Origin of the sequence: Phycicoccus avicenniae, from assembly GCF_050496545.1 — a bacterium.
Taxonomy (GTDB): Bacteria; Actinomycetota; Actinomycetes; order Actinomycetales; family Dermatophilaceae; genus Phycicoccus; species Phycicoccus avicenniae_A.
Window position 1 is genome coordinate 1 of record NZ_JBNVZV010000025.1, and the last position, 56,535, is coordinate 56,535.

Below are 56,535 nucleotides of genomic sequence, written 5' to 3' on the forward strand. Positions count from 1 at the left end.
CCCCCCCCCCCCCCCCCCCCCCCCCCCCCCCCCCCCCCCCCCCCCCCACGACCGTGTCGGCGAGCAACCGGCCGCGCAGCGTGAGCACCGCGCGCCGGTCCCGGACCGCGGGCACCCCCTCGAGCAGCCCGTCGGCGACCAGCCCAGCCACCGCCGTGCGCCCGGCGTCGTCGAGCCGGGCGAGGTCGAGCCCCTCGCGCAGCCGCACCCCGAGCAGCACCTCCTCGTCGTGGCGCTGCTCGACGGTGAGGGTCTCGCGGCCGGCGGCGGGCGACTCCCCCGCCGCGAGCCGCGCCGCGTACGCGCGGGGGTGCTTGACGTTCCACCAGCGCACCCCGCCGACGTGGCCGTGCGCCCCGGGTCCGACGCCCCACCACGCGTCCCCGCGCCAGTAGCCCTCGTTGTGGCGGCACCGGCCCTCGGGCGTGCGCGACCAGTTGCTCACCTCGTACCAGTCGTAGCCGGCTTGCGCGAGAACGGAGTCCGCGAGCTCGTACTTGTCGGCCTCATCGTCGCCGTCGGGCGCCGGGAGCTCGCCGCGGCGGACCTGGGTGGCCATCCGGGTGCCCTCCTCGACGACCAGCGCGTAGGCCGAGACGTGGTCGGGCTCGTGGGCCAGCGCGGCCTCGAGACTGGTGCGCCAGTCCTCCAGCGACTCCCCCGGCGTGCCGTAGATGAGGTCGAGGCTCGTCGCGAGCCCCGCCGCCCGCGCCGCCGCCACCGCCGTCCCGACCCGCGCGGGGTCGTGCGTGCGGTCGAGCGTCGCGAGGACGTGCGGAACGGCGCTCTGCATCCCGAGGCTGACGCGCGTGAACCCGCCGCGCGCGAGCACCTCGAGGCCCTCGGGTGTCACCGAGTCGGGGTTGGCCTCGGTGCTCACCTCGGCGTCGTCGGCCAGGCCGAACCGCTCGCGCACCCCGTCGAGCAGCCGGACGAGGTCGGCCGGCGGCAGCAGCGTCGGGGTGCCCCCGCCGACGAAGACGGTGTTGACGACCGGGGCGGCGTCCCCGAGGACCCGTGCGGCGAGGTCGAGCTCGGCCAGCGCCGTCCCCGCGTAGTCGGTGGTCGAGGCGCCGGGGCCGAGCTCGGGCAGCGTGTAGGTGTTGAAGTCGCAGTAGCCGCAGCGGACCGCGCAGAAGGGGACGTGGAGGTAGACGCCGAAGCGGCCCTCCCCCAGCCGGGCGAGGGCGTCGGCGGGGAGCTCGCCGGAGGGCGGCGCGGGCTCGCCGTCGGGCAGTCGGGGCACCCCACCAGTCTCGCAAGGTCCACCCGCCGGGCGCGCCCCCGCCCCCGGGCGTCCACCACCGCTGCCTAGGATGAGGCGGTGACAGACCGCTGGATCCACCTCGACGGACTCGTCAACATGCGCGACGTCGGCGGGCTGCCGACCGCCGACGGCGGCCGCACCGTGCCGGGGCGCCTGATCCGCTCCGACAACCTCCAGGACCTCACCGAGGCCGACGTCGACCGGCTCGTCCGCGAGCTCGGGGTCACCGACGTCGTCGACCTGCGCACCGAGACCGAGCTGCACCTCGAGGGCCCCGGGCCGCTGCGCCGCGTCGAGTCGCTGACCCACCACCACCACTCCCTGATGCGCGAGCGGGCTGCGGAGTCCAAGGAGGAGGTGGCCCGCAGGGCGCTGGTCCTGGCGCAGGACGACCAGCCGGTCCGCGACGGCGCCTTCTGGGGCGAGCACTACCTGTCCTACCTCGCCGGCCGCCCCGACTCGGTGGCGGCCGCCCTCCGCGTCGTCGCCGACGCCGGCGGAGCCACCGTCGTGCACTGTGCCGCGGGCAAGGACCGCACCGGCACGGTCGTCGCGATGGCCCTCGACGTCGCGGGCGTCCCGCGCGACGAGATCGTCGCCGACTACGTGCTCACCGGCGAGCGCATCGAGGCGATCATCGAGCGGCTGGCCAGCCGCGACTCGTACGGGCCGGCCCTCCAGCGGCAGGTCGTCGCCGACCAGGTGCCGCGCCCCGAGTCCATCGCCACCATCCTCGACGCCGTCGCGGACGGGTGGGGCGACGCCGCCGGCTGGCTGCGCGACCAGGGCTGGAGCGAGGACGACGTCCAGCGCCTGAGGGCCCGGCTCACTCAGCCGTGACGCGCCCGGTCGCGTTCAGCGAGAGGGACGTTCGCTGACGTAGATGGTGATCACGCCCTCGACCACGATGGTGCCGTCGGTCCGCAGCGCCCGCACCCGGACGGGCACGTCGCCGGCCGTGCCGACCTCCCAGTCGGCCGGTTCGGTCTCCGCCACGCAGAGCAGGTCGGTCGTCGACTTCGCGAGGTAGGAGACCTGCATGCCCTTGGGGATCCATCGGTGCGTCGGCGGCGTCGTCGCCTCGGCCAGCAGGCCCATCGCCGCCTCGAGCCCGTTGCACACCGCGATCGCGTGCACGGTGCCGATGTGGTTCTGCACGCCCCAGCGCTTGGCCACGACGAGCTCGGCGCGGTGCGGGCCCACGTCGCGAACCCGCGGCCGCACGGTGCGGAAGTACGGGGCCTTGAGCGCGAAGAGGGCCGAGAACGCGCGGCGGCCCCCGGGCCGGGCGGCGAGGCGGCGGTACAGGTCCATGGTGTCGGTCACGGCGCCGAGGTTACCGGCCGGTAACGGCATCCGTCGCCTAGCGTGACGCGGGTGACCTCCCCGCTCCCGGGACAGCCCGGCTTCGTCCTGCCCGACCCGGCGGACCGCCCCCACCTCACCCGGCGTGCGGTGCGCGTGCTCGTCCTCGACCCCGACGACCGCCTGCTGCTCTTCCTCGACTCCGACCTGGGGCTCGACCCGGTCGCGCACTGGTGGGACACCCCGGGCGGCGGGGTCGACCCCGGCGAGTCCGACCGCGACGCCGTCGTCCGCGAGCTCGCCGAGGAGACCGGCCAGCAGGTGGACCCCGGCGCCGTCCTGGGCCCGGTCCTCGAGCGGCTCGTCGTCCACGGCTACAGCGACAAGGTGGTGCACCAGACCGAGGTGTGGTTCGCCGTCCGCGGGCCGGCCTTCGACGTCGACACGTCGGGCTACACCGAGGAGGAGCGGCTCTGCATCGCCGAGACCCGGTGGTGGAGCTCAGCCGCGCTGGCCGCCACCACCGACGAGGTCTGGCCTGCGGACCTGCCCGACCTGCTCGCCCTCGTCGACCGGCCGCAGGACTGGCGCGACGGCGCGGTCCGGGGCGACCCGGTCGAGGAGTCCTCGCTGCCGGCGTGAGCGCACCCGCGCCACCACGGACCGCGCGACCTGCGTGACCGGACGCGTCCACAGCCACCAGTAGGCCACCCCGAGCGCGAGGGAGCCCACGAACGCCGCGACCGGATGCGGGCGCAGCAGCTCGAGCGCCTGCCAGTGCACGACGTACACGTACAGGGAGGCCGCGGCGAGCACCCGGACGACGGGCACCAGCACCCGCGGCACGCGGGAGACGGGCACCCACAGGACGAGCAGGACGACGACGATCGTCAGCCCGTCGCGGACGTGGTTGCCGGAGAAGGTCCCGACGACGCCGAGGACCACGCCGGTGACCAGCAGGCGCTGCCTCGTCGAGGCGGCCCGGGCGACGGCCCAGCCGAGCAGGAAGAGGTGGAGGACGACGAGCGCCGAGCCCTGCATCCTCGGCACCGGCAGCGGCAGCCACGGCACGCGGAACAGCACGAAGGCGACGAGGGTGAGCGCGAGGGGCAGGCCGAGGGGGAAGCGACGGTCCAGGCGGCCCACCACCGCGCTGCGCGTCAGGGCCGCGACGACGACCAGCGCGAGCACGACCGCCTCGACGAACCAGAAGCGCCACGGGGCCCCGAGGCGGGGCTCTCCGAGAAGCCAGTTGGCGAGGAAGAGGTTGCGCACCTCGTACCGGCCGAGGAGGAGGTGAGCACCCCAGATGACGACGAGCGACGGCATCACGACGTGCACCGCCGCCGCGACGACGCGACGCGCACGCACCCGCGGCTCGTCCGCGGACAGCTGGAACCGCGCGAGCTGGTAGCCCGCGAGCACGAGCAGCGCGTTGGCGGTGCCCTGCAGGGTGAAGACGTGTGCGTGCGTCCCGACGATCAGGACGATGCTCAGCGCCCGGAGCCAGATGCTCGTCTCGATGCTCGGGAGGGAGCGCCACCGCCGGCGGTCCGCCGGCGGTGGCGCGTGGACGGTGGGACGCATCGACTCCAGGTCCGCCACCGTGGCGGTGTGCCAACCCGCGGGGAGCCGCCCGAGCAGCTCCTCGAGGCGGATGGAGGCCTCCACGTAGGACAGCGAGTCTCCCCCGAGCCCGACGAACGTCGCGTCGTCCGGCACCGGGCCGCCCAGGAGCTCCTCGTACAGGGCCCCCACGCCGCCGACCCCGGCGGCGACGCCCTCGCCGGCCCGGGCGAGGAGAGCGGCATCGTCGGGTTTCCCGTTGGGCAACAAAGGAACCGCGTCCACCGGGACGACGCGGACGGCGTCGCGCGGTGCGCCGCACCCGACGCGGGCCGCCCGCGCCACCGCCTCCGTGGACGCGCCGGGCGCGGCGCCGGGAGCGCCCACGACGACGAGCCCGTCCCGTCCGGCGCACCGGACGTCGTGGCCGGCCGCGCGCATCCGGCACTCCAGGGCGTCGAGGTCGATGCGGTGGCCGAGGACCTTGACGAAGCGCGAGCAGCGACCGGTGATGCGGAGCAGCCCCTCGGGCGTCAGCTCGCCGAGGTCGCCGGTGCGCAGCTCGGTCACCTCGCGGCCGAGGCCGAGGTCGTCCGGGCCGTGCGCGTAGCCGAGCATGACGTTGGGGCCGCGGAAGACGATCTCCCCGGACTCGATGGCGATGCTCGCACCCGGGACCGGCGCGCCGACGCAGTCGGGGTGCTCGCCCGCGAGGTCGGCCGGCAGGACCGTCATCCGGGCGGTCGCCTCGCTCTGGCCGTACATGACGACGAGGTCGAAGCCACGGCGTCGACCGAGCTCGGCGAGACGCCGGACGCGCTCGGGGTCCATCCGTCCGCCGGCCTGGGTCAGGCACCGCAGCCGGGGGAGGTCCCGCTCCGCGAAGCCGCTGCGCTCGAGCAGCTCGAAGGTGTGCGGGACACCGGGGATGGTCGTCACGCCGGCCGTGGCGGCATCGCGCCAGAAGCCGTCGTCGACCACCGAGCGGTCACTGAGCATGACGGCCGCCCCGGAGGTCAGGTGCGTGGTGAGGACCGAGAGGCCGTAGCAGTAGGTGATGGGCAACGTCAGTGCGGCACAGTCGTCCTCGCGCACCCCGAGGGCTTCGACGATCTGTTCCGCGTTGGCCCGGAGGTTCGCGGCGGACAGCCTGACCAGCTTGGGTGCACCGGTGGACCCGCTCGTGCTCAGCAGCAGGGCCAGGTCGGGATGCAGGGCGTGGGCCGGCGCGGCGCGGCGTTCGTCCACCCGACCGTCGGCGCCGACGACGACGTCGGGGTCGTAGACCGCCCGCAGGTCGCGGGCCGCCGCGCCCGGCGCGCCGAGGAGCACCACGTGGCCCGCCGCCTGCGCCGCGAGGAGCGACACGATGCCGGTGACCGACGTGGTGGCCTCCACCTGGACCAGTCGGCGGGGACCGGCCAGCCGGTCCGCCAGCGTCGCGACCCGCTCCGCGAGGTCCGCGTGGGTGAGGGTGCCGTCGGGCGTGTGCAGCGCCGGCCGGTCGGCGAAGCGCGAGGGCCCCGTGACCCAGGGCAGGGTCACGCTCCCGGGTGGGGCGTCCGCGGTCGTCGTCACGGGCGGCAGTAAATAAGGTTAGGCATGCCTAATGCAAGTGCAGGGGGCGGGTGGAGGACGCCGGCCCGCGTCCGTTAGCCTCTCCCGTGGGTTAGGCAAGCCTTCCCTTTGAGCACCGCCCCCGACGACCCGGAGACCCCCGTGACCCGACGCACCACCCTCGTCGCCACCGCGGCCGCCGCCGCGCTGGCCCTCGCCGGCTGCGGGGAGAGCAGCCTGGAGGCCGGCAGCGACCTGGACTCCTCGAAGCTGACCATCTACAGCGCGCAGCACGAGAACCTCACCGAGGCCTGGGGCAAGGCCTTCCAGGACGAGACGGGCATCGAGGTCCAGGTCCGCTACGGCAACGACTCCTCGATGGGTGCGCAGATCGTCGAGGAGGGTGCGGGCTCCCCCGCCGACGTCTTCCTCACCGAGAACTCCCCCGCGATGACCACCGTCGAGCAGGCCGGCCTGCTCGCGCCCGTCGACGCGGCGACCATCGGGCAGGTCGGCGAGCAGTACGTGCCGTCCTCGAAGGACTGGGTGGGCATCGCGGCGCGCTCGACCGTGCTCGTCTACAACCCGAGCAAGATCTCCGAGGCCGACCTGCCGAAGAGCCTCATGGACCTCGCCGACCCGAAGTACGCCGGCCAGTGGGGTGCGGCGGCCGGGGGCGCCGACTTCCAGGCCATCGTCTCGGCGGTGCTGGCCGAGGAGGGCGAGCAGAAGACCGAGGCCTGGCTGACGGCGCTCAAGAAGGACGCGAAGGTCTACCAGAACAACATCGCGACGATGAAGGCCGTCAACGCCGGGCAGTCGTCGATGGGCGTCATCTACCACTACTACTGGTACCGCGACCAGGCGCTGCAGAAGTCGAGCAGCGGCAACACGAAGCTGCACTACTTCAAGAACCAGGACCCGGGCGCGTTCGTCAGCCTCTCCGGCGGCGGCGTCCTGAAGTCGAGCAAGCACGCGGCCGACGCGCAGAAGTTCCTCGCGTTCGTCACCGGCGCCAAGGGCCAGGAGCTCCTGCGCACCACCGACGTGAAGGAGTACGCCGTCGGCACCGGCGCGCAGTCCGACCCGGCGCTGCCCCCGCTCGACTCGCTCCAGGCCCCGGACATCGACCCGTTCACGCTCAACGGACCCAAGGTCATCGACCTGATGACGAAGGCCGGCCTGCTCTAGGTGGCCGCCACGCCCGCCCCGACGGCGCCGACCCCCACGGGGCCGGCGCCGTCGTCGGCGTCCCGCAGCGCTCCCTCGCGCACGAGCGGTCCGGGCGGCACCGGCGGCCCCCCGGCGCTGCGCGCGGCCGCGCTGGTGGTCGCGCTCGTCTGCCTGCTCCCTCTGGCCGTCGTCCTCACGAAGGCCTTCGAGTCCGGTGCGGCCGAGGCGTTCTCGCTCGTGTGGCGGCCGCGGGTCGGTGAGCTCTTCCGCAACACGATGGCCCTCGTCGTGCTCACCGGCACGCTGTGCACCGTCCTCGGCGTCGGCGCGGCGTGGCTCGTCGAGCGCACCGCGCTCCCGGGGGCGGCGTTCTGGCGGGTGGCCTTCGTCGCCCCGCTCGCCGTCCCCGCCTTCGTCAACAGCTTCGCGTGGTCGGCCCTCGTGCCCGGCTTCGAGGGACTCGAGGGTGCGGTGGTCGTCACCACCCTCTCGTACTTCCCGTTCGTCTTCCTGCCCGTGGCCGCCCTCCTGCGTTCGGTGGACCCCGGGCTCGAGGAGGCCTCTCGCGCACTGGGGTACGGACCCTGGAGAACGGCCGTCCGCGTGGGCCTGGCGCAGGTCCGGCCGGCCCTCCTCGGCGGGGTGCTGCTCGTGTCGCTCCACCTCCTCGCGGAGTACGGTGCGCTCGAGATGCTCCGCTACCCCACCTTCACGACCGCCATCCTCGACCAGTTCGAGGTGGCGTTCGACAGCCGCGCCGGCAGCGTGCTCGCCAGCGTCCTCATGGCCCTGGCGGCGACGTTCCTGACCCTGGAGCTGCTGGCCCGCGGGCGCGCCCGGCACGTGCGGGTGGGCTCCGGCGCGGCCCGACGGGCCCCCCGGGCGCGGCTCGGTCGCTCGATGCCGCTGGCGCTGCTCGCCGTCGGCGCCCTCGCCGCCCTGGCCCTCGGGGTGCCGGCGTGGAGCATCGGCACCTGGCTGTCGCGCGGCAGCGAGGCGATGACGTCCACCGACCTCGGCCGGCCGCTGTGGTCCACCGTCGGCCTCGGGCTCGTCGCCGCCCTCGTGACCACGGCGGCCACGCTGCCCGCGGCGTGGCTCGTCGCGCGCAGCCACTCGCGCGTGGCCGTCGCCCTCGAGCGGGTCACCTACCTCGCCAGCTCCCTGCCGGGCGTGGTGGTGGCGCTGGCGCTCATCACCCTCACCATCGGGGTGGCGCGGCCGCTGTACCAGACGACGTTCGCGCTCGTCCTCGCCTACGTCGTGCTCTTCATCCCGCGGGCGATGGTGGCCACCCGGTCCGCGGTCTCGGCCGTCCCCCCCGAGCTCACGGACGCCGCCCGCGCCCTCGGCGACCCGCCGATGCGCGCCTTCCTGCGCGTCCAGGTGCCGCTCATGCTGCGCGGCACGCTCGCCGGCACCGCGCTGGTCTTCGTCGCGGTCTCCACCGAGCTCACCGCCACGCTGCTGCTGGCCCCGACGGGAACCGAGACCCTGGCGACCGCGTTCTGGGACGCGAGCGCCTCGCTCGACTACGCCGCGGCCGCTCCCTACGCCGCAGCGCTCGTCGCCCTGTCCGCCCCGCTCACCTACCTGCTGCTCCGCGGCACCACCGAGGAGGCCCGCCCGTGAGGACCCTCGAGCTCCGTGACGTCAGCGCGTCGCACCCCCGCACCCCGGTGCTCCACGGGATCGACCTCACCGTGGCCTCGGGCTCGACCACCGCGGTGCTCGGGCCCTCGGGCTGCGGCAAGACGACGCTGCTGCGGGTCGTCGCCGGCTTCATGCGCCCGGAGACGGGCACGGTGCGCGTCGGCGACGAGGTCGTCGCCGGGCCGGGCACGTGGGTGCCGCCGGAGCGCCGCGGGTTCGGGTACGTCGCGCAGGAGGGCAACCTCTTCCCGCACCTCGACATCGCGGCGAACGTCGCCTACGGCCTGCCGCGACGCGACCGGCGGGACCGCGGGCGCGTCGCCGAGCTCCTCGAGCTCGTGGGCCTGCCCGCCGACCTCGCCGGCCGCCGCCCGGACCAGCTCTCCGGCGGCCAGCAGCAGCGGGTCGCGCTGGCCCGGGCGCTGGCCCGGCGCCCGCGCATCGTGCTCCTCGACGAGCCCTTCTCCGCCCTCGACCCCGAGCTGCGGGTCGCCACCCGTGAGGCGGTCGCGGTGGCGCTGCGGCACGAGCAGGCCACCGTCGTCCTCGTCACCCACGACCAGGCCGAGGCCCTCTCCTTCGCCGACCAGGTCGCGATCATGCACGCCGGCCGGTTCGTCCAGGTCGGCTCGCCCGCCGACGTGTACCGCTCCCCCACCGACCGCCGCTCGGCGACCTCGCTCGGCGAGGCCTGCTTCCTGCCCGGCGAGCTCGCGGACGGGGTCGTCACCTGTGCCCTCGGCGCGCTGCCCGTGCCCGGGGCCGTAGGGGCCGGTCGCTGCGAGGTGCTGCTGCGGCCCGAGCAGCTGCGGCTCGTGGCCGGGACGGGTGGCGGCCCGCGCGCCGAGGTGATGCGCACCGAGTTCTTCGGCCACGACGCCCTCGTCGAGCTGCGCCTGCTCGACCGCTCCTCGCCCCTCCTGCGCGCGCGGACGACGGGCACGGTCCCGCCCTCCGTGGGGACGACCGTGGAGGTCTCCGTCGACGGGTCGGCGCACGTCATGGACCTCGTCCCCTCCTAGCCCGTCCCAAGGTCAGGGTGCGTGGATGGCCCACGACGACCCGACCGTCCGGGTCACCGCCGTCCTCCGCCGAGGTCCTCCGGGGTTCGGTACCCCCCACAAATGAGGGGTGCCGGACCCCGCCACGTGTGGCTACCGGCGGATCACCGACGACTCCACACTCGGTCCAGGCCACCGTCGCAGGGGACGGTGGCCGGAGCCACAGCAGGGGTAGTTGAGCCATGGACAGGATCAGGATCTTCGGCGCCACCACGGTCGTCGTCGACGGGCACGAGGTACACGGACCGGCGCTGGGAGGTGCCAAGCCGCGGCAGGTCCTCGAGGTGCTGGCCCTCGCGGACGGAGCACCCGTCACGAAGGACCGCCTCGTCGAGATGCTCTGGGAGGGTGCCGCCCCCGGCTCGGCGGTGGCCACCCTCGAGAGCTACGTGTGCGTGCTGCGGCGCGCCATCGGAGGCGGCCGGCCGGGCCGCGACTCCGTCGTGCAGACCACGTCGGCCGGCTACCGGCTCGACACCACCCGCATCTCCACCGACCTCGCCGCCTGCCGCGCGCTCCTGGCCACGGCGGCCTCCGCGGCCCCGGCCGACGCGATCGCTCTGGTGCGGGCGGCCCTCGAGCTGTCGGACCAGCCGCTCCTCCCGGCCGAGGCCCGTGCGGCCTGGGCCGACCGTGAGCGTGACGTCCTGGCGCACCAGCTGGTCGCCGCGTGCACGTCCGCCGCGCGCCACGCGGTGGCCGTCGGCGACGTCGCCGCCGCCGTCGAGCTGTCGGCGCGGGCCACCGGCCTGGACCCCCTCGACGAGGCCGCCGTCCGGGTCCGGATGACCGCCCTGGACGCCGCCGGCCGGCGCGCCGAGGCGCTGCGGTGCTACCTCGCGCTGCGGGCCCGCCTCGTCGACGAGCTCGGGGTCGAGCCCAGCGCGGCCACGCGCGACACCTACGTCGGGCTGCTCGTCGCGACCGACGAGCGCCGACGCTCCGAGCGTCCCTCGCGCACCGAGGTGACCGGGCTGCTGGACCTCCTCCGCGACACCCTGAGCCGGGTGCCGGGGCTGGACACCGCGCCGGTCGACCACGCGCTCGCGGGCGTCGCGACCCAGGCGTTGAGCCTGCTCTGACACCTTCAGGTCACCACCTGTCCTTCAATTCTCATGACAGGGAGGCCTCCCGGCCCCACACTGACCCTGTGAGCGACAGGGCGCCCACGGCCGCACCAGAGCCCCGCGGCGACACCGATGGTGTTCGCCGCGTCCTCGTGGTGGACGACCACCGGACCTTCACCGACCTGCTCGGCCGCGCGATCGCCGCCGAGCCCGACCTGGCATGGGTCGGTGCGGCCCACACCGTCGAGGACGCCCTCCACCAGACCCGCGCCCTCGCGCCGCACGCCGTCGTGATGGACGTGCAGGTCGGCCCGGGCGACGGGCTGGAGGCCACCCGCTCCCTCGTCACCGAGCACCCGGACCTGCGGGTCGTCGTCCTCACCGCCTTCGCGACGCAGTCCTTGATGCACCGGGCCGTCGACGTCGGGGCCCACGCCCTCCTCCCCAAGGACGGCGGGCTCGACGACCTCCTCGCGGCGCTGCGCGAGGACGGCCGCGACGGCTTCCAGGTGCACCCGACGCTGCTGCGCCGCCTCCTCGACCGGCCGGCGGCCGCCGCTTCGTCCGAGCCGCCCGTGCACCTCACCGGCCGGGAGAGCGAGGTGCTGCACCTCCTCGCGGCGGGGCTGGACCCCTCCTCCATCGCCAAGCGGCTCGGCATCTCGCGGCACACCTCCCGCGGGTACGTCGCGGCGCTGCTCGGCAAGCTCGACGCCCACACGCAGCTCGAGGCCGTGGCCGTGGCCCGGCGCAAGGGGCTGCTGCATGAGCACCAGTGACGCACTGACCCCGACCCCGCCGAGCCGGGTCATCGTCCGGACCGCCCTGCGGCACTTCGTGATCCTCAGCGTCATCACCCTCGTCGTGCTCGGCGCGGGTGCCTACCTCGTCTGCCGACGGGTGGCGCAGGACGCGGCGCTCATGGGGGCGATGGTCCGGGCCGAGACCCTCGCCGACTCCGTCGCCGCCCCCCTCGTGGACAGCGAGATCCGCGACGCCGAGCCCGCGTCGCTGGCCCGGCTCGACGCGGTCATGCGGCACAACATGGAGACCGGCTCGATCGCGCACGTCAAGCTGTGGTCCGACCAGGGCCGACTCCTGTGGTCCGACGAGGCGGCGCTCATCGGGAGGACCTTCGAGCTCGACCCCGAGGACGTCGAGCTGTTCACCACGCAGCGCACGACGGCCGAGCTCTCCCCGCTCGACAAGCCGGAGAACGTCGCCGAGCAGGCCGACGAGGAGCTCCTCGAGGTCTACTCCGGGACCGAGGACGCCGACGGCGTGCCGCTGCTCTTCGAGGCGTACTACTCGACCGCCGCCATGCGCGAGCAGGAGCGCCGCATCATGCTCGCCATCCTGCCCGTCGCGCTCGGCGGGCTGCTGCTCTTCCAGGCCGCCATCCTCCCCCTGGCGCTCTCGCTGGCCCGCCGCGTCGAACGCGGCGAGCAGCAGCGCAGCCGGTTGCTGCGCCAGACCGTCCTCACGACCCACCGCGAGCGCCTGCGCATCGCGCGCGACCTGCACGACGGCGTCGTCCAGGACCTCGCGGGTCTGCGGTACGCCCTGCCACTCGTCGCGACGCACCTGCCGGACGGACCCGAGGCGGCCTCGGCCCGGGACACGCTCGAGCAGTCCCGCGAGATCCTCGGCCGGGACGTGGAGGCCCTGCGCTCGCTGCTCGTCGACATCCACCCGCCCGGCCTCGCCGGCGCCGCCTTCCGCGACGCCGTCGAGGACCTCGCCGAGCGCACCCGCCGCGCGGGTCCGGAGGTCGACGTCAGCATGCCGGGGCAGCCCGAGTGGTCCATCGAGGTGGCGCGGGTCTGCTACCGGGTCATCCAGGAGGCGCTGCGCAACGTCGCCACGCACTCCGGCGCCGCGCACGCCTGGGTCGAGGTCGTCCGCGACGGCCCGGTGGTGCGGGCGATCGTCAGCGACGACGGCCGGGGGCTGCCCGAGGCCTCGGCGGAGGAGGGCGTCGACGCGCTCCCGGCGCGCCCTCCGGCCGAGGGCCACGTCGGGCTCCGCCTGCTGCGCGACCACCTCGAGGATCTGGGCGGTTCCCTAGAGGTCGGTCCACGGCCCGGCGGCGGTACGCTGCTGGAAGCCAGGGTCCCTGTCGACCTCCTCGGGAGCGGATAACCCCGAAGGTTTCCCCAAGTCCCCGGCCGCAGAATCGGTTCCAGCACGTCCCCCTGTCCCTGTCCTGGAGGACCGATGATCCGCATGGTCCTGGCCGACGACCACGACGCGATCCACCTCGGTGTGGGTGCGCTCGTGGAGACCGAGCCCGACCTCGAGCTGGTGGCCACCGCGACCACCGGCGAGGCCGCCGTGCAGCTCGTCGCGAGCCACCACCCCGACGTCGTGCTCCTGGACCTCTCCATGCCGGGCCGGGGCGGCCTGTGGGCCCTCGGGGAGATCCGGCGCAGCCGCCCCCGCACCGGTCTCGTCGTCCTGACCAGCGACGGCCGGGTGGCCACCCAGCGCGCCGCCCTCGAGGCGGGGGCCGACGCCTTCGTCCGCAAGGACGGTCCCGTCGAGGACGTCATCCGGGCCGTGCGCCAGGTGTTCTCGGCCCCAAGGCAACCCCAAGGCCGGCGTCGCATCCTGAACCCGTGAGGCCGTCCGGCCTCGCCTCAGGAATCGTGGCAAGGCAGGGGACGATCCATGGGACTCACGCGTCGTGATGCGCTGAAGCTCGGTGTTGCAGGAGGAGCGCTCGCTGCGCTCCCGCTCGAACGGTCGGTGTTCGGCGCCACGGTGGTGAACCGGATGCCGGCGAGCAAGATGGCCAAGCCGTTCACCCTCCCGTTCAGGGTCCCGCCGGTGCTCGCATCGACGGGGACCGAGGACGTGACGACGGGTGACGGGGTGATCCGCACCTACACCCGCTACGACGTCGCACAGACCTTCTCGATCGCGTCGATCATGCCGGGCTACAAGACCCCGATCTTCGGGTACAACGGCATCACCCCCGGGCCGACCATCGTCGCCCGGCGCGGCGAGCCGATCGTCGTCAACCAGACCAACCGGCTGCACCAGCCGCCGGCCGGCGCGCCGAACGCGAAGGTGCCCGCCAAGTACTCGGACGACCCGATGGACCGGTGGACCTCCACCCACCTGCACGGCTCGGCCTCGCTCCCCCAGTACGACGGCTACGCCTCCGACGTCACCCTCCCCGGGCTGCGGAAGCGGTACATCTACCCGAACTCGCAGGACGCCCGCACCCTCTGGTACCACGACCACGGCGTGCACCACACGTCCCAGAACGCGTACAACGGGCTCGCCGGCATGTACATCCTCCACGACGACGTGGAGACCGGCCTCGGCATCCCCCAGGGCGCCTACGACGTGCCGGTCATCGTCAAGGACGCGATGCTCGACACGAGCGGCGGCCTCATCTACGACGACAACGGCGAGTCGGGCGTGTACGGCGACATCGTCCTCGTCAACGGGGTGCCGTGGCCGGCGATGCAGGTCGAGCCGCGCAAGTACCGGTTCCGCATCCTCAACGCCTCCGTCTCACGCTCGTACGAGTGGCAGCTGCACGACGGCACCAGCGCCGTCCCGATGACGGTCATCGGCACCGACGCCGGCCTCATGCCGCAGCCCCAGGTCGTCTCCAAGCTCCGGCACGGCATGGCCGAACGCTACGAGGTGATCATCGACTTCGCGCCCTACGCGCAGAAGCCCGGTCAGGCAGCGGCCAAGCTGACGCTCAACAACATCCCGCCGAAGAACAACGTCGCCTACGCGAGCGTGAAGTACGCGATGCAGTTCGTCGTCGGTCCCGAGAGCTCGATCCAGAGCACCGAGAACAACTCCATCCCGACGCTGTGGAACTCGGCGATCGAGATGCCGGAGTGCATGACCTGGACCGAGCAGGGCCTGCTCGCCCAGGGCGTGACGCAGCGCCGGTTCGCCTTCGTCCGCACGAACGGCCACTGGACGATCAACGGCGAGACGTGGCAGAACGTGGTCGACAGCAACTACACGCACTGCATGGCCGAGATGGACCTCGGTGCGGTGGAGATCTGGGAGCTCGCGAACACCTCGGGTGGCTGGTTCCACCCGGTGCACATCCACCTCGTCGACTTCCAGGTGCTCTCCCGCAACGGCAAGGCCTCGCTGGTGCGCCCCTTCGAGAAGGGCGCCAAGGACGTCGTCTACGTCGGCGAGAACGAGACCGTGCGCGTGGCGATGCGCTTCGCCGGCCCCTCCGCCGGCGAGGGCTGGGCGGCCCCCCGCGGCCGCTACATGATGCACTGCCACAACCTGGTCCACGAGGACCACGACATGATGATGCAGTTCAGCGTGGGCGACCCCGACCACGACCCCGAGTGCGACCCCATCACGGGCGACCCGGCCTGGTGACGGCGGTGACCCTCACCGCCCCACCGGTCCGTGCCGCCGCCCCTCGCGTGCGGCGGCGCGGCCGGGTGGTGGACATCGTGCTCGTCGCGGCGCTCCTCCTCGTCGGTGTCCGGCTGTTCGTGCTCGAACCCGTCGAGGTGCCGAGCGGCAGCATGGCGCCGACGCTCGCCGCCGGCTCGCACGTGCTCGTCGACCACGTCGGCCCGCGCCTCACCGGCTACCACCGCGGAGACGTCGTCGTCCTCACCTCGCCCACCGACGGCACGCTGCTCGTCAAGCGGGTCGCGGGGGTCGCGGGTGACGACGTGTCGATCCTCGACGGCGTGCTGACCGTCGACGGCGTCGCGGTGCACGAGCCGTGGGTGGACCCCGGGGATGTCGACTCGGTCTACACCGAGATGGGTGTGGTGCCCGAGGGTCACGTCCTCGTCCTCGCCGACCACCGACAGGAGGCCCTGGACTCCCGCACCTTCGGGCCGGTGCGGCTGGCCGACCTCCAGGGCCGGGTGCTCGCCACGGTCTGGCCGCTCGACCGGGTCGGAGGGACGTCGTGACCGCCGGCCGGCGCCTGCTCGGCGTCCTCCTGCTCACGCTCGCGGGCCTGCTCGGCGGCGCCGGGGTGGCCTCCGCGCACACCGGGCTCGAGGGCAGCACCCCGGGAGAGGGCGGCACGGTGAGCAGCCTGTCCGCCCCCGTCCGGCTGCACTTCGCCGACCCGGTGCTGAAGGGCACCGCCGCGGCCGTGCTCACCGGCCCCGAGGGCCGCGTCGAGCTGGCCCGTCCCTCGGTCCGAGGGGCCTCGGTGACCTTCCGCCTCCCGAAGGGCACCGCCGCCGGACGTCACCGCCTGGCCTGGCGCGTCGTCGCCGACGACGGGCACCCCGTCGAGGGCGTGCTCACCTTCACGGTGGCCGCCCGCGCCGTCGCCGCACCGTCGCCCGCCCCCTCCGCCTCCTCCTCGTCGGGCGCGGCGGTCGCACCGCGCTCCGCCGTCCCCACCACGGCCGCCACCCCGACCGACGACGTCGCCGCCACGGCGCTGGCGGCCACGGAGTCGGCCGGCACGGACGCCGCCTCCGAGGGCGGACCGTTCACGGGGTGGGCCGCCTTCGCCCTGCTCCTCGTGCTCGCCCTCGCCCTCCCCCGCTGGGTGGCGCGCCGCCGGCCGGCCCCCGACCCCGGGGGTGCCCGATGAGCGCTCCCTCGCTGCGGATCGACCGCACCGACGTCGGCCGGCTCGCCGTCGGTGCCGCCGTGCTCGGCGCCGCCGTCGCGCTCGTCGCGGTGACCGTGGCCACCGCCCGCGACCTTCCGGTCGTCACGGGGCTCCCTGAGGCCGGAGCCGGGACGGCGCTGGCCGCCTCCGGTGCGCGCCTCGCCTCGCGGGTGGCCGCGGTGGTGGTGGTCGGCGGGCTGCTCGTGCCCGCCTGGCTGGTCGGGGCCGGCGCGGTGCCGGCCCGGGTCCTGCGTGCCGTCCGCGTCGCCGCCTGGGTCTGGGTGGGCGCCACACTGCTCGCGATGGTCGCCGCCGGCGCCGAGGCCCTCGCCGTCCCGCTCGGGAGCGCCCTCACCTCGGGGCGGGTCTGGGCCTTCGTCCCCAGCCTCGGAGGAGGGCGCGCGCTGATGTCCACCGCGGTGCTCGCCGCCCTCGTGGCCTCCGGGACCCGCGTCGCGCGCGGCCCCGGGGAGCACCTGCTCCTGCTCGGGACGGCCCTCGTCGCGACGCTGCCGACCTCCCTCACCGGCCACGTCGCGACCGCCGAGCTGCACGTCGCCGTGAGCGTCGGCACCACCGTCCACGTGCTCGGTGCCGTGCTCTGGGTCGGCGGCCTGGTCGGGCTCGGGATGCTCGGTCGCTCCCCCGCACTGCCCGGGGCCGTCGCGCGCTTCTCCTCGCTCGCGCTCGCGGCGGTGGTCGTCGTCACGGTCACCGGCCTGCTGGCCGCGTGGTGGCGGCTCGGGGCCGACGCACCCGCCTGGCGCTCCGCCTACGGTGCGCTCGTCGTGGCCAAGGTCGCCCTCCTCGTGGTCCTCGTCGGGCTCGGGGGCATCCATCGTCGCTGGAGCATCCCCGCGCTCCAGCGGGGCTCGGCCGGGACCTGGTGGCGGCTGGCCGTCGTCGAGACGACCGTGATGGGCGCCACGCTCGGGGTGGCGACGGCGCTGGGTCGCACCGCGACCCCCACCCGGCCGGGCGTGGTCGCCCTCCCCCACGGCGGCGTGACGACGGTCGACCGCTACCTCCCGGCGCCCACCCCGACCTCCCTGGTGCTCGAGCCCCGCGGGTCGGCCACCGGTGCCGTGGCCGTGACGCTCGTGCTGCTCCTCCTCGTCCTCGCGGTGAGCCGCGCGGGCACCGCGCCACGGGCCGCACTGCGCGGCCTCGGGTTCGGCCTGGCCGGCACCGCGGTCCTCGGCTGGCTCCTCCTCGGGGGCCCCGGGTCGTACGGCAGCGCGATCCTCGGGGTCCACGGGACGCAGGTCGTCGGGGCCGCGCTCCTCGCGGCGCCGCTCCTCGTGGCGAGCGCCCGCGCGCTGGCGCCCGGGCGCCTGCCGCTGCCCCGGCGCGGGCTCGTCGATGCCGTCCTGCCGTTCATCGTCCTCGCGCTCGTCGTCTACGGCACGCCGCTGCTCACCGCATCGCTCGGCAGCGAGGTGGTGCACACGCTGGTCGTCCTCGTGGCCGTCGGCGCGGGTATCCCCGTGGCCCTGCGGGTCGGCACCGACCGGCGGGTCGGCGTGGCGCTGCTCGCCGTGCTCGGGGCCGTGCTGCTCGTTGTCCTCATGAGCCGCCCGGACGCCTTCGCCCCGGACTGGTTCGCGAACCTCCCCCTCGACTGGGCCGACCCCGTCCGCGGCACCGACGTCGGGACCCGGGCCGCCTAGCCCGGGAGGGCGGTGCGCGCCGTGCGCGTGGTCCGGGTGGTCCGCGTGGTCCGCCACCACGCCCCGACGAGCACGGCGAGGCCGAGGAGGACCAGGACACCGCACCCGAGGAAGACGCCGCCGTACCCCAGGCTGCTCGTCCCACCGACCGCGATGACCGGGCCGGCGACGATGGCGCCCACGCGCGTGGTGTTCATGAACAGGCTCGACGCCAGGCCGGGGCGGCCGATGACGTCCTGGAACAGCGTCAGCCCGACGCCGGACATCGTCGCGATGAAGACCGCGTTCGGCAGCTGGGCCGCGACGAGGACCACGGGCGAGGGCACGAGCACCATCAGCGCGTAGTAGCCGAGCCCGGCGACGCAGCCCGCGGCCACGACCCGCCGCGGCCCGAAGCGGGCCGTGATGCGCCCGAGCAGCACGAGGATGGGGATCTCCAGGGCCGCACAGGTGCCGAGCGCGATGCCGCTCCACTCGAGGTCGAGCCCCAGCTCGTCGGTGACGAGCAGCGGCAGCGACGAGACGGCGGCGTTGAGCGCCGCACCGAGGGTCACGAACGTCGCGAGGAGGACGAGCACCTCGGGCCGGCGCAACGTGGCCCCCATCGGGTCTCCGGTCGGGGGCGGACGCCGGGCGTGCGGCGAGGTGGCGTGCGCGTGCATCATCACGCGGGTCAGGGCCAGCCCCAGGACGCCGAGCGCGGCGACCACCCAGAGCACCGAGCGCTGCCCGAGCACCCCCATGAGGAAGGCCGCGAAGGGCGGGCCGCCGACCCACGCGAAGGAGAAGACCGCCCGGGTGCGCATGATCTGCTGCACGCTCGCGCCCGTGTGCCGCTGGTAGGCGAACAGCAGGCCGATGGCGATGCCGGCCGGGCCGCCGAGGGCGACGAGGGCGAGCACGGCCAGCGGCAGCGTCGTCGCGAGGGCCAGGGCGGTGGTGAGCGCGATCGTGAAGCCGCCGCACCAGAGCAGCGGCTTCAGGTAGTCGCCGCGCCGGTCGGCCCGGGTCGGCACCACGAGCGTCGAGACGAACCCGCTGACGTTGTAGGCGGCCAGCGCCACACCCACCTCGGCCGCGGACGCGCCGTACAGCGAGACGAGGATGATCCCGATCGCCGGGTTGAGGAAGGCGAACTGGGTGCCCCAGAGCAGGGCGGCGGAGGGGACGAGCAGGGCCCGCCGGTGGCCGGCCAGGAAGCCGGAGCCCGCGGGCGCCGTCACTTCTTGGTGGCCTGTGCGCCCGCCCCGTCGGAGGTCAGCGCGGCGATGAAGGCCTCCGGCGGCACCTCGACCGACCCGATGTTCTTCATCCGCTTCTTGCCGGCCTTCTGCTTCTCGAGGAGCTTGCGCTTGCGGCTGATGTCGCCGCCGTAGCACTTGGCGAGGACGTCCTTGCGGATGGCGCGGATGTTCTCGCGGGCGATGACCCGGGCGCCGACGGCGGCCTGGATCGGCACCTCGAACTGCTGGCGCGGGATGAGCTCCTTGAGCTTGCCGGCCATCATCAGGCCGTAGCCGTAGGCCTTGTCCTTGTGGACGATCGCCGAGAACGCATCGACCGTCTCGCCCTGGAGCAGGATGTCGACCTTGACGAGGTCGGCGACCTGGTCGCCGTCGGGCTCGTAGTCGAGGCTGGCGTAGCCGCGGGTGCGCGACTTCAGCTGGTCGAAGAAGTCGAAGACGACCTCGGCGAGCGGCAGCGTGTAGCGCATCTCGACGCGCTCCTCGGAGAGGTAGTCCATCCCGAGGAGCGTGCCGCGCTTGCCCTGGCAGAGCTCCATGATGGCGCCGATGAACTCGCTCGGCGCGAGGACGGTGGTGCGCACCTTGGGCTCGCGGACCTCGGCAATCTTGCCGCCGGGGAACTCGCTGGGGTTGGTGACGACCACCTCGGTGCCGTCGTCCATCGTCACGTCGTAGACCACGTTGGGCTGGGTGGAGATGAGCTCGAGGTCGAACTCGCGCTCGAGGCGCTCGCGGACGATCTCGAGGTGCAGCAGGCCGAGGAAGCCGCAGCGGAAGCCGAAGCCGAGCGCGACGGAGGTCTCGGGCTCGTAGACGAGGGCGGCGTCGTTGAGCTTGAGCTTGTCGAGCGCCTCCCGCAGGTCCGGGTAGTCCGAGCCGTCGAGCGGGAACAGGCCGGAGAAGACCATCGGCTTGGGGTCGCGGTAGCCACCGAGCGCGTCGGTGGCCGGCTTGGCCGCGTTGGTCACGGTGTCGCCGACCTTGGACTGGCGCACGTCCTTGACGCCGGTGATGAGGTAGCCGACCTCACCGACGCCGAGACCCTTGCCGGGCACCGGTTCCGGGCTGATGACGCCGATCTCGAGCAGTTCGTGGTGCGCCTTGGTCGACATCATGACGATGCGCTCGCGCGGGTTGAGGTTGCCGTCGACCACCCGGACGTAGGTGACCACGCCGCGGTAGGTGTCGTAGACCGAGTCGAAGATCATCGCGCGGGCGGGGGCATCCGCGTTCCCGGTCGGCGAGGGGATCTGGGCGACGATCGCGTCGAGGAGCGGCTCGACGCCCACACCGGTCTTGCCGGATACCTGGAAGCAGTCCTCGGGCTCGCAGCCGATGAGGCCGGCGAGCTCCTCGGCGTACTTCTCGGGCTGCGCGGCCGGGAGGTCGATCTTGTTGAGCACCGGGATGATCGTGAGGTCGTTCTCCATCGCGAGGTAGAGGTTCGCGAGGGTCTGGGCCTCGATGCCCTGCGCGGCGTCGACGAGGAGTACGGCGCCCTCGCACGCGGCGAGGCTGCGGGAGACCTCGTAGGTGAAGTCGACGTGGCCCGGGGTGTCGATCATGTTGAGGACGTGGCTCGCGCCCGCGACCTCCCACGGCATGCGGACGGCCTGGGACTTGATGGTGATGCCGCGCTCGCGCTCGATGTCCATCCGGTCGAGGTACTGCGCGCGCATCGCCCGGTCGTCGACGACACCGGTGATCTGGAGCATCCGGTCGGCGAGCGTGGACTTGCCGTGGTCGATGTGGGCGATGATGCAGAAGTTGCGGATCGCCTCCGGCGGCGTCGCGTGCGGCTGCAGCACGGTGCTGGCGCGGGGTGACACGAGTGGGCGGTTCCTTGCTGTGGGGGCGGTGCCGCCGGGTGAACGGCGGTCAGGGCACTGTGCCCCAGTCTCCCACGTCCGGCCGACCGGGCCGAACGCGATCGGCGGGTGCGACGGACCGATGGCCCGCGAGCTTCCGCGCCATCACGGTGATGACCGGGAAATCGTCCCGCGACGCGGATGCATCCCCGTCACCGGCCAGGATCCGCGCCCTGCCTGGGACGACGCGGGTGGCTAGGGTCGGGCCCATGCAGTGGCAGCGCATCCTCCGGCCGGTCCTCGACACCGCCGTGCGCGAGCTGTCCCGCGTCACGTCACGGAGCCGGCGGCCCGCCCGCGTCCCCGGCGGCGCGGCAGAGCGACCGCATCCGCAACCGCGGGACACATCGTCCGGGACCTACCCCGGCGACTACGACGGCCCGCTCGAGCCGGAGTACTCCCCGAACCCGGACGGCCACCCCGACCCGGGCGAGATCGTCTGGACGTGGGTGCCCTACGAGGAGGACCACCGCCAGGGCAAGGACCGCCCCGTCCTCCTCGTCGGCCGCGACGGCCCGTGGCTGCTCGCCCTCCAGCTGACGAGCCAGGACCACGACCGCGACGCCGGCCAGGAGCGCGCGGCCGGGAGGCTCTGGGTCGACATCGGGTCCGGCGCCTGGGACTCCCGCGGCCGCCCGAGCGAGGTGCGGGTCAACCGGATCATCCGGGTCGCGCCGGACCGGGTCCGCCGCGAGGGGGCCGTCCTCCCCCGAGAGCGGTTCGACCGGGTCGCCGCCGCCGTGCGCGCCGCCTCCTGAGGCTGCAACTTTTTCACAATCGTTGCCCATTCAGAGGGAACTTCTTACCGTCCCCTGATCCTCTCCTCACCGTGCCGGTCCTAGCGTCGGAGCGCCCCGGCACTCGCCCGACCCAGGAGAACCCATGTCGACCCTGCGCACCGCACGGCGCACCGCCCTGTCCGTCCTGGCCTCCGGCGCCGTCGCCGCCGCCTCGCTCGTCAGCACCGCCCCGGCACAGGCCCGTCCGGCACCCGAGCCCGTCCCGACCGCCCGGGCCGCGGGCATCCAGCAGGTCGGCGACGCCTTCATGGGCTGGTCGGCCGGGCGCGAACGCACCCGCGCGAACGACAGCACGGCCGCCGGGAGCCGTGTCGCCGTGACCCAGACGCCGGGCATCGACGTCTCGAAGTGGCAGGGCAACGTCGACTGGGCCTCGTACTGGTCGCAGGGCAAGAAGTTCGCCTACGTCAAGGCCACCGAGGGCACGACCTACCAGAACGCCTACTTCGCCCAGCAGTACAACGGCTCCTACGGCGTCGGGATGATCCGCGGGGCCTACCACTTCGCCCTCCCGGACAGCTCCTCCGGCACCGCCCAGGCGGACTGGTTCGTCGGCCACGGCGGCGGGTGGAGCGCGGACGGGAAGACCCTGCCCGGCGTCCTCGACATCGAGTACAACCCGTACGGCGCCACCTGCTACGGGCTGAGCCAGGCCGGGATGGTCTCGTGGATCCGCGACTTCACCAGCCGCTACAAGGCCCGCACCGGCCGGGACGCGGTGATCTACACGACGACCAGCTGGTGGACCCAGTGCACCGGCAACAGCAGCGCGTTCGGGGCGACCAACCCCCTGTGGGTGGCCCGCTACAACACGACGGTGGGCACCCTCCCCGCCGGGTGGGGCTACTACACGTTCTGGCAGTACACCGACACCCCGCTCGACCAGGACTGGTTCAACGGGGACCTCGCCGGCCTCACGCGGCTCGCGCTCGGCTGACCCCGGCGGCTCCGGCGCCCGGACCGGACGCACGAGGGCCCGTCACCCCGGTGGGGATGACGGGCCCTCGGTGCGAGGCTGCTCGGCTCAGAGCTGAGCGGCCTTCTTGGCCATCGCGGACTTCTTGTTCGCGGCCTGGTTCTTGTGGATGACACCCTTGCTCACGGCCTTGTCGAGCTTGGTCGACGCGGCCTTCAGCGCCTTCGCGGTCGCGTCGGCGTCACCGGCGGCCGCGGCCTCGCGGAACCGGCGGATGGCCGTCTTGAACTCGGACCGGACCGCCTTGTTGCGCTCGGTGGCGCTGCGGTTGGTCTTGATGCGCTTGAGCTGGGACTTGATGTTCGCCACTGGATGAACTGCCTTCGGTCGGGATCGGTTTGCCGTTAGAGGGCGGCAGACGCGGGTCGGGACCGGGCGTGGGGCACCCGTGGTTGACTCGCGCTGGGTGGTGCTCGTGCGCGCGCGACCACACGCGCACGCAGTCGACAAAGGTACCAGCGGGGGCATCACCGGCCAAAACGCGGGGCGCGTCCGCCGCGATGGACCCCGGCCTCAGTCCTCCCGGTGGCGTTCGTGCTGGCGGGTCATCGTGAGGACGACCCGCTCGACGGCGAAGACGGGGTCCCGTCCGCCGCCCTTGACCTCGGCGTCGGCGGCGGCGAGCGCCTGGAGGCAGGTGGCCAGGCCCTCGGCGCTCCAGCCCGAGAGCGTGCGCCGGGCGCGGTCGACCTGCCACGGCGCCATCCCGACGTCGCGGGCGATGTCGGCGGAGCGGCCCCGCCCGGCGGACCCGACCTTGACGAGCTGGCGCACCTGCTGGGCCAGCACCGCGACGATCGGGACGGGGTCGACCCCGACCGCGATGGCGTGCCGCAGCAGCCGCAACGCCTCCCCCGCGTCCCCGGCCAGCGCGGCGTCGGCGACGCGGAAGCCCGTGGCCTCGACCTTGCCCCCGTGGTAGGTGAGCACGACCTGCTCGTCGATGAGGCCCGTCGTGTCGTCGACGAGCTGCCGGCAGGCGGCCGCGAGCTCGCGGACGTCCTTGCCGACGGCCTCGACGAGCGCGTGCACGGCCTCGGCGGTGGCCTTGCGGCGGGCCCGACGGAACTCGTGGGCGGCGAAGTCGCTCTTGTCGCGGTCGGTCTTGATCGCCGGGGCGTCGAGCACGCGGGCCCCGGAACCCCGCAGCGCGTCGAGGACCTTCTTGCCGCGCTGGCCGCTCTTGTGGAGGACGACGAGGGTGAGGTCGGGCTCCGCCGGGCCGGCGAGCACCGCCAGCAGGTCGGTCTGCAGGTCCTCCCCCGCCTCGTCGAGGTCGTGGACGACGACGCACTTGGCGCCGCCGAAGAGCGACGGGCTGGTGTGCAGGACGATCTCGCCCGGCTCGTAGGCACCCGCGTACACCCGGATGACCTCGAGGTCGGGGCTGGTGACCCGCAGCTCGTCGAGGGTCGCGGCGAGCGCACGCTCGGCGAGCACCCCCTCGGGCCCGGACACGAGGACGTACGGGGGCACGCGATGGGCCACGGCGACGACGTCCTCGGTCATGGCCTCACTCTGCCACCCACCACCGACCCGGACGGAGCAGGCTCGTGCGTCAGTCGAAGGTCAGCGTCGGGCCTCGACCGGCCTCGAGCCCGAGCCCGGTGAGCCGGGCCTCGACGGCCTCGCGCGGCAGCTCCATCGACTCGACGAGCTCCTCGAGCGAGAGGCCCAGCTCGACGCCGTCGCGCAGCTCCTCGTCGAGCTCGGCGGTCCACGCGTGGCCGTGGGTGACGGCCGTGCGCGGTGACGCGGGCGGCGGCGGGTCCTCGGCGACCGGCCGCTCGACGGCCGAGGGCGTGGTGGACGTCGCGGGGGTGGCGACGGCCATCGACGTCCCGGCGACGGCACCGGTGAGCCCGCGCAGCGCGGGCTCGGCGACGGGCAGCACGGGCGGGGCGATCTCGTCGAGCCGGGCGAGCGCGGCGAGCACCATGGCCCGGTCGGCGGTGGGCCAGAACGGCGGCAGCGAGCGCTGGAGGAAGCCGGCGTAGCGGGCGGTCATCATCCGGGAGTCGAGGAAGGCGACGACACCGCGGTCGTCGCCGCGCCGGATGAGGCGGCCGGCGCCCTGGGCCAGCCGCAGGGCCGCGTGGGTGGCGGAGACGGCCATGAACCCGTTGCCGCCCATCCGCGCGATGGCCTGGGACCGGGCGGACGCGAGCGGGTCGTCGGGCCGCGGGAACGGGATCCGGTCGACGATGACCAGCTGGCACGACGAGCCCGGGACGTCGACCCCCTGCCACAGCGACAGCGTCCCGAAGAGGCAGGTGCGCGGGTCCTTGGCGAACTCGCGCACGAGCGTCGAGATCTGGTCCTCGCCCTGGCAGAGGATGACGATGTCGGTGTCCTCCAACCGTTCCCGCATGACCTCGGTGGCCTCCTTGGCGGCCCGCATCGACGAGAACAGCCCGAGGGTGCGACCGCCGGCGGCCCGCACGAGGGCCTCGATCTCGTCGAGGGTCTGCGGCGCGGCGCCGTCCCCTCCCGGCGGTGGCAGGTGCTTCGCGACGTAGGCGATGCCCTGCTTCGGGTAGTCGAACGGGCTCCCGACGTCGAGGCCGCGCCACGCCGGCGACCCCTCGCCCCGCAGCCCGATGGTGCCGGCCACCGCGTCGAACGAGCCGCCGAGCTCGAGGGTCGCGGAGGTGATGACGACGGTGCGCTCGTCGAACACCTTGTCGCGCACCAGCATCGCGACGCTCATCGGCGCCACGCGCAGCACCGGCCCGCGGCGGGGGTCCTTGGAGAGCCACACGACGTCGAGCTCGCGCTCCTCGAGCATCCGCGCCGCGGTCTCGAAGAGGTCCTCGACGGCCGCCCGGGCGACCTGCTTGGCCCCGTCCGGCTCCTCGCCCTGCTGCGGCTTGAGCTCGGTCTGCGCGGCGCGCGCGACGTCACGGATGCGCCCGAGAGCCACGGCGAGCGCGTCGGGGATGCCGGTCAGCCGCGCCTCGGGCATCGGCTCGAGAACCGACTCGAGGAGGGTGGCGGCGTCGTCGAGCGCCTCGGCGGCGTCGGACTGCCGGCCGGCACGCTTCGATGCCGCCCGCACCGTGCCCGGCGTGAGCTCGTCGGTGATCGTCGAGGTGACGCGGTCGACGAGCTCGTGGCCCTCGTCGACCACGAGCACGTCGTGCTCGGGGAGCATCTGGCGCCCCTCGAAGGCGTCGATGGCCATGAACGAGTGGTTGGTGACGACGACGTCGACATCCTTCGCGGCCTCGCGCGAGCGCTCGACGAAGCACTCGGCCACCATCGGGCAGCGCGAGCCGAGGCACTCCTCGGCGCTGACCGACACCTGCCGCCACGCCCGCTCGGAGACGCCGGGCACGAGCTCGTCGCGGTCCCCGGACTCGGTGCGCTCGGCCCACTCGCGCAACCGGACCACCTCGGCGCCGAGGCGCGAGGCGGCGCGGTCGACGTCACCGACCGACATCAGGGTGTCGGCGTCGTCGTCGGGGAAGCCACCCTCGAGCTTGTGCAGGCAGACGTAGTTGCGCCGCCCCTTGACGAGGGCGTACGTCGGGCGCCGGCCGAGCACCGGCTCCAGTGCCTCCGCGAGCCGGGGCATGTCGCGGTCGACGATCTGGGCCTGGAGGGCGAGGGTGGCGGTCGCGACGATCGCGGTCTTCCCGGTGTCCATCGCGTGCTGCACCGCGGGAACGAGGTAGGCCAGCGACTTGCCGGTGCCCGTCCCGGCCTGGACGAGGAGGTGCTCGCCGGAGTCGACGGCGTGCGCGACGGCCCGCGCCATCTCGACCTGACCGGGGCGCTCGGTGCCCCCGACCCCGGTGACGGCGGCGTGGAGCAGGTCGTCGAGGGAGGGCACCGGTGCAGCCTAGGCGCTCCGGTCCGACCCGCCGGGGTGCCGTCCCCAGGCCGCCCACACCATCGGCCGCATGTTGCGCATGGTGCGTCACGTTGCGTTTTGCGCGCCGTGTTCTCTTGTCCGCAGCACGCCGCGGGTGTCACGATGGCGGGCGTGACCACGAGCGCGCAGACCCGCACCGTCCCCGCAGACATCGAGATCGCCGAGGCCGCCGAGCTGACGCCGATCGCCGAGCTGGCCCACGAGAAGCTCGGCATCGACCCCGCCGCGCTCGTGCCCTACGGCCACACGAAGGCGAAGGTCTCGCTCGAGTACGTCCGCTCTCTCGCCGAGCGCCCGGAGGGCCGCCTGGTCCTGGTCACCGCCATCTCCCCCACGCCGGCCGGCGAGGGCAAGACCACGACCTCGGTGGGCCTCGCCGACGCCCTCGCCTCGCTCGGCGAGAAGGCGATGGTGGCCCTGCGCGAGCCGTCGATGGGCCCGGTCTTCGGCATCAAGGGCGGCGCGGCCGGCGGCGGCTACGCCCAGGTCGTCCCGATGACCGACATCAACCTCAACTTCACCGGCGACTTCGCGGCCATCGCGGCGGCCAACAACCTCCTGTCGGCGATCCTCGACAACCACATCCACCACGGCAACGCCCTCGGCATCGACCCGCGCACCATCACCTGGAAGCGCGTCGTCGACCTCAACGACCGCGCGCTGCGCGATGTCGTCGTCGGCCTCGGGGGTGTCGCCAACGGCATCCCGCGCGAGGACGGCTTCGACATCGTCGTCGCGTCCGAGGTGATGGCCATCCTGTGCCTCGCCACCTCGATCAAGGACCTCAAGGAGCGGCTCGGCAACGTCGTCGTCGGCTACACGCGCGACAAGCAGCCGGTCACCGCACGCGACCTCAAGGCGCACGGCGCGATGACCGTCATCCTGCGGGATGCGTTGGCCCCCAACCTCGTCCAGACCCTCGAGCACACGCCCGCGATGATCCACGGCGGCCCGTTCGCCAACATCGCCCACGGCTGCAACTCGGTGATGGCCACCCGCACCGCGCTCAAGCTCGCCGACTACGTCGTCACCGAGGCCGGCTTCGGGGCCGACCTCGGCGCCGAGAAGTTCATCGACATCAAGTGCCGCACCTCGGGGCTGCGCCCGTCCGCGGTGGTGGTCGTGGCCACCGTCCGGGCGCTGAAGTACCACGGCGGGATGGCCGTCGCCGACCTCAAGCAGGAGTCGGTCGAGGCCCTCACCGCCGGGATGAGCAACCTGCGCCGGCACCTGCGCAACGTCCGCGACGTGTACGGCCTCCCGGGGGTCGTGGCCCTCAACCGCTTCCCCACCGACACCGACGCCGAGGTCGCGGCCCTGCTGCGGCTCGTCGAGGAGGAGGGCTTCCGCGCCTTCGAGGCGACCCACTACTCCGACGGCGGGGCCGGCGCCCAGGACCTCGCCCGCGGCGTGCTCGACGCCATCGAGAACAGCCCCGGCGAGATGGAGCTCGTCTACCCCGACGAGCTCTCCCTCGCCGAGAAGGCCGAGGCCGTCGCCACCCGCGTCTACGGCGCGGCTGGTGTCACCTTCGACGCCAAGGCGGCCAAGCGGCTCGCGGCCATCGAGGCGGAGGGCTTCGGGCACCTGCCGGTCTGCATGGCCAAGACCCAGAGCTCCTTCTCCACCGACCCCACCCTGCGGGGCGCGCCCATCGACCACACCGTGCACGTGCGCGAGGTGCGGCTGGCGGCCGGCGCCGGGTTCGTCGTCATGGTGACCGGCGACATCATGACGATGCCGGGCCTGCCCAAGGTGCCGGCGAGCGAGCACATCGACGTCGACGAGGACGGGCGCATCGTCGGCCTCAGCTGAGCACCGGCCGCCCGTCGAGCCGGCGGGCCATCCAGATGTCGTCGCGACGGTCGTCGTCGGCCACCCGGATGCCGTCGGGCAGGCGTCCGACGACGACGTACCCGAGGCCCGTGTAGAAGTCCTCCGTGCCCGTGCCTCCACGGACGGTCAGCTCGGCCACGTCGACACCGTCCTCACGCGCGACCCGGTGCATCGCGGCCATGAGGAGACGCCCGAGGTTGTCACCACGCCGCTCCGGGTCGGTCATCACGCGGTACGCCGTGCGTCGGTGCCCGAGAAGGGGGTTCGACGACGACGCCCACCAGGCCGCAGCGACCACGGCACCGTGCGGGTCCCTCAGGAGGACCGCGACGGCGCTCCCGGCGGCCATCTGCTCCTCGTGCGCGGAGAGCGCGGCCCCGACCCTCTCGCGGGCGGCGCCGGGCAGGAACCCGACCGCTCCCCCGGCGTCGTTGGTCGCGCACCACAGGTCGAGCACGGCCTCCCGGGTAGCCCGGTCGAACGGCTCGCGGTGCACCTCGACGCGCGGCGCCACGAGCACGACCGGTCCGGGCACGTCGTCGGGGTCGCCCGCCCGGGCCCGCTCGACCACGGCCGTCGGCACGCCCGGCAGCTCGACGCCGGCCTCCGCGGCCCCCGCGAGGGTGAACCCCGAGCGCTCGGCGGTGCGGATCGAGGCGCGGTGGTCCGGGCGCGCGCTGGCCGTCAGGGGCAGCCGCGGGCCGTGCTCGAGGGCGTCGGCGGTGACCGCACGCGCCAGCTCGGGGCCCAGCCCGCGGCCCTGGTGCGGCACGTCGAACCGGTAGTAGAGGTTGAGGTTCTCGTGGTCGCGACCGTGGATGACCCCGCCCACCCCGAGCACCTCGCCCGAGGTGCGGTCCTCGACGACGCCGTACCCGAACCCGTGCTCGTCCCAGTGCGTCAGTGCCGCCGCGAGCAGCCGTTCCGCCCGGGTGGTGTCGCTGACCGCCCACGGGGCGAACGGGTACTGCGCCGGGTCGGTGTGCAGCCGGACCCACAGGTCGTGGTCTGCGGCCGTCAGCGGGCGCAGGACGAGGCGCTGGGTCGTGAGAGTCCGGGGCGCGGTCACCCCTCCACCCTATTGCGACCAGTTCGCAACAGGGGCCGGGAGCTCAGCGGTACTCGGGGTTCGGGTGGTCGGCCTGGGACAGGTCCCAGTTCGTCGTGACGTTCCCGTGGGCCGGGACGCCGCCCGCGTCCTTGAGCCGGCGCGCCGTGTGGAGCATGTTCCAGGCCGCGAACACGGTGTTGCGGGTCGTCCAGTGGTTCTGGGCCCCTCGGTCGTCGTCGAGGTAGGAGGGCCCGGGGCCGGCCTCGCCGTTCCAGTAGGCGTCGACCTGGGGCGGGATCGTGAAGCCGATGTGGGACAGGGCGTAGAGCATCTGCGCGGCGCAGTGCTTGCCGCCGTCCTCGTTACCCGTGATGACGACGCCACCGACCTTGCCGTAGTACGACCACTGGCCCGCGGCGTTGAGGTCCCCCGACCACCCGTACAGCCGCTCGATCGCGAGGCGGGTCAGCGAGGACTGGTCTCCCAGCCAGATCGGCGTGGCGAGGATCAGGATGTCCGCCGGCTCGACGAGCTCGCGGTAGAGGTCGGGGAAGTCGTCACGCTCCCAGCCGTGCTCGCGCATGTCCGGCTGGACCCCCGGCGGGATCACGTGGTCGACGAGCCGGACGACGTCGACGCGGGCGCCGACGCCCTCGAGCACCCGCCGCGTCACGGCGAGCAGGCCGTCGGTGTGGCTGGGCTCGGGGCTGCGCTTCAGCGTCCCGTTGAGGACGACCGCTCGCAGGTCCGAGAAGTCGGTCTCGGAGGCGGCGACCTCCGCGTCGATGAACCGGGCGACGGAGTCGGGCAGCATCTCGCGAGCATAGCCACGCGAGGCGCCCCCGCGTCAGGCCCCGAAGGGCGCGAGGTGCTCGGCCAGCTCGGCGTCGACCCGGGCGGTCAGGCGCGTGCCCTCGGCGACGTGCTCGCTGCTGAGGACCTCGCCGGTCTCGTGGACCCGGCTCACGAGGTCGCCGCGGTCGTAGGGCACGAGCACGTCGACGTCGACATCGGGCTGGGGGAGCTCGTCGGCGATCAGCGCCTGCAGCTCGTCGAGGCCGGCGCCGGTGCGGGCGGACACCACGATCGAGTGCTTCTCGTGGCGCCGGAGCCGGTCCAGGACCTCGGGGTCGGCGAGGTCGGCCTTGTTGACGACGATGACCTCGCGCACGTCGGTGGCGTCGACGTCGGCGAGGACCGCGCGCACCGCGGAGATCTGCCCCTCGGGGTCGGGGTGCGAGCCGTCGACGACGTGCAGCAGCAGGTCGGCGTCGGCGACCTCCTCGAGCGTGGAGCGGAAGGCCTCGACGAGCTGGTGCGGCAGCTGACGGACGAACCCGACCGTGTCGGCGAGCGTGTAGAGGCGCCCGTCCGGGGTCTCGGCCCGGCGCACGGTGGGGTCGAGGGTCGCGAACAGCTGGTTCTCGACGAGGACGCCGGCGCCGGTGAGCCGGTTGAGCAGGCTGGACTTGCCGGCGTTCGTGTACCCCGCGATCGCCACGCTGGGCACGCGGTTGGCCCTGCGCCCACCGCGCTTGGTGTCGCGGGTGGTCTTCATGTCCTTGATCTCGCGGCGCAGCTTGGCCATCCGGCTGTTGATGCGGCGCCGGTCCAGCTCGATCTTGGTCTCACCCGGTCCGCGCGAGCCCATGCCCTGGCCGCCCGCGGCCTGGCCACCGGCCTGGCGGGACATCGAGTCACCCCAGCCGCGCAGCCGCGGGAGGAGATACTGGAGCTGGGCGAGCTCGACCTGGGCCTTGCCCTCCCGGCTCTTGGCGTGCTGCGCGAAGATGTCGAGGATCAGCGCGGTGCGGTCGATGACCTTGACCTTGACGACGTCCTCGAGCGCGCGGCGCTGGCTCGGCGCGAGCTCGGTGTCGCAGACGACGGTGTCGGCGCCCTCGGCGATGACGACGTCGCGCAGCTCGGCGGCCTTGCCCTTGCCGAGGTAGGTGGCGGGGTCGGGGTTGGCGCGGCGCTGGATGACGCCCGCGAGCACCTCCGAGCCGGCCGTCTCGGCGAGCGCGGACAGCTCGCGCAGCGAGTTCTCGGCATCGACCAGGGTGCCCTCGGACCACACGGCGGCGAGCACCACGCGCTCGAGGCGCAGCTGGCGGTACTCGACCTCGGTGACGTCCTCGAGCTCGGTGGAGAGCCCGGCGACACGGCGGAGCGCGGCGCGCTCCTCGCGGTCGAGCTGCTCGCCGTCGAAGGTCAGCGCGTCATCGTCCAGCACGAAGCCGGCGTCGTCGTGGGTGTCGGTGTCGGCGAGCGCCTCGGCCCGCCCGGAGAGGATGTTGTCGGTAGTCATGTGCTCCCTAGGGTCTCATCGGTCAACGCCCGGCGGCGACCGCATTCTTCCGAGGCGCCGCTACCGTGGGCCCCGCCATGAGCGACCACGACCACTACTTCACCGCCGCCCCCGCGAGCGACGGCGAGCGCCGCCCCCTGCGGGTGCGGCTCGCCGGCCTCACCGTCGAGGTCGAGGTGGCCGGCGGCGTGTTCTCCCCGGGCAGCCTCGACAAGGGGACGCGCGTCCTTCTCGAGGAGGCGCCGTCGCCGCCCCCGGAGGGCACCTTCCTCGACCTCGGCTGCGGCTGGGGGCCGGTGGCCCTCACCCTCGGGATGCTCGCGCCCGCCGCGACGGTGCACGCCGTCGACGTCAACGAGCGGGCGCTCGACCTCTGCCGTCGCAACGCCGCCTCGCTGGGGCTCGACGGCGTCCGCGCCGGGACGGCGGAGTCGGTCCCCGACGACGTCCGCTTCGACCTCATCTGGTCCAACCCGCCCATCCGGGTGGGCAAGGCGGTCCTGCACGACCTGCTCCGTACCTGGCTGCCGCGGCTGGCACCGGGGGGCGCGGCGTACCTCGTCGTCCAGAAGAACCTCGGCTCGGACAGCCTCCAGCGGTGGGTCGAGGCCGATCTCGGGATGCCCTGCCGGCGCCTCACGTCGGTCCGCGGCTTCCGGGTGCTCGAGGTCACTCCCGCGCGTCCCTGACGAACGGCAGCCCCGCCGCGAGGATCTGCCGGTCCCAGGTGAGGAAGTCGACGCCCTCGACGTGGGCCTGCGTGAGCAGCAGCCGGTCGAAGGGGTCCCCGTGCGGGAGGCCCTCGACCTCCCCGATCCGCAGCCCGTGCTCGACGAGAACCGGGAGGTGGCGGAAGCCGGACTCCGCCAACATCTGCCCGAGCGGTTCGGTGAACTCGAGTCGTCCTGTCCGAACCTTGATGGTGAGCTCCCAGGCGCTCGCGGCGGACACGAACACGGTGTCGCTCTGGAGGCGCGTGCGCGTGCGGGCACCGAGGCGGGACTCGTCCCTCAGCGCCGCGAGGGCGACATGTGAGTCGAGGAGCATCAGATCGGCCCCTCGGTCATCAACCGGGTGAGCTCCTCGTCGGGCTCGTCGAAGGTGTCCGGGTCGTAGAAGATCTTCCCCTTGCCGAGGCCGAGGGTGATGCCCTGTGGGCGTGGCGCGACGAGCTCGGCGACCGGCCGGCCGTTGCGCGCGATGGTGATGCGCTCGCCGGCCTCCACCCGTTCGAGCAGCCGGGAGAGGTGGGTCTTGGCCTCGTGCACGTTGACCGTCGAGGCCGTGCGCGGGTCGCGCGGGGGTGGGGTCGGCCGTGCGCTCATGACCTCACGGTAGTGGACCAGACTTAGTCCGGTCCGTCGTCCGCGACGTCAGCGTCGGGGCCGCACCACCATCGCGGACCCTCCACCACGCCGCGTGGGCTCCGCCGCTGCGGTCAGCTCACCGTGCCGTCCGACGTCGATGGCCGTCGCGGCGCCGATCTCGGGGGTCGAGGCCAGCTGGTGCCCGAGGGCGCGGAGCCCGGCCCCGACGGCACCGTCGGCGATGGCCGGCTCGGCCTGCTCGCTGCTGCCGTTGCGGCTCGAGAGCCGCGGTGCGGCGAGGGCGTCACCGATCGACAGGCCCCGCTCGTAGTGGCCGAGGAGGATCTGGGAGACGGTCGTGATGATCGAGGCACCACCCGGGCTGCCGGCGACGACGTCCAGGCGCCCGTGGTCGAGGACGATGGTCGGGGTCATCGAGGAGCGCGGGCGCTTGGACGGACCGGGCAGGTTCGGGTCGGGCACACCGGGGGTCACCGGGACGAAGTCGAAGTCGGTGAGCTCGTTGTTGAGGATGAACCCCCACCCCGGGACGGTGATGCCCGAGCCGCCGGTCTGCTCGATGGTGGACGTGTAGGCCACCGCGTTGCCCCAGCGGTCGACGACCGAGAGGTGGGTCGTCGACGTGCCGTCGTGCGGCAGGATGCCCGACGGCGTGCCCGGCGCGCAGTCGGTGTAGCGGCCGTCAGGGCTGCCGAAGGGCACGGGCCGCGGCATCGCGGCGGCGCCGGAGAAGAGGCAGGCCCGCTCGTCGGCGAAGCCCTGCGAGAGGAGCTCCTTCGTGGGGACGCCGCGGACGTCGCCGACGTACCGGTTGCGGTCGGCGAAGGCCGTCGCGGAGGCCTCGGAGAAGCGGTGGAGGTACTGCACCTGCCCGACGTCCGAGGTGTCCTTGCCGGTGCGCTCCTCGTAGGCCTCGACGAGGTTGAGGATCTCCCCCAGGCCGATGCCGCCGCTGCTCGGCACCGGCATCCCGTAGACGTCCTTGCCCCGGTACCGCGAGTGCACGGGCGCCTTGTCCAGGACCCGGTAGCGGGCGAGGTCGCGCGTGGTCAGCTCGCCCTTCAGGACGCTCTTCCCGGGCGCCGTCGTCGGGTTGCGGACCTCGGCGACGAGGTCGCGGCCGATGCGACCCTCGTAGAGCGCGTCGGCACCGTGCGTCCGCAGCTCGCGGAAGGCGCGCGCCATGTCGGGGTTGCGGAAGACCGACCCCACGGCGGGGGCCGTGCCTCCGGGGAGGAAGACGCGCGCCGTCTCGGGGAAGGTCGAGAACCGCTCCGCGTTGTCGAGCGTCTGCTGGTGGAAGGTCTGGTCGACGACGAAGCCGTTGCGGGCGATGCGCTCCGCCGGCTTCAGCAGCTCACCCAGCCGGCGCGTGCCCCAGCGGTCCACGGCCCGCTCCCAGGTGGCCGGCGTACCCGGAGCGCCCACCGACTGACCGGAGTTCACGACCGTGTCGAAGTCCATCGCCGTGCCGTCGGGGCCCCGGAACTGGTTCGCGTCGTACGTCGCCGGGGCGGCCTCGCGCCCGTCGACCGTCTCGACCCGGTGCTTGCGCGCGTCGTAGTGGACGAAGAAGCCACCACCCCCGATACCGGTCGAGTAGGGCTCGGTGACGCCGAGCGCGGCCGCCGTCGCGACGGCGGCGTCGGTGGCGTTGCCGCCGGCCTTCAGCACGTCGATGCCCACCTGGCTGGCCACCGGGTCCACGCTGGCCACCGCGCCACCCGAGCCGGTCATCACCGCGACCTTGGGCAGCTGGTGGCCGACGGGTGGCGGGCCACCGTGCCCGGGTCGGTCGTGGTGCTCGGCACTCGCGACGCTCGGCGAGGCCACGGCGAGGGTCGCGGCGACCCCCAGCGCGAGGCCGGCCGCGACGCGGCGGGTGGGTCGGACGGCGGTGGTACGGCGAGGGGTCCCCATCACGGCACCGTAACCCCGGGTCGCGGCGCTGTCGCGGCGAGCGGTCAGCCGGGCAGCAGCGCCGAGGGCACCGAGCCGTCGGCCACGAGCACGGCCGGACCGGCCAGCTCGACGCCGTGGTCGGCGAGCAGCCGCACGGTGAGCCGGCCGCCGGGCACGTCGACGAGCCACGTCGAGCCGGTGTCGAGCGAGCCGGCCCAGAAGCTCGTGGCGATGGCCGCCGCGCAGGCCCCGGTTCCGCACGAGCGGGTCTCGCCGACGCCACGCTCGTGGACGCGCATCGCGATGTGGCCGGGACCCATCGGGCGGACGAGCTCGACGTTCGTGCCGCCCCGCGGCTCGGGGCGCACGGACGGTGCGGAGGTGAGGTCGAGGGCGTCCAGCTCGACCTCCTCGGGGAGGGCGACGACCGTGTGCGGGTTGCCGAGGTCCACGGACAGGGCCGAGTACGGGTCTCCCCCACCGACGTGCACGAGGGCGTCGAAGCCGTCGCGCTCGGCCGTCGGCGCGTCGGCCAGCCGCCACGGCCCGAGGGCCACCGACCACTCGTCCCCGTCGCGGCGCACGGTCTTGGCCCCGGCCCGCGTCGCGATGACGAACTCGTCGCCGGCCTCGAGACCCTCGCGGCGGAGGTACTCGGCGAAGACGCGGGTGCCGTTGCCGCACATCTCGGCCGCCGACCCGTCGGCGTTGCGGTAGTCCATGAACCACCGGGCCTGCTCGGCCTGGGCGCGCACGGCGGGCTCGTCGGCCAGCTCGGCCGGCACCACGCGGATGACGCCGTCGCCGCCCACGCCCGCCCGCCGGTCGGCCAGCCACGCGGCCCGGCCCGCGGACAGCCCGAGGGCGCCGTCGAGGTCGGGCACGAGGACGAAGTCGTTCTCGGTCCCGTGCCCCTTCGTGAACGCGAGCCGGTCAGCCATGTGGTCCATCGTCCCATCCCCCGTGGCGCAGCCGGCCGGCCGCCGCCTCGACGAGCTCGACCACCCGGTCGGCGAGGTGGGGGTCGATGGCGTCGACCCACGTGGTGCGCGGGTCGGCACCGAACCAGGACTCCTGGCGGCGGACCAGCCGCCGGGTGCGCAGGGCGGTGTCGGCGATCGCCTCGTCCACGCTCGCCGTGCCGTCGAGGACGGCGAGCGCCTGGGCGTAGCCGACGGCCCGGGAGGCGGTGCGCCCCTCCCGCAGACCGAGGTCCACGAGGGCGCGGGTCTCTTCGACGAGTCCGGCGTCGAACATCGTCCGCGTGCGGCGCTCGATGCGGCGGTCGAGCGCGTCGCGCTCCAGGCGCAGCCCCACGGTCACGGTGGGGCGCACCGACTCCCGGGTCGGCAGGGTGGCGCTGAACGGGCGGCCCGTCAGCTCGACCACCTCGAGGGCCCGCACGACGCGGCGGGTGTTGTTCGGTTCGATGGCCGCCGCGGCCTCCGGGTCGAGGTCCCGCAGCTGCTCGAGCAGCGCCGGCGTCCCCTCCGTCTCCGCGCGCTCCTCGAGGCGCCGGCGCACCTCCGGGTCGGTGGGCGGGATCTCGAGCCGGTCGAGCAGGGCCCGCACGTACAGGCCGGAGCCCCCGACGACCAGGGGGAGCCGGCCACGCTCGAGCACGCCGGCCAGGTCGGCGCGGGCGTGCCGCTGGTAGCCGGCGACGGTCGCCTCGTCGGTGACGTCCAGGACGTCGAGCTGGTGGTGCGGGACGCCCTCGCGTTCGGCGCGCGTCAGCTTGGCCGTGCCGATGTCCATCCCCCGGTAGAGCTGGGAGGCGTCGGCACCGACGACCTCACCCCCGAGCCGGTGCGCCAGGGCCACGCCGAGGTCGGACTTGCCGGTGGCCGTCGGGCCGACGACGGCGACGACGAGGCCGGACCCCGGTGCGGACGCCTGCCGGAGGGCGTCCTCGAGCGGGTCCACCGGAGGCCTGCCCACCTCAGTCCGCGCGCTCGTCGTCGGGCGTCTCGTCGTCGTGGCCGAAGGGGTCGCGGTCCTCCCCCGGCATCCACGACAGGCCGGGCACGCCCCACCCGTTGGCCTTGACCGCCTTCTTCGCCTTGCGGGCGGGGCGGCCGCTCAGGCGGTCGACGTAGAGGAAGCCGTTGAGGTGGTCGTACTCGTGCTGGAGCATCCGGGCGAACCACCCGGTGGCCTCGTAGCGCAGCTCGTTGCCCAGGAGGTCCTGCCCGGTGAGGACCGCCTGCTCGCCCCGCCGCAGCGGGTAGGACTCACCGGGTACGGACAGGCAGCCTTCGGACTCCTCGTGCGGGTCGGGCTCTCCCGCAGCGGGCTTCGCGGCGACGAGGTAGGGGTTGATGACCACGCCCCGCGGCGGGATGCCGTCGTCGTTCGCCAGCTGCCAGGTGAAGATGCGCAGGCCCACGCCGATCTGCGGCGCGGCGAGCCCGACACCGCGGGCGGCGTCCATCGTCTCGTACATGTCCCGCACCAGCTCGCGGACGGCGTCGTCGATCACCTCGACGGGTTCGGCGCGACGGTGGAGGACGGGGTCGCCGGTGATGACGACTGGGCGGATGGTCATGCGCGGGATTCTTCCAGAGCCGCGGCGGGGTCCTGACGCCGGGAAAGGGGCTGGCGCGTCGGCCGGATCGGGTGTCCACTGGAGGTGCTCCCGCGGGAGCACGCCCTGTCACCGATCGGAAGGAGGTCGCACGTGGGATTTCTCGACAGCGCCAAGGAGAAGCTCACCGAGCTGGCCGAGCAGCACCCGGACCAGGTCGAGTCCCTGAGCGACCAGGCCATCGAGCGCGGCGGCGACGCCGTCGACTCGATGACGGGCGGCAAGTACGCCGACCAGGTCGACCAGGCCCAGACCCGAGCCGACGGAGCCATCGGCGAGCGGTGAGCCCACCGAGGCCGCGAGGCCCCCGACCGCCCCGGCGGTCGGGGGTCTCGTCCGTTCGGCCACGATGTCGGCCGCCCTTCGGCCACGACTCGTGTCGCGACCCGTCGATCGCGCGCGCCGCACCGAAGCCGTCCCTATCGTCGAACGAGCACCAGCCACTCCTCGGAAGGGACGCGTCGTGTCGCACTGGCACTCGGGGTTGCCGAAGCTCGACATCGAGCCGTTCGACCCGACCCCGCTCTACGACGCGGTGCGGACCACGGTGGCGGAGAACGCGGTGGCCGAGGAGCGCCGGCGCTCGGGCAAGCGGACGGTGCTGCTCGTCGGCGCGGTGGTCGGCCTGCTCGCCCTCGTGGGCGGCGCGGTCGCCCTCTTCGCCTGAGCTCAGGCGCCGCAGGCCGCCGAGGTCACCGGCGGGGCCGCCGGGACGCCGACGGACGGCATCCCGAGCGAGACGGCCGGCTTGCCGGGTACCGGGGCGCCCTGGAGCGCCTCCCAGGCGTCGCCCCCGCGGGTGCGGCGCAGTGACCAGACTCCCTGCTGCACAGCGCTGTCCGCGACGAGGTGGTGCGGAGCACCGTAGGTGACCCCGACCGTCACCGCGTCCCCGGGGCGGGGCCGCTCGGCCCCCTCGGGCAGCGCGAAGTGGACGAGCCGGTTGTCGCGGGCGCGCCCCGACATCCGGGCGGTCTCGCCGTCCTTGCGGCCCTCCCCCGGCGCCACGAGCACCTCGACCTCGCGGCCCTCGAGCTCGCGGTTACCGGCCCACGACACCTGCTCCTGGAGGGCGATGAGCCGGTCGAAGCGCTCCTGGACGACGGCCTTCGGCACCTGGTCCTCCATCGTGGCCGCCGGTGTGCCGGGGCGGATCGAGTACTGGAAGGTGAAGGCGCTGGAGAACCGGGAGGCCTCGACGACGCGCAGCGTCTCGGCGAAGTCCTCCTCGGTCTCGCCGGGGAAGCCGACGATGAGGTCGGTGGTGATCGCGGCGTCGGGCATCGCGGCGCGGACGCGGTCGATGATCCCGAGGAACCTCTCGCTGCGGTAGCTGCGGCGCATCGCCTTCAGCACGCGGTCCGAGCCGGACTGCAGCGGCATGTGCAGGCTCGGCATCACGTTCGGCGTCTCGGCCATGGCCTCGATGACGTCGTCGGTGAAGGCGGCCGGGTGGGGGCTGGTGAACCGCACGCGCTCGAGACCGTCGATGTCGCCGCAGGCCCGCAGCAGCTTGCCGAAGGCGAGCCGGTCGCCGAACTCGACGCCGTAGGTGTTGACGTTCTGCCCGAGCAGCGTGACCTCGACGACGCCCTGCGCCACGAGCGCCTCGATCTCGGCGAGGACGTCGCCGGGCCGGCGGTCCTGCTCCTTGCCGCGCAGGCTGGGGACGATGCAGAACGTGCAGGTGTTGTTGCAGCCCACCGAGATCGAGACCCAGCCGGCGAACGCGGAGTCGCGGCGCGTCGGCAGGGTCGACGGGAAGGTCTCGAGGGACTCGAGGATCTCGACCTCGGCCCGCTTGTTGTGCCGGGCCCGGTCGAGCAGGGCCGGGAGGCTGCCGATGTTGTGCGTCCCGAAGACGACGTCGACCCACGGCGCGCGCTTCACGATGGTCTCGCGGTCCTTCTGCGCCATGCACCCGCCGACGGCGATCTGGAGGTCCGGGTTGGCGGTCTTGGCCGGGCGCAGCTGCCCGAGGTTGCCGTAGAGCTTGTTGTCGGCGTTCTCGCGGACCGCACAGGTGTTGAAGACGACGACGTCCGCGACGTCGGGGCGCCGCTCGGCCGGCACGCTCGCGAGGTCGACGTAGCCGGCGGTCTCGAGGAGGCCGGCGAGGCGTTCGGAGTCGTGCACGTTCATCTGGCACCCGTGGGTGCGCACGTCGTAGGTCTTGGCAGCAGTCATGGCGTCCCCCAGCGTACGAGCCGTCGGGCTCCGCGACAGAATCCCGCCCGCCGTCCCGAGGTCACGATCCGGAGGCCGGTGGCTGTCGGAGCCCGGTGGAAGGGTCGGGCCCGGGCCGTCCCGAGCCCGTGCCGCCCGACGAAGGAGCCCTCGTGCCCGACTTCTCCGGTTCGCTCATCGACCACCTCAACCTCCCCGTCACCGACCTCGCGGCGTCCGTCGCCTTCTACGAGGCGGCCCTGGCACCCCTCGGCATCACGACGCTCATCCCGGTCCCCGCCGACGAGGCCGCAGACCAGAAGGCGATGCACGCCTTCGGGGTCCACCCGAAACCGTTCTTCTGGCTCGTGGCAGGAGAGGCCGTCCGCTACGACGCCGACACCCACGTGGCGTTCACCGCCCCGGACCGGGCCACCGTCGACGCCTTCCACGAGGCCGCGGTGGCTGCCGGGGCCACCACGCTGCGCCCGCCGGGCGAGTACGCCGAGTACCACCCCGGCTACTACGGGGCGTTCGTCGCCGACCCCGACGGTGTCAACGTCGAGGCGGTCTTCCACGGCGCGCCCGACACCGCCTGAGGGGACCTCAGGGGTACGCGGGACCGGCCACGGCGAGGGAGTCCTCGGGGTCCTCCGCGGGGGCGGGCGGGCGCACGGCCGACGCGAGGAGGACCGACCAGGCGAGCCCGACCACGAGGGCGACGACCGCCTCGCTGATCGTCGAGAACCCGGAGAGCAGGCGGGCCGCGACGAGGACGGTGACGACCACCGCCACCGAGGTCCACACGGTGACCCTCCTCCCCCACGACAGCCACGGCGCGAGGACGACGGCGGCGAGCACGAGCGCGCACGGCACGACGGCGAGCTGGTTGACGAAGAGGAAGCGCAGGGTCTCGTCGGTGGCGTCGCCCGGCGCCTCGCGGTGGTGCTGCACCGCGTCGATGACGCCCTTGGTGGCCAGCGCGAGCGCCGCCAGACCGGCGACCGGGATGAGCACCCGCAGCCGCTCCTGCGCGTCGAGCCGGCGCCGGTGGCGCACGAGGACGCCGAGGGCGACGGCCGCGGCGAGCAGGACGACGAACGGGGTCCGCAGGACCGAGACCGTCGCGAGGCTGAGGTCGGTGACGGCCGGTGAGGCGTGGTCGGCGAGCCAGTCGGCGACGGGGCGGTCGAGGGAGCGCAGGCCGGTGCGCGCGACCGCGACGAGGACCACCACGGTCGTGACGACGCCGACGAGGATCGCGCCCACCGACCACAGGAGGGCGGAGACGACGTGGCCGGCCCGGGAGCCGGCGACGGAGACCGAGCCCTCCTCGACGCGACGGCGGACGAGCCGCAGGCGCTGGAGCGGCGCCCGGAGGACGGGGGTGGTGAGCCAGTGCGGGTGCCCGGCGACCAGGCGCCCGGACCACGCGAGGGCGAGGACCACACCGGCGAGGACCGCGACGGACACGCTCGCGCGCCCGAGCACCGCGCTCACCGCGTCCCAGCTCGACCCCGCGAGGTGGCCGAGCAGGGTGAGCGAGACCGCCCAGAGGGTGGCCGCCGGGACGCTCGCGCGGGCGAAGCGGCGGTACGGGGTGCCCGACATCCCGATGATGCGCGGCACGAGGGTGCGGGCGACCACCACGAACTGGGCGACGACCACGGCCTGCGTCCCCCGCCGGGCGAGCAGGTCGTCGGCGAGGGCCCAGCGGCTCTCACCGACCCGCTGCCCGAGCCTCGAGCTGCGCACGGCGGCCCCGCCGTCCCGGCCGGAGCGCCACCCGAGCGAGGTCCCGGCCACCGCCGCGACGACCGCGAGCAGGTAGACCACCGGTGCCGGCACCGCCCCCACGCCGGCGAGGACCCCGAGGCCGATGACCGCCGTCGTCCCCGGCAGCAGCATCCCGACGACGGTGCCCGACTCGGCGAGCACCGACGCGGCGAGCAGCAGCGCGAGGGGCCAGGCGGGCAGCGACCCGAGGACGTCGGTCAGCACGCGCCCAGCGTGGCACGTGGCGGGCGGTGCACGGGAGCGGATCTCGGTGGCTCGCCGGGCACGCCCGGCCTAGCCTGCCCGGATGACCTCCCGCACCGTCCCGCCCGACGTCGTCCTCTCCCCCGTCGACGCGCAGACCTGGCGCGCCGTGGCCGCGCTGCGGGTGCACCCGGACCAGGAGGAGTTCGTCGCCGCTCCGCTGCACTACCTCGCGCTCTGCGCGTACGGCGGCGTGTGGAACCCCCTTGCCGTGACGGTGGACGACGAGGTCGTCGGGTTCCTGATGTGGGGCCTGGACGACGACGGGAGCACGTGGCTCGGCGGCATCCTCGTCGACGCCGGCCACCAGGGGCGGGGCATCGGCCGGGCGGTCGTGCTCGCCGCCCTCGAGCTCCTCGAACCGCAGGCCGGTCCGGCGGGGTTCGCCCTCTCCTACCAGCCGGCGAACACCCGGGCCGCCGGCCTGTACCGCTCGCTCGGATTCGTCGAGACCGGCGAGGTCGACGACGACGAGGTCATCGCCCGCCGCCTCCCGGCCTGACCCACCGGTCCCGGGCCAGTCCGTCGGTGCCGGGCCGGTCCGCTGGGAACGCCCCGCCTCGGGCGCCCGTTCGACCGGGTGAACGCCGGGGACCCCCGGACCCACGAGAGGACACCGTGCGCACGCTGCTCAACATCATCTGGTTCGTGTTCGGCGGGTTCTGGCTGGCCCTCGGCTACGCCCTCGCGGGGCTCGTGCTGTGCGTGCTCGTCGTGACCTTCCCGCTGGGCGTCGCCTCGTTCCGGATGGCGTGCTACGCGCTGTGGCCGTTCGGGCGCGCGGTCGTGGAGAAGCCCGGCGCGGGCACCGGGTCGGTGCTCCTCAACGTCGTGTGGATCGTGCTCGCCGGGTGGTGGCTGGCCCTCGGGCACCTCCTGAGCGCCGTGGCGCAGGCGGTGACCATCATCGGGATCCCGCTGGCGGTCGCGAACCTCAAGATGCTGCCGGTCTCGCTCGTGCCCTACGGCAAGGAGATCGTGCGCTCGGACGCGCTCCCCCCGGGCCGGCGCCCACTGCACTCGCTCTGAGCCGGGGGCGCGGACTCGGTCGCGCCTCAGTCGCGCCGGTGCTCGGGCGCGTCACGGACCGCCTCGCGCACGACCCGCATCGTCAGCTCGGCGTCGTAGCCCTTGCGGGCCAGCATCCCGGCCAGCCGCCGGGTCTGGACGTGCGGCTCGAGGCCGTGCATCGAGCGCATCTTCTTCGCCACCAGCGTGCGGGCCCGCTCCTCCTCGGCGTGCGGGTCGACCTCGGCGAGGGCCGCCGCCGCGGTCTCGTCGTCGACGCCCTTCTTCCGCAGCTCCTGGCGCAGTGCCCGGGTGGCCAGGCCGCGCCCGGCCTGCTGCGAGCGCACGAGCATCCCGGCGTAGGCCTCGTCGTCGACGAGCCCGACCTCCTCCATCCGGTCCAGGACCGCGGTGGCGACGTCGTCGGGGCAGTCCTTCTTCCGCAGGGCCAGCGCGAGCTGGGAGCGGCTGCGGGGCGCGGCGGTCAGCTGGCGCAGCACGATCTGGCGGGCCCAGTCGTGGGGGTCCGGCTCCTCGCCGCGGGTGCGGGGGTCGCCCTCGGGGTCCGCGGGGGCGGGCGCACCCCTGCGACCCCGGCCGGACCGACGGGCACGCTCGGGCGCGGGCGGCGCGGGCGATGCCTCCTCGGCCGTGCGCAGGACCTCCCGCAGGGCGTCGAGGTCGGCAGGTGCCCGGGACGCGGCGGGCCCCGCCGCCCAGTCGGGCGGCGGGGCCGTGCCGTCGGCGAAGGCCACGGAGGGGTGCCTCAGAAGTCGACGGGGACGTCCGGGACGGCCTCGAGCTCGGGCTTGACCCCGACGCCGAGCTTCTCCTTGATCTTGCGCTCGAGCTCGTCGGCGAGCTCGGGGTTGTCCTTGAGGAACGCGCGGGCGTTCTCCTTGCCCTGGCCGAGCTGGTCGCCGTCGTACGTGTACCAGGCGCCGGCCTTGCGGACGAAGCCGTGGTCGACGCCCATGTCGATGAGGCCGCCCTCGCGGGAGATGCCCTGGCCGTAGAGGATGTCGAACTCGGCCTGCTTGAACGGCGGGCTGACCTTGTTCTTGACGACCTTGCAGCGGGTGCGGTTGCCGACCGGGTCGGTGCCGTCCTTGAGGGTCTCGATGCGCCGCACGTCGAGGCGGACCGAGGCGTAGAACTTCAGCGCCTTGCCACCGGTCGTGGTCTCGGGCGAGCCGAACATCACGCCGATCTTCTCGCGGAGCTGGTTGATGAAGATCGCCGTGGTGCCGGTGGTGTTGAGCGCGCCGGTGATCTTGCGCAGCGCCTGCGACATCAGGCGGGCCTGGAGGCCGACGTGGCTGTCGCCCATCTCGCCCTCGATCTCGGCACGGGGCACGAGCGCCGCCACGGAGTCGATGACGATGATGTCGAGGGCGCCGGAGCGGATGAGCATGTCGGCGATCTCGAGCGCCTGCTCACCCGTGTCGGGCTGGGAGACGAGCAGCGCGTCGGTGTCGACACCGAGCTTCTTCGCGTACTCGGGGTCGAGCGCGTGCTCGGCGTCGATGAAGGCCGCGATGCCGCCGGCCTTCTGCGCGTTGGCGACCGCGTGCAACGCGACGGTCGTCTTACCGGAGGACTCCGGGCCGTAGATCTCGACGACGCGGCCGCGGGGCAGGCCCCCGATGCCGAGCGCGACGTCGAGCGAGATCGAGCCCGTGGGGATCACGGCGATGGGCGGGCGGACGTCGTCGCCGAGGCGCATGACCGCGCCCTTGCCGTGCTGCTTCTCGATCTGGGCCATCACCGAGGCGATCGCCTTGTCCTTCTCGCCACCGTTGGCAGCCGCCACCGGGTTGGGCATCACGCTTCCGCGGGATCCAGCCATGTCACACCGTTCCTTCGTTCGTCATCGAGCGCGTCCACCGGCGACCAGCTCTCGCTGTCGGTCTCGTCGCGAGGTCTGGTCAGACGCTAGGCGGAGGCACCGACACCCGTCACGGGCCGCCGGGGGACCTGTGGACGAAGGGGGCCGGAACCACCACCTGTGGACGAGCGTAGACGAACACGTGTTCGACGGCGGGACGACGCGCCGCGACACGCCGACGTGCCTACGAGGTGGGGGCCGGCACCCCCCACATCGCGGCGACGTGCCGTACGTCGGTGCCGCAGCACCCGCCGAGCACGCGCATCGCCGGCAGCCGCCGGCTGACCTCCATCTGGTCGGCCGCGAGCCGGGTCGGGTCGCCGTCGTCGAGCGCCTCGGCCTCGTCCAGCTCGGCGTGGCTCATCGTCGAGGCGTTGGCCCGGGTGCCGAGCAGGCGCCGCACCCACTCCCCCTCGTCGAGCCCCGGCAGCACGTGGGTCGGGTGCGCGCAGTTGACGAGGTAGTGCTCCGGGGCAGCGGCGGCGTCGACGGCCCGGACCGCGTCGGCGAGCGTCGTGCCGTCGGGCAGCCGTCCGTCGGTCTCGACCGTGAACCCGACCGAGACCGGGATGCCGGCCTCGCGCGCCGCGAGCACCACCCCGATGCCCTCGGCCGGCGTCGTCATGGTCAGGGCCGAGACGAGGTCGGCGCCGGCCTCGGCGAAGGCCCGCACCTGCGGCGCGTGGTAGTCGCGCGCCTCCTCGGGGTCGGGCGCCTCCCCCGCGACGTACCCGTCGCCGCGCGGGCCGACCTGTCCGGCCACGAGGACGGCCGGCACGTCGTACCCGCCGGCGAGCCCGCGCAGGTAGGCGATCGCCCCGGCGTTGGTCCGCGTGGTCGCGTCGAGGTCGTACCCGACCCGGGCCGCCCAGTCGGTGTTGGCCCGCCAGGTCGGCGACTCCAGCAGCAAACCGGCTCCTGCGGCGGCGGCCACCGCGGCGTAGCCGTCGTAGTAGCGCGTGAGCATCGCGCGCCCGGCGTCGTCGTCGAGGAGCGGGAAGGCGGCGAACTCGGGGAGGTCGGCGCCGTGGTGGAAGATCAGGTCGGTCTCGAGGCCGCCGTCGGTGACGAAGCCGCGCAGTGCCGGGTCGTGGAGGGCCGCGAGGGACCCGGGGGTGGTCTCCATCCCCCGCAGTGTCCTCCGAAGTCCCCCGCGAGGGAATGGCTCAGGTGAGCAGGAGCGTGGCGATGCGCCGGGAGGTGCCCCACACCCCGAGCGCCCCGAGCACCGCGAGGTAGCCCACGTGCCACAGCAGGCCCCACCCGACCTCACCGAGGAGCAGCGCCCGCTCGAGCGCGACGCCCTGGTAGAGCGGCGTCGCCGAGACGACCCACTGGAGGGCGTCGGGGTAGGTGGACAGCGGGAAGAAGGTGGCCGAGAAGAGGAACATCGGCTGCACCGCGAGCGTGACGTAGTCGAAGTGCTGCCACGAGCTCATGAAGGTCGTCGCGAACATCCCGATGGCACCGAAGGCCAGGCCGACGAGCACGGCGGCCGGCACCGCGAGCAGCGCCCACCAGGAGTGGACGAGCCCGGCGACCCACGCGACGACGAGGAACATCGTGGAGTACAGGGCGCCGCGGGACAGCGACCAGAGGATCTCGCCGACCGCGATGTCCCTGGGGGACAACGGTGTCGCCAGCATCGCGTCGTAGAGCTTCTGGTACTTCAGCTTGAAGAACACGTTGTACGTGCTGTCGGCGACGGCGCCGTTCATCGCCGAGGCCGCGAGCAGCGCCGGCGCCACGAACTCGGCGTAGGGGACGACGGTGCCGCCGTCGGTGGTGACGGTGCGCACGAGCGCGCCGAGCCCGATGCCGATGGAGAACAGGTAGAAGACCGGCTCGACGAACCCGCTGAGCAGGAGCAGCCACATCCGGCGGAAGGCGGTGACGTTGCGCATGAGGACGTGGCGGGCCAGCCCGATGCCGACCGGGGCGGGCACGACGACGGCCGCGCGCGACACGGCGGTCACGAGAGCAGCCTCCGGGCGAACTCGCGGTGGGCGAGCACCCAGCCGACGCCGACGTAGAGGGCGAGCACGGTCACGTGGAGCACCCCGGCCCAGCCCGGCCAGACCGCCTCGGAGGCGCCACGACTCAGCTCGACCCCGTGCCACAGCGGCGTCACCCACGCGACCGGCTGGATCCACGTGGGCAGCTGGTCGATCGGGAAGAAGGTGCCGGAGAACAGCATCAGTGGGGTCATGACGAACCGGAAGACGATGCTGAACCCGCTGTCGGTGTCCATCCGGGCGGCGAGTGCGAAGAGCGGGATGCTGAAGGCCATGCCGGTGAGCACGGCCACCGGGACCGCGAGCAGCACCCACCACGAGCCGAAGGCCCCGAACGGCGCCGCGACGGCGACGAAGATCGCAGTGGCCACGGCCAGCTGGAGCGCGACGACGGCCAGGTGCCCGCCGAGCACCTCCCCCACCCGCAGCGGGGTGGCGAGCATCGCGGAGTACATGCGGTTCCACTTGATGTAGCCCATCACCGCGTACGTGGAGTCACCGAAGGCCAGCATCATCGCCTGCATCGCGAGGATGCCGGGCACGACGAAGCGCAGGTACGGCACGCCGTCGACGCCGCCGGCGCGCTCGTCGACGAGGGCGCCGAGGCCGAGACCCATCGAGAGCAGGAAGAACAGCGGCGAGGCGAAGCGCCCGATGATCGAGCCCTTCCACGTGCGCCGGTACACGACGAGGTGGTGCGCGACGACGGACCCGACGCGCTCGGCCCGCGTGGTGGGGCGGCGGGGCCCGGGGCCGAGCCGGCCGCTGGGGGCGGTGGCGACGGAGGTCGTCGTGGCGGCGGACATCAGTCGACCAGGGAGCGGCCGGTGAGGTGGAGGAAGACGTCCTCGAGCGTGGAGCGGCGCACCAGCGCCGACAGCGGACGGACACCGCGGTCGTGGAGCGCGGCCAGGGTGTCGTCGCCGTCGGCGGTGTAGACGAGCAGCCGGTCGGGGAGCTCCTCGACGCGCTCGGCGGCGCCCGAGACCGCCTCGACGTGCCGCTCCTGCTCGTCGACGGCGAACCGCAGCTCGACGACCTCGCGGGTGGAGTAGGTGTCGATGAGCTCGCGGGGGCTGCCCTCGGCGACGATCCGGCCGTGGTCCATGACGACCAGCCGGTCGCAGAGCTGCTCGGCCTCGTCCATGTAGTGCGTGGTGATGATGAGCGTGACGCCCTCGCGCTTGAGCCGGTACAGCCGGTCCCAGAGGACGTGCCGCGCCTGCGGGTCCAGGCCGGTGGTGGGCTCGTCGAGGAGCAGCACCTCGGGGTCGTTGACCAGCGCGCGGGCGATGGTGAGCCGGCGCTTCATCCCGCCCGACAGCGGCTCGACCCGGTCGTGGCGCCGTTCGGTGAGCTGGGCGAAGTCGAGGAGCTCGTCGGTGCGGGCGCGGACCTCCCTGCGGGACAGGCCGAAGAAGCGGCCGTAGACCCAGAGGTTCTCCTCGACGGAGAGGTCCTCGTCGAGCATGTCCTGCTGCGGGCAGACGCCGAGGCGCGCGCGGATGGCGGGGCCGTCGGTGGCGGGGTCCATCCCGAGGATGCTGAGCTCGCCGCCGGAGACCGGCGAGACGCAGCCGACCATCTTCATCGTGCTCGACTTGCCGGCGCCGTTCGGGCCGAGGAATCCGAACGCCTCGCCGCGCATCACCTGCACGTCGATGCCGTCGACCGCCGTGAAGTCGCCGAAGGTCTTCGTCAGCCCCCGGGCCTGCAGGAGAACGTCATCGCTCACGTGGACCGACGCTAGCCCAGGGCGCCGACACCGGGCACCGGAGTTTCCGCGCCGTCACCGTGATGACGGGGAACCTCCTCGAGGACGCGGATGCATCCCCGACGTCCGTGAGCTTCCGCGCCGTCACCGTGGTGACGGGGAACCTCAGGTGCGGGGTGGCGGGATCTCGCGGCCGTGGCGCCGCTCGACGGGCACGTCCATCTGCTCGCAGAGCGCCGCCCAGACGGCCCGCGGTGCCTCGCCCGCGTCGAGGGCCTGCTGGGCGGTCATCCCCCCGAGCGCGGTGAGGTGCTGGCCGTTCGCGAGCGAGCGCGCGTAGGCCCCGCCGAACTCCTCGGCCATGAGCTCCCAGAACCTCGAGTGACGCACCCGGCGATGGTAGGCGCCGCCGGGTCGGGGATGTCCCGGCGGGGTGCGGCACGACCGCGGGACGACGGCATACTGGCGCCATGCGCCTCCTCACCGCCGACGGGGTCCCCACCTCGCTCGCCCGCGTCCACGAGCCCACCCAGCCCCCGGTCCGCGTCGGCCTGGTGCAGCACGCCTGGGACGAGGACCAGGGCCGGCTGCGCGCCACCCTCCTCGACGGCGTGCGCACCGCCGCCGACGCCGGCGCCCGCGTGGTCTTCCTCCCCGAGCTGACGCTCTCGCGCTACCCCGCCGACACCCTCCCCTCCGGGCGACCCGACGCCACCGCCGAGTCGCTCGAGGACGGCCCGACGATGGCCTTCGCGCGCGAGGCGGCCGCCGCCTCCGGCGCCCACGTGCACGCCAGCCTCTTCGAGAAGGCACCGGCCCCGGACGGCTCCGACGACGGCCTGGGCTTCAACACCGCGGTGCTCGTCGCCCCCGACGGCACGCTGGTCGGCCGCACCCGCAAGACCCACATCCCGGTGACCGCCGGCTACTACGAGGACAAGTACTTCCGCGCCGGCCCGCCGGAGGACGCCTACCCCGTCTACGACCTCGACGCCGTCGGCGGGATGCGCGTCGGCCTGCCGACCTGCTGGGACGAGTGGTTCCCCGAGGTCGCCCGCTCCTACGGCCTCGCCGGGGCGCAGGTCCTGGTGTACCCCACCGCGATCGGCTCGGAGCCCGACCACCCCGACTTCGACACCCAGCCGCTGTGGCAGCACACGATCGTCGGGCACGCCATCGCCAACGGCGTCTTCGTCGTCGTGCCGAACCGGTACGGCACCGAGGGGCTCATCACGTTCTACGGCAGCTCGTTCATCGCCGACCCGTACGGCCGCGTGCTCGTGCAGGCGCCGCGCGACGAGGCGGCCGTCCTCGTCGCCGACCTCGACCTCGCCCAGGGGAAGGACTGGATCGACCTCTTCCCCTTCCTCGCCACCCGGCGCCCCGACTCCTACGCCCCGCTCGCCGAGCCGGTGCGCCCCGAGCACCGCCGGGAGGGCTGACCCGTGGCGTGGCGGATGCCGGCGGAGTGGGTACCGCACGAGCGCACCTGGATGGCCTGGCCGTCCTCCGGCTACACGTTGGGGGACACCGAGTCCGACGCCGAGGAGGCCCGCGCCACGTGGGCCGACGTCGCGCTGGCCGTCTCCCGCTTCGAGCCGGTCACCGTCGTCGTCGACCCGTCGGCCGTGCCCGTGGCTCGGCACTGGCTCGACGAGGGACGGCACGGCCGATACCGGGTCGACCTGCTCGAGGCCCCGCTGGACGACGCGTGGATGCGCGACATCGGGCCGACGTTCGTCGTGTCCGACGAGGGAGGGCTCGGGGCGGTCGACTGGGTCTTCAACGGCTGGGGCGCGCAGGAGTGGGCGTCGTGGGAGCACGACGCGCAGGTCGGCACGTTCGTCGCCGGGCGCGCGGGCGCCGAGCGCATCGGCTCCGAGCTGGTCAACGAGGGCGGCGGGATCCACGTCGACGGCGAGGGCACCGTGCTCCTCACCGAGACCGTCCAGCTCGACCCCGGCCGCAACCCGGGGCTGTCCCGTGCCGACGTCGAGGCCGAGATGGACCGCACCATCGGTGCGACACAGTGCATCTGGCTCCCGCGCGGCCTGACCCGCGACTACGACGAGTTCGGCACGCGCGGGCACGTCGACATCGTCGCGACGTTCTGCGCGCCCGGTGTCGTGCTGCTGCACTGGCAGGGCGACAGCGCGCATCCGGACCACGAGGTGTCCGTCGAGCTCGAGGGGCTGCTGTCGTCGTCGACGGATGCCGCGGGCCGCGCGCTCGAGGTGGTGCGGGTGCCCGCGCCGACGACCCTCGAGGACGACGAGGGCTGGGTCGACTGGTCCTACATCAACCACCTCGTCGTCAACGACGGCGTCGTGGCCTGCACGTACGACGACCCGCAGGACGCCGAGTCGCTCGGGGTCCTGGGCCGGGCCTACGCCGGGCGCGAGGTCGTCGGGGTCGACGCGCGGCCGCTGTTCGCGCGCGGCGGCGGCATCCACTGCATCACCCAGCAGCAGCCGCGGGTCTGACGCACGCGGCCCCACGCGAGCCGGTCTCCCGCCCGCGAGCCCCCTGCAGGAGGCTCGTCCGCACCCTCCCGGCGCGTCCGCGGCCCTCGACCGATGAGTCCCGCCGGCGCTCCGGGTCGGTCCTGTCGGCACGCTCTGCCAGAGTGCTGCCCGACGGACGAAGGAGCACCGATGTCACGCACGCGCGTCCACAACTTCGCCATCTCGCTCGACGGCTTCGGCTCCGGTGAGCCGCAGTCGCTCGAGGCACCGTTCGGCCACGCCGGGCAGCGCCTGCACGAGTGGATGTTCGCCACCCGCTTCTGGGGGCCCGACGGCGCGACCGGCGTCGACGACGCCTTCGCCCAGCAGCACGGCGCCGGCTTCGGGGCCGAGATCATGGGCGCCCACAAGTTCGGTCCGCCCGGGTGGCAGGACGACCCCGCCTGGCGGGGCTGGTGGGGCGAGGACCCGCCCTTCCACACCCCGACGTTCGTCCTCACCCACCGCCCCCACGAGCCGCTGGAGATGGAGGGCGGCACGACGTTCCACTTCCTCGATGCCTCGCCCGCCGAGGCCCTCGAGGTCGCCCGGGAGGCGGCGGGCGGGCTCGACGTGCGCATCGGTGGGGGCGCGACGGTGGTCCGGGACTTCCTGGCCGCCGGGCTCGTCGACCACGCACACCTCGTCGTCGTGCCGGTCGTGCTCGGGCGCGGGTCGCGCGTCTGGGACGGGCTCGAGGCGCTGGAGGACACCTACGCCGTCGAGTCCGTGGCCTCGCCGAGCGGCGTCACCCACCTGACCCTGACCCGCCGGTCCTGAGCCGGTGGTCACGAGCCTGCGCCCGGTGCGGGACGAGGACCACGACGCCCTCTTCGCCTTCCAGCGCGACCCCGCCGCCGTGCGGATGGCCGCGTTCACCCACAGGGACCCCGACGACCGCGCGGCCTTCGAGGAGCACCAGCACCGCGTCCGCACCGCTGCCGGCATCCGCCACCGGGCGATCGAGCGCGACGGCGTCCTCGTCGGCACGGTCGCGGCCTTCACGATGGAGGGCGAGCGCGAGGTCACCTACTGGGTCGACCCCGCGCGCTGGGGCGAGGGCATCGCCACCGAGGCGCTGCGCCTGCTGCTCCTCGAGGAACCGGAGCGGCCCATCCACGGGCGGGTCGCGGTGCACAACACCGGATCCCGGCGCGTGCTCGAGCGCTGCGGCTTCGTCGTCGTGGGGCAGGACCGCGGGTTCGCCGCGGGGCTGGGCGCCGACACCGACGAGCTCGTCCTGCGCCTGGGCTGACGGGCGCCCGTCGGTCAGCGCATCCCGGGGGCCAGCGCCTCGAGGAGCACCTCGGCCCGCTCCAGCGCGGCCTCCTCGGCGACGTCCGGGGTGCCGACGTCCGGCGCGAGGTTGAGGTCGAGGAGCACCTCGGTGGCGCCGTTCGCGCCGAGCGCGGCGACGTCGTCGAGCAGCTGGTCGGCGGTGCCGTGGAAGGGCCGCCGGCCGCGACCGGGGTCCGCGGCGACGAGCTCGGGGACGACCCGGACGAGCACGCGGAGGGCATCCGGGTCACGGCCGGCCTGCCGCGCGCCGTCGCGCACGACCTCGACGTCGCGCGCGAGCCGGGCGGGGTCGTGGGTGCTGCTCGCGATCCAGCCCTGGATCAGCCGTCCCGCTCGACGCAGCGCCGGCTCGGCCGTGCCCCCGACGAGGACCGGGGGGTGCGGCCGCTGCACCGGAGCCGGGCCCAGGTGCGAGCGCGGCACGGTGTAGAACTCGCCGGCGAACTCGACGGGGTCGTCCGTCCACAGGGCGACGAGGCAGCGCAGGTACTCCTCGAAGCGGGCGCCCCGTCGCTCCATCGGCACCCCGGCGGTCAGATGCTCCTCGGGCAGCCAGCCCATCCCGACACCCGCGGTGAGCCGCCCGCCGGAGACGACGTCGAGCGAGGCCAGCTGCTTGGCCATCAGCGCGGGCGCGGTGTAGGGCGCGCAGAGCGTCGCGGTGCCGAGCCCGATCCGGGTCGTGTGACCGGCGACCAGCGCGAGCGCCACGACGGGATCGAGGACGCTGCGGTGGTTCGGTCCGAGCCGGCCGTCCGCGGGCCACAGCGTGCGCTGGAAGGTCCACAGCGAGGCCCAGCCCAGCTCCTCCGCGCGCCGGGCGACGTGGAGCACGGTGCCGGGCGTGGCCCATCGCCCGGACACCGGGAGGCCGAAGCCGAGGAGGGGCTGCGCCGTCACGGCACCACTGTCGCAGGTGCGCGCGCGGCGGGGCCGGTGTCGGCGCCGGGTGAGAGGGTGTGAGCAGCATGGATGCCGACGTCCTCGACCGCTTCTCCCCCGCCACCGCCGCCTGGTTCCGGGGGAGCTTCAGCGCACCCACCACCGCCCAGGCGGGCGCGTGGGAGGCCATCAGCAGCGGGCACCACGCGCTCGTCGTGGCGCCCACCGGGTCCGGCAAGACCCTGTCCGCGTTCCTCTGGGCCCTGGACCGGCTGGCCGCCGAGCCGGTGCCCGAGGAGCGGCTGAAGCGCTGCCGGGTCCTCTACGTCTCGCCGATGAAGGCGCTGGCCGTCGACGTCGAGCGCAACCTGCGCAGCCCGCTCGTCGGCATCCGGCACGCCGCCACCCGGCTCGGCCTGCCCGAGCCGGACATCTCGGTCGCCGTCCGTTCCGGCGACACCCCGGCCGACGAGCGGCGGGCCTTCGCCCGGGCGCCGTCCGACGTCCTCATCACCACCCCCGAGTCGCTCTTCCTCATCATGACGAGCGCCGCCCGCGAGGCCCTGGCCGGTGTCGAGACGGTCATCCTCGACGAGGTCCACGCCATCGCCGGCACGAAGCGCGGGGCGCACCTCGCCCTCACCCTCGAGCGCCTCGATGCCCTCCTCGAGCGGCCGGCGCAGCGGATCGGGCTGTCCGCCACCGTCCGTCCCGTCGAGGAGGTCGCGCGCTTCCTCGCCGGCGGCCGACCGGTCGACGTCGTCCAGCCGCCGTCCACCAAGGAGTGGGACCTCAAGGTCGTCGTGCCGGTCCCCGACATGGCCGAGCTCGGGCAGCCCACCGGCGACCTCGCCGGCGCCGCCTCCGGCCAGGAGCAGCGGGCGAGCATCTGGCCGCACGTCGAGGAGCGCATCGTCGACCTCGTCGCCGACCACACCTCCACCCTCGTCTTCTCCAACAGCCGGCGCCTCGCGGAGCGGCTGACCACCCGGCTCAACGAGATCTGGGAGGAGCGCGTCGAGGCCGCCGAAGGTGCCGAGTCCGTCGAGGTCGACGGCGCGGCGCCCCGGCCCGCGGTCCTCAAGGGCGCTCCGGCGCAGGTGATGGCGCAGTCCGGCCAGTCCTCGGGGGCGCCACCGGTGCTGGCGCGCGCCCACCACGGGTCGGTCAGCAAGGAGCAGCGCGGGCAGATCGAGGAGGAGCTGAAGTCCGGGCGCCTTCCCGCCGTCGTCGCCACGAGCAGCCTCGAGCTCGGCATCGACATGGGCGCGGTCGACCTCGTCGTGCAGGTCGAGTCGCCACCGTCGGTCGCCTCCGGGCTCCAGCGCGTCGGGCGCGCGGGGCACCAGGTCGGGGCCGTCTCGCGCGGCGTCCTCTTCCCGAAGTTCCGCGGCGACCTCGTCCAGACCGCGGTCGTCGTCGAGCGGATGCTCGCCGGCGAGATCGAGGCGCTGCACGTGCCCTCGACCCCGCTCGACGTGCTGGCCCAGCAGGTCGTCGCGATGTGCGCGCTCGACGAGTGGACCGTCGAGGAGGTGCTCGCCCTGGCCCGCCGTGCGGCGCCCTACTCGACCCTCACCCGGCCGGTGCTCGAGTCGGTGCTCGACATGCTCGCCGGCAAGTACCCCAGTGAGGACTTCGCCGAGCTGCGGGCGCGCATCACGTGGGACCGGTTGTCCGACACCCTCACCGGCCGGCGTGGCGCCCAGCGGCTGGCCGTCACTTCGGGCGGAACCATCCCCGACCGTGGCCTCTACGCCGTGTTCCTCGCGACCGGCGAGGGGCCCGGCCGGCGGGTCGGCGAGCTCGACGAGGAGATGGTCTACGAGTCCCGCGTCGGCGACCTCTTCACCCTCGGCACCAGCACGTGGCGCATCGAGGACATCACCCACGACCGCGTGCTCGTCACGCCGGCGCCGGGGTTGCCCGGGCGGCTGCCGTTCTGGAAGGGCGACTCCCTCGGCCGCCCCGCCGAGCTCGGGCGGGCGGTCGGTGCGTTCGTCCGCGAGGTCGACGCCCTGTCCCCGACGAAGGCCCGCGAGCGGGTCATGGCGGCGGGCCTCGACGAGTGGGCCGCCGACAACCTCCTCACCTACCTGCGCGAGCAGCGCGAGGCCACCGGGCACGTCCCGGACGACCGCACCGTCGTCGTCGAGCGCTTCCGCGACGAGCTCGGTGACTGGCGGATCGCGGTCCACTCCCCCTTCGGCGCGCAGGTGCACGCCCCGTGGGCGCTGGCCCTCTCGGCCCGGATGCGCGACCGCTTCGGCGTCGACGTCCAGGCGATGCACGGCGACGACGGCATCGTCCTGCGCCTGCCCGACCTCGAGTGGGACGACGTCGACGGCATCGACCGGCGCAGCGTCGGCCGCGAGCTCCTCGACCTCGTGACCATCGACCCCGACGACGTCCGCGGCCTGGTGACGGACGAGATCGGCGGGTCGGCCCTCTTCGCCAGCCGGTTCCGCGAGTGCGCCGCGCGCGCCCTGCTCCTGCCCCGTCGACGCCCCGACCGGCGCCAGCCGCTGTGGCAGCAACGCCAGCGCGCCTCGCAGCTGCTCGAGGTCGCGAGCCGCTTCCCGACGTTCCCGATCGTCCTCGAGGCCGTGCGCGAGTGCGTCCAGGACGTCTTCGACGTGCCGGGGCTCGTCGACCTGATGCGCGACGTCGCGGGGCGCAAGGTCACGGTCGTCGACGTCGAGTCCTCCACCCCCTCGCCCTTCGCCAAGTCGCTGCTCTTCGGGTACGTCGCGCAGTTCCTCTACGAGGGCGACAGCCCGCTGGCCGAGCGCCGCGCCGCCGCGCTGGCCCTCGACCCCTCGCTGCTCGCCGAGCTCCTCGGCGGCTCCGAGGGGCTGGCGCTGCGCGACCTCCTCGACGCCGAGCAGGTCGCCCGCACCGAGTCCGAGCTGCAGCGGCTCACCCCCGAGCGGGCCGCGCGCGACGCCGACGACGTCCTCGACCTCATGCGCGTCCTCGGCCCGCTGCCCGTCGACGGCGTGCTCCAACGCTGCCGCGAGGGGGTCACCGGTAACGACGTCGAGGGCTGGCTGGCCGACCTCGCCTCCGCACGGCAGGTCATCCCGGTCCGCGTCGCCGGCGAGGACCGCTGGGCCGCCATCGAGGACGCCTCGCGCCTGCGCGACGCCCTCGGCGCCTCACTGCCTCCCGGTGTGCCACAGGCCTTCCTCGAACCGGTGGCCGACCCGCTCGGCGATCTCGTCGCCCGCTACGCGCGCACGCACGTCCCCTTCCATGCCGCCGAGGTCGCGCGGGCGTACGGCATCGGTGTGGCCGTGGCCGCGGGAGCCCTGGCGCGGCTGG

At 74.0% G+C, this 56,535-nt stretch carries 53 protein-coding genes and 1 pseudogene (1 of these 54 only partly in view); 27 read left to right on the forward strand and 27 right to left on the reverse strand.

Annotation, left to right across the window (positions count from 1 at the left end):
• A partial coding sequence (gene hemW / locus ACQZ2A_RS17320) for a radical SAM family heme chaperone HemW (RefSeq protein ID WP_430213618.1) occupies positions 1 to 1,246 on the reverse strand: 1,246 nt, incomplete at its 3' end.
• A gap of 78 nt (positions 1,247 to 1,324) precedes the next feature.
• On the opposite strand from hemW, the gene ACQZ2A_RS17325 reads away from it, so the two are divergent.
• Complete coding sequence (locus ACQZ2A_RS17325) at positions 1,325 to 2,107, forward strand: tyrosine-protein phosphatase (RefSeq protein ID WP_430213619.1); 783 nt, start codon at positions 1,325 to 1,327, stop codon at positions 2,105 to 2,107.
• Positions 2,108 to 2,122: 15 nt separating this feature from the next.
• On the opposite strand, the gene ACQZ2A_RS17330 is transcribed toward ACQZ2A_RS17325, so the two are convergent.
• Positions 2,123 to 2,593, reverse strand: a complete 471-nt coding sequence (locus ACQZ2A_RS17330) for a hotdog fold domain-containing protein (protein ID WP_430213621.1) — start codon at positions 2,591 to 2,593, stop codon at positions 2,123 to 2,125.
• Positions 2,594 to 2,728: 135 nt separating this feature from the next.
• Between ACQZ2A_RS17330 and ACQZ2A_RS17335 the strand changes: the two are divergent.
• Positions 2,729 to 3,049: pseudogene (locus tag ACQZ2A_RS17335) on the forward strand (NUDIX hydrolase); the annotation flags it as partial.
• 24 nt (positions 3,050 to 3,073) lie between these two features.
• On the opposite strand, the gene ACQZ2A_RS17340 reads toward ACQZ2A_RS17335, so the two are convergent.
• Positions 3,074 to 5,716 carry an AMP-binding protein gene (locus ACQZ2A_RS17340; RefSeq protein ID WP_430213623.1) on the reverse strand — a complete coding sequence of 881 codons (2,643 nt, stop codon included), beginning with the start codon at positions 5,714 to 5,716 and terminating at the stop codon, positions 3,074 to 3,076.
• 141 nt (positions 5,717 to 5,857) lie between these two features.
• On the opposite strand from ACQZ2A_RS17340, the gene ACQZ2A_RS17345 reads away from it, so the two are divergent.
• The 11 genes from ACQZ2A_RS17345 (at position 5,858) to ACQZ2A_RS17395 (ending at position 17,912) form a co-directional block, all read left to right on the forward strand.
• Positions 5,858 to 6,886, forward strand: a complete 1,029-nt coding sequence (locus ACQZ2A_RS17345) for an iron ABC transporter substrate-binding protein (RefSeq protein ID WP_430213624.1) — start codon at positions 5,858 to 5,860, stop codon at positions 6,884 to 6,886.
• Positions 6,887 to 8,500: an ABC transporter permease gene (locus ACQZ2A_RS17350; RefSeq protein ID WP_430213625.1), complete on the forward strand. Its 1,614-nt coding sequence runs from the start codon at positions 6,887 to 6,889 to the stop codon at positions 8,498 to 8,500.
• Positions 8,497 to 9,543, forward strand: coding sequence for an ABC transporter ATP-binding protein (locus tag ACQZ2A_RS17355; protein WP_430213627.1), 1,047 nt, complete (start codon positions 8,497 to 8,499; stop codon positions 9,541 to 9,543). The genes ACQZ2A_RS17350 and ACQZ2A_RS17355 overlap by 4 nt, the downstream gene beginning before the upstream one ends.
• Positions 9,544 to 9,764: 221 nt before the next feature.
• The gene (locus ACQZ2A_RS17360) at positions 9,765 to 10,664 is read left to right on the forward strand and encodes an AfsR/SARP family transcriptional regulator (protein ID WP_430213628.1); all 900 of its coding nucleotides are present in this window, start codon (positions 9,765 to 9,767) and stop codon (positions 10,662 to 10,664) included.
• A 68-nt stretch (positions 10,665 to 10,732) separates the two neighbouring features.
• Complete coding sequence (locus tag ACQZ2A_RS17365) at positions 10,733 to 11,428, forward strand: response regulator transcription factor (protein ID WP_430213630.1); 696 nt, start codon at positions 10,733 to 10,735, stop codon at positions 11,426 to 11,428.
• Positions 11,415 to 12,791 (forward strand): sensor histidine kinase, encoded by a 1,377-nt coding sequence (locus ACQZ2A_RS17370; RefSeq protein WP_430213632.1) that lies wholly within the window; start codon positions 11,415 to 11,417, stop codon positions 12,789 to 12,791. The genes ACQZ2A_RS17365 and ACQZ2A_RS17370 overlap by 14 nt, the downstream gene beginning before the upstream one ends.
• A gap of 75 nt (positions 12,792 to 12,866) precedes the next feature.
• Entirely contained in the window at positions 12,867 to 13,271 is a 405-nt protein-coding gene (locus ACQZ2A_RS17375; protein WP_430213634.1) for a response regulator, read from the forward strand.
• A 48-nt stretch (positions 13,272 to 13,319) separates the two neighbouring features.
• Positions 13,320 to 15,026 carry a multicopper oxidase family protein gene (locus ACQZ2A_RS17380; RefSeq protein WP_430213636.1) on the forward strand — a complete coding sequence of 569 codons (1,707 nt, stop codon included), beginning with the start codon at positions 13,320 to 13,322 and terminating at the stop codon, positions 15,024 to 15,026.
• A 5-nt stretch (positions 15,027 to 15,031) separates the two neighbouring features.
• The gene (gene lepB / locus ACQZ2A_RS17385; RefSeq protein WP_430213638.1) at positions 15,032 to 15,580 is read left to right on the forward strand and encodes a signal peptidase I; all 549 of its coding nucleotides are present in this window, start codon (positions 15,032 to 15,034) and stop codon (positions 15,578 to 15,580) included.
• Positions 15,577 to 16,221 (forward strand): copper resistance CopC family protein, encoded by a 645-nt coding sequence (locus ACQZ2A_RS17390; RefSeq protein ID WP_430213639.1) that lies wholly within the window; start codon positions 15,577 to 15,579, stop codon positions 16,219 to 16,221. The genes lepB and ACQZ2A_RS17390 overlap by 4 nt, the downstream gene beginning before the upstream one ends.
• Positions 16,218 to 17,912, forward strand: coding sequence for a CopD family protein (locus ACQZ2A_RS17395; protein WP_430213640.1), 1,695 nt, complete (start codon positions 16,218 to 16,220; stop codon positions 17,910 to 17,912). Before ACQZ2A_RS17390 ends, ACQZ2A_RS17395 begins: the two co-directional genes overlap by 4 nt.
• On the opposite strand, the gene ACQZ2A_RS17400 is transcribed toward ACQZ2A_RS17395, so the two are convergent.
• The gene (locus ACQZ2A_RS17400; RefSeq protein WP_430213642.1) at positions 17,909 to 19,135 is read right to left on the reverse strand and encodes an MFS transporter; all 1,227 of its coding nucleotides are present in this window, start codon (positions 19,133 to 19,135) and stop codon (positions 17,909 to 17,911) included. The two genes, ACQZ2A_RS17395 and ACQZ2A_RS17400, sit on opposite strands and share 4 nt — an antisense overlap.
• Positions 19,132 to 20,988, reverse strand: coding sequence for a translation elongation factor 4 (gene lepA, locus ACQZ2A_RS17405; RefSeq protein WP_430213644.1), 1,857 nt, complete (start codon positions 20,986 to 20,988; stop codon positions 19,132 to 19,134). Before lepA ends, ACQZ2A_RS17400 begins: the two co-directional genes overlap by 4 nt.
• Before the next feature lie 248 nt (positions 20,989 to 21,236).
• Here lepA and ACQZ2A_RS17410 point away from each other — a divergent pair, with 248 nt between their 5' ends.
• Positions 21,237 to 21,785: a type II toxin-antitoxin system PemK/MazF family toxin gene (locus ACQZ2A_RS17410; protein ID WP_430213646.1), complete on the forward strand. Its 549-nt coding sequence runs from the start codon at positions 21,237 to 21,239 to the stop codon at positions 21,783 to 21,785.
• Between the two features lie 124 nt (positions 21,786 to 21,909).
• Positions 21,910 to 22,764 (forward strand): lysozyme, encoded by an 855-nt coding sequence (locus ACQZ2A_RS17415; protein ID WP_430213647.1) that lies wholly within the window; start codon positions 21,910 to 21,912, stop codon positions 22,762 to 22,764.
• Between the two features lie 87 nt (positions 22,765 to 22,851).
• On the opposite strand, the gene rpsT is transcribed toward ACQZ2A_RS17415, so the two are convergent.
• The 3 genes from rpsT to ACQZ2A_RS17430 form a co-directional block, all read right to left on the reverse strand.
• Complete coding sequence (gene rpsT, locus ACQZ2A_RS17420; protein ID WP_430213649.1) at positions 22,852 to 23,112, reverse strand: 30S ribosomal protein S20; 261 nt, start codon at positions 23,110 to 23,112, stop codon at positions 22,852 to 22,854.
• A 204-nt stretch (positions 23,113 to 23,316) separates the two neighbouring features.
• Positions 23,317 to 24,312, reverse strand: a complete 996-nt coding sequence (gene holA / locus ACQZ2A_RS17425; protein WP_430213650.1) for a DNA polymerase III subunit delta — start codon at positions 24,310 to 24,312, stop codon at positions 23,317 to 23,319.
• A gap of 49 nt (positions 24,313 to 24,361) precedes the next feature.
• Positions 24,362 to 26,638: an ATP-dependent DNA helicase gene (locus ACQZ2A_RS17430; protein WP_430213651.1), complete on the reverse strand. Its 2,277-nt coding sequence runs from the start codon at positions 26,636 to 26,638 to the stop codon at positions 24,362 to 24,364.
• 153 nt (positions 26,639 to 26,791) lie between these two features.
• Between ACQZ2A_RS17430 and ACQZ2A_RS17435 the strand changes: the two genes are divergently transcribed.
• Entirely contained in the window at positions 26,792 to 28,495 is a 1,704-nt protein-coding gene (locus ACQZ2A_RS17435; RefSeq protein ID WP_430213653.1) for a formate--tetrahydrofolate ligase, read from the forward strand.
• Here the strand turns inward: ACQZ2A_RS17435 and ACQZ2A_RS17440 are convergent.
• From ACQZ2A_RS17440 to hflX, 3 genes are read right to left on the reverse strand one after another with little or no spacing between them, the layout of a single operon-like run.
• Positions 28,488 to 29,585, reverse strand: a complete 1,098-nt coding sequence (locus tag ACQZ2A_RS17440) for a GNAT family N-acetyltransferase (RefSeq protein ID WP_430213654.1) — start codon at positions 29,583 to 29,585, stop codon at positions 28,488 to 28,490. The genes ACQZ2A_RS17435 and ACQZ2A_RS17440 overlap by 8 nt on opposite strands.
• Positions 29,586 to 29,628: 43 nt before the next feature.
• Positions 29,629 to 30,381, reverse strand: a complete 753-nt coding sequence (locus ACQZ2A_RS17445; protein ID WP_430213655.1) for a flavodoxin family protein — start codon at positions 30,379 to 30,381, stop codon at positions 29,629 to 29,631.
• Between the two features lie 33 nt (positions 30,382 to 30,414).
• Entirely contained in the window at positions 30,415 to 31,878 is a 1,464-nt protein-coding gene (hflX, locus tag ACQZ2A_RS17450; protein ID WP_430213656.1) for a GTPase HflX, read from the reverse strand.
• Positions 31,879 to 31,955: 77 nt separating this feature from the next.
• On the opposite strand from hflX, the gene ACQZ2A_RS17455 reads away from it, so the two are divergent.
• On the forward strand, positions 31,956 to 32,567 hold the full coding sequence (locus ACQZ2A_RS17455; protein ID WP_430213657.1) for a class I SAM-dependent methyltransferase: 612 nt from the start codon (positions 31,956 to 31,958) through the stop codon (positions 32,565 to 32,567).
• On the opposite strand, the gene ACQZ2A_RS17460 is transcribed toward ACQZ2A_RS17455, so the two are convergent.
• Genes ACQZ2A_RS17460 through def form a run of 6 tightly spaced genes read right to left on the reverse strand, consistent with a single transcriptional unit; the run spans position 32,548 to position 37,656 of the window.
• The gene (locus ACQZ2A_RS17460) at positions 32,548 to 32,925 is read right to left on the reverse strand and encodes a type II toxin-antitoxin system VapC family toxin (RefSeq protein WP_430213658.1); all 378 of its coding nucleotides are present in this window, start codon (positions 32,923 to 32,925) and stop codon (positions 32,548 to 32,550) included. The two genes, ACQZ2A_RS17455 and ACQZ2A_RS17460, sit on opposite strands and share 20 nt — an antisense overlap.
• Complete coding sequence (locus ACQZ2A_RS17465) at positions 32,925 to 33,203, reverse strand: type II toxin-antitoxin system Phd/YefM family antitoxin (protein WP_430213659.1); 279 nt, start codon at positions 33,201 to 33,203, stop codon at positions 32,925 to 32,927. Before ACQZ2A_RS17465 ends, ACQZ2A_RS17460 begins: the two co-directional genes overlap by 1 nt.
• Positions 33,204 to 33,251: 48 nt before the next feature.
• Complete coding sequence (gene ggt / locus ACQZ2A_RS17470; RefSeq protein ID WP_430213660.1) at positions 33,252 to 35,126, reverse strand: gamma-glutamyltransferase; 1,875 nt, start codon at positions 35,124 to 35,126, stop codon at positions 33,252 to 33,254.
• Positions 35,127 to 35,170: 44 nt separating this feature from the next.
• Positions 35,171 to 36,049 carry a diaminopimelate epimerase gene (dapF, locus tag ACQZ2A_RS17475; RefSeq protein ID WP_430213661.1) on the reverse strand — a complete coding sequence of 293 codons (879 nt, stop codon included), beginning with the start codon at positions 36,047 to 36,049 and terminating at the stop codon, positions 35,171 to 35,173.
• A complete protein-coding gene (miaA, locus tag ACQZ2A_RS17480) occupies positions 36,042 to 37,034 on the reverse strand; it encodes a tRNA (adenosine(37)-N6)-dimethylallyltransferase MiaA (protein WP_430213662.1) in 993 nt (330 codons plus the stop codon). Before miaA ends, dapF begins: the two co-directional genes overlap by 8 nt.
• 16 nt (positions 37,035 to 37,050) lie before the next feature.
• Complete coding sequence (gene def, locus ACQZ2A_RS17485) at positions 37,051 to 37,656, reverse strand: peptide deformylase (RefSeq protein WP_430213663.1); 606 nt, start codon at positions 37,654 to 37,656, stop codon at positions 37,051 to 37,053.
• Between the two features lie 132 nt (positions 37,657 to 37,788).
• On the opposite strand from def, the gene ACQZ2A_RS17490 reads away from it, so the two are divergent.
• Together ACQZ2A_RS17490 and ACQZ2A_RS17495 are read left to right on the forward strand one after the other, a co-directional pair.
• On the forward strand, positions 37,789 to 37,980 hold the full coding sequence (locus ACQZ2A_RS17490; protein WP_430213664.1) for an antitoxin: 192 nt from the start codon (positions 37,789 to 37,791) through the stop codon (positions 37,978 to 37,980).
• A gap of 178 nt (positions 37,981 to 38,158) precedes the next feature.
• Positions 38,159 to 38,362 carry a hypothetical protein gene (locus ACQZ2A_RS17495; protein ID WP_430213665.1) on the forward strand — a complete coding sequence of 68 codons (204 nt, stop codon included), beginning with the start codon at positions 38,159 to 38,161 and terminating at the stop codon, positions 38,360 to 38,362.
• A gap of 2 nt (positions 38,363 to 38,364) precedes the next feature.
• On the opposite strand, the gene miaB is transcribed toward ACQZ2A_RS17495, so the two are convergent.
• Positions 38,365 to 39,882, reverse strand: coding sequence for a tRNA (N6-isopentenyl adenosine(37)-C2)-methylthiotransferase MiaB (gene miaB, locus ACQZ2A_RS17500; protein ID WP_430213666.1), 1,518 nt, complete (start codon positions 39,880 to 39,882; stop codon positions 38,365 to 38,367).
• Between the two features lie 152 nt (positions 39,883 to 40,034).
• On the opposite strand from miaB, the gene ACQZ2A_RS17505 reads away from it, so the two are divergent.
• Positions 40,035 to 40,460, forward strand: coding sequence for a VOC family protein (locus tag ACQZ2A_RS17505; protein WP_430213667.1), 426 nt, complete (start codon positions 40,035 to 40,037; stop codon positions 40,458 to 40,460).
• 7 nt (positions 40,461 to 40,467) lie between these two features.
• On the opposite strand, the gene ACQZ2A_RS17510 is transcribed toward ACQZ2A_RS17505, so the two are convergent.
• Positions 40,468 to 41,862: a DedA family protein gene (locus ACQZ2A_RS17510; protein ID WP_430213668.1), complete on the reverse strand. Its 1,395-nt coding sequence runs from the start codon at positions 41,860 to 41,862 to the stop codon at positions 40,468 to 40,470.
• 82 nt (positions 41,863 to 41,944) lie between these two features.
• On the opposite strand from ACQZ2A_RS17510, the gene ACQZ2A_RS17515 reads away from it, so the two are divergent.
• The gene (locus tag ACQZ2A_RS17515) at positions 41,945 to 42,403 is read left to right on the forward strand and encodes a GNAT family N-acetyltransferase (protein ID WP_430213669.1); all 459 of its coding nucleotides are present in this window, start codon (positions 41,945 to 41,947) and stop codon (positions 42,401 to 42,403) included.
• A 116-nt stretch (positions 42,404 to 42,519) separates the two neighbouring features.
• Positions 42,520 to 42,930, forward strand: a complete 411-nt coding sequence (locus ACQZ2A_RS17520) for a YccF domain-containing protein (RefSeq protein ID WP_430213670.1) — start codon at positions 42,520 to 42,522, stop codon at positions 42,928 to 42,930.
• Positions 42,931 to 42,956: 26 nt separating this feature from the next.
• Here ACQZ2A_RS17520 and ACQZ2A_RS17525 read toward each other — a convergent pair whose 3' ends face one another.
• From ACQZ2A_RS17525 to ACQZ2A_RS17555, 7 genes are all read right to left on the reverse strand, one after another.
• Positions 42,957 to 43,664, reverse strand: coding sequence for a regulatory protein RecX (locus ACQZ2A_RS17525; RefSeq protein ID WP_430213672.1), 708 nt, complete (start codon positions 43,662 to 43,664; stop codon positions 42,957 to 42,959).
• Positions 43,665 to 43,675: 11 nt separating this feature from the next.
• On the reverse strand, positions 43,676 to 44,734 hold the full coding sequence (gene recA, locus ACQZ2A_RS17530) for a recombinase RecA (RefSeq protein WP_430213705.1): 1,059 nt from the start codon (positions 44,732 to 44,734) through the stop codon (positions 43,676 to 43,678).
• Between the two features lie 247 nt (positions 44,735 to 44,981).
• Positions 44,982 to 45,923 (reverse strand): homocysteine S-methyltransferase family protein, encoded by a 942-nt coding sequence (locus ACQZ2A_RS17535; RefSeq protein ID WP_430213674.1) that lies wholly within the window; start codon positions 45,921 to 45,923, stop codon positions 44,982 to 44,984.
• A gap of 40 nt (positions 45,924 to 45,963) precedes the next feature.
• The gene (locus ACQZ2A_RS17540) at positions 45,964 to 46,773 is read right to left on the reverse strand and encodes an ABC transporter permease (RefSeq protein WP_430213675.1); all 810 of its coding nucleotides are present in this window, start codon (positions 46,771 to 46,773) and stop codon (positions 45,964 to 45,966) included.
• Positions 46,770 to 47,618: an ABC transporter permease gene (locus ACQZ2A_RS17545; RefSeq protein ID WP_430213677.1), complete on the reverse strand. Its 849-nt coding sequence runs from the start codon at positions 47,616 to 47,618 to the stop codon at positions 46,770 to 46,772. Before ACQZ2A_RS17545 ends, ACQZ2A_RS17540 begins: the two co-directional genes overlap by 4 nt.
• A complete protein-coding gene (locus ACQZ2A_RS17550) occupies positions 47,618 to 48,547 on the reverse strand; it encodes an ABC transporter ATP-binding protein (protein WP_430213678.1) in 930 nt (309 codons plus the stop codon). Before ACQZ2A_RS17550 ends, ACQZ2A_RS17545 begins: the two co-directional genes overlap by 1 nt.
• A 144-nt stretch (positions 48,548 to 48,691) precedes the next feature.
• On the reverse strand, positions 48,692 to 48,916 hold the full coding sequence (locus ACQZ2A_RS17555) for a DUF3046 domain-containing protein (RefSeq protein ID WP_430213679.1): 225 nt from the start codon (positions 48,914 to 48,916) through the stop codon (positions 48,692 to 48,694).
• Positions 48,917 to 48,996: 80 nt separating this feature from the next.
• Between ACQZ2A_RS17555 and ACQZ2A_RS17560 the strand changes: the two genes are divergently transcribed.
• From ACQZ2A_RS17560 to ACQZ2A_RS17575, 4 genes are all read left to right on the forward strand, one after another.
• Positions 48,997 to 49,968, forward strand: a complete 972-nt coding sequence (locus tag ACQZ2A_RS17560; protein ID WP_430213680.1) for a nitrilase-related carbon-nitrogen hydrolase — start codon at positions 48,997 to 48,999, stop codon at positions 49,966 to 49,968.
• A gap of 3 nt (positions 49,969 to 49,971) precedes the next feature.
• Positions 49,972 to 51,009 (forward strand): agmatine deiminase family protein, encoded by a 1,038-nt coding sequence (locus ACQZ2A_RS17565; protein ID WP_430213682.1) that lies wholly within the window; start codon positions 49,972 to 49,974, stop codon positions 51,007 to 51,009.
• 171 nt (positions 51,010 to 51,180) lie between these two features.
• Positions 51,181 to 51,810 (forward strand): dihydrofolate reductase family protein, encoded by a 630-nt coding sequence (locus tag ACQZ2A_RS17570; RefSeq protein WP_430213683.1) that lies wholly within the window; start codon positions 51,181 to 51,183, stop codon positions 51,808 to 51,810.
• Positions 51,811 to 51,835: 25 nt separating this feature from the next.
• Complete coding sequence (locus ACQZ2A_RS17575) at positions 51,836 to 52,285, forward strand: GNAT family N-acetyltransferase (protein ID WP_430213685.1); 450 nt, start codon at positions 51,836 to 51,838, stop codon at positions 52,283 to 52,285.
• 14 nt (positions 52,286 to 52,299) lie between these two features.
• Here ACQZ2A_RS17575 and ACQZ2A_RS17580 read toward each other — a convergent pair whose 3' ends face one another.
• Complete coding sequence (locus tag ACQZ2A_RS17580; protein ID WP_430213687.1) at positions 52,300 to 53,229, reverse strand: TIGR03619 family F420-dependent LLM class oxidoreductase; 930 nt, start codon at positions 53,227 to 53,229, stop codon at positions 52,300 to 52,302.
• Between the two features lie 68 nt (positions 53,230 to 53,297).
• Here ACQZ2A_RS17580 and ACQZ2A_RS17585 point away from each other — a divergent pair, with 68 nt between their 5' ends.
• Positions 53,298 to 56,535 carry the 5' portion of an ATP-dependent helicase gene (locus ACQZ2A_RS17585; protein WP_430213689.1) on the forward strand. Its footprint extends 1,466 nt past the window's final position, so only the first 3,238 of its 4,704 coding nucleotides appear in the window; the start codon lies at positions 53,298 to 53,300; its stop codon lies off the right edge, out of view.

Excerpts from the sequence above, each read along its gene's own strand:
- recA (WP_430213705.1), bottom strand. The coding sequence starts at position 44,734 with ATGCCCAACCCGGTGGCGGCTGCCAACGGTGGCGAGAAGGACAAGGCG.
- miaB (WP_430213666.1), bottom strand. The coding sequence starts at position 39,882 with ATGACTGCTGCCAAGACCTACGACGTGCGCACCCACGGGTGCCAGATG.
- holA (WP_430213650.1), bottom strand. The coding sequence starts at position 24,312 with ATGACCGAGGACGTCGTCGCCGTGGCCCATCGCGTGCCCCCGTACGTC.
- ACQZ2A_RS17455 (WP_430213657.1), top strand. The coding sequence starts at position 31,956 with ATGAGCGACCACGACCACTACTTCACCGCCGCCCCCGCGAGCGACGGC.
- ACQZ2A_RS17535 (WP_430213674.1), bottom strand. The coding sequence starts at position 45,923 with ATGGAGACCACCCCCGGGTCCCTCGCGGCCCTCCACGACCCGGCACTG.
- ggt (WP_430213660.1), bottom strand. The coding sequence starts at position 35,126 with ATGGGGACCCCTCGCCGTACCACCGCCGTCCGACCCACCCGCCGCGTC.
- ACQZ2A_RS17560 (WP_430213680.1), top strand. The coding sequence starts at position 48,997 with ATGCGCCTCCTCACCGCCGACGGGGTCCCCACCTCGCTCGCCCGCGTC.
- ACQZ2A_RS17460 (WP_430213658.1), bottom strand. The coding sequence starts at position 32,925 with ATGCTCCTCGACTCACATGTCGCCCTCGCGGCGCTGAGGGACGAGTCC.
- def (WP_430213663.1), bottom strand. The coding sequence starts at position 37,656 with ATGACCATCCGCCCAGTCGTCATCACCGGCGACCCCGTCCTCCACCGT.
- ACQZ2A_RS17515 (WP_430213669.1), top strand. The coding sequence starts at position 41,945 with ATGACCTCCCGCACCGTCCCGCCCGACGTCGTCCTCTCCCCCGTCGAC.
- ACQZ2A_RS17370 (WP_430213632.1), top strand. The coding sequence starts at position 11,415 with ATGAGCACCAGTGACGCACTGACCCCGACCCCGCCGAGCCGGGTCATC.
- ACQZ2A_RS17415 (WP_430213647.1), top strand. The coding sequence starts at position 21,910 with ATGTCGACCCTGCGCACCGCACGGCGCACCGCCCTGTCCGTCCTGGCC.
- ACQZ2A_RS17375 (WP_430213634.1), top strand. The coding sequence starts at position 12,867 with ATGATCCGCATGGTCCTGGCCGACGACCACGACGCGATCCACCTCGGT.
- ACQZ2A_RS17360 (WP_430213628.1), top strand. The coding sequence starts at position 9,765 with ATGGACAGGATCAGGATCTTCGGCGCCACCACGGTCGTCGTCGACGGG.
- ACQZ2A_RS17445 (WP_430213655.1), bottom strand. The coding sequence starts at position 30,381 with ATGCTGCCCGACTCCGTCGCCCGGTTCATCGACGCGGAGGTCGCCGCC.
- ACQZ2A_RS17380 (WP_430213636.1), top strand. The coding sequence starts at position 13,320 with ATGGGACTCACGCGTCGTGATGCGCTGAAGCTCGGTGTTGCAGGAGGA.
- ACQZ2A_RS17395 (WP_430213640.1), top strand. The coding sequence starts at position 16,218 with ATGAGCGCTCCCTCGCTGCGGATCGACCGCACCGACGTCGGCCGGCTC.
- ACQZ2A_RS17545 (WP_430213677.1), bottom strand. The coding sequence starts at position 47,618 with ATGTCCGCCGCCACGACGACCTCCGTCGCCACCGCCCCCAGCGGCCGG.
- ACQZ2A_RS17465 (WP_430213659.1), bottom strand. The coding sequence starts at position 33,203 with ATGAGCGCACGGCCGACCCCACCCCCGCGCGACCCGCGCACGGCCTCG.
- ACQZ2A_RS17410 (WP_430213646.1), top strand. The coding sequence starts at position 21,237 with ATGCAGTGGCAGCGCATCCTCCGGCCGGTCCTCGACACCGCCGTGCGC.
- hflX (WP_430213656.1), bottom strand. The coding sequence starts at position 31,878 with ATGACTACCGACAACATCCTCTCCGGGCGGGCCGAGGCGCTCGCCGAC.
- dapF (WP_430213661.1), bottom strand. The coding sequence starts at position 36,049 with ATGGCTGACCGGCTCGCGTTCACGAAGGGGCACGGGACCGAGAACGAC.
- ACQZ2A_RS17570 (WP_430213683.1), top strand. The coding sequence starts at position 51,181 with ATGTCACGCACGCGCGTCCACAACTTCGCCATCTCGCTCGACGGCTTC.